This is a genomic window from Fusobacteriaceae bacterium (genome assembly GCA_031272775.1).
GTDB lineage: Bacteria > Fusobacteriota > Fusobacteriia > Fusobacteriales > Fusobacteriaceae > JAISST01.
This window is the reverse complement of sequence record JAISTB010000035.1, coordinates 1-43,691: the sequence shown is the minus strand read 5'-3', so window position 1 is coordinate 43,691 and position 43,691 is coordinate 1. Positions and strand designations below refer to the sequence as shown.

The 43,691-nt window shown below is 54.0% G+C and carries 38 protein-coding genes; 18 read left to right on the top strand and 20 right to left on the bottom strand.

Annotation, left to right across the window (positions count from 1 at the left end; translation table 11 throughout):
* From LBQ97_08490 to LBQ97_08480, 3 genes are all read right to left on the bottom strand, one after another.
* Nucleotides 1–1,238 (bottom strand): hypothetical protein (locus tag LBQ97_08490; GenBank protein ID MDR1832746.1); only part of this gene is annotated, 1,238 nt, incomplete at its 3' end.
* 269 nt (nt 1,239–1,507) lie between these two features.
* Nucleotides 1,508–2,203, bottom strand: a complete 696-nt coding sequence (locus LBQ97_08485) for a hypothetical protein (GenBank protein MDR1832745.1) — start codon at nt 2,201–2,203, stop codon at nt 1,508–1,510.
* Between the two features lie 420 nt (nt 2,204–2,623).
* On the bottom strand, nt 2,624–2,908 hold the full coding sequence (locus tag LBQ97_08480; GenBank protein ID MDR1832744.1) for a hypothetical protein: 285 nt from the start codon (nt 2,906–2,908) through the stop codon (nt 2,624–2,626).
* Between the two features lie 308 nt (nt 2,909–3,216).
* On the opposite strand from LBQ97_08480, the gene LBQ97_08475 reads away from it, so the two are divergent.
* The 3 genes from LBQ97_08475 (at nt 3,217) to LBQ97_08465 (ending at nt 5,011) form a co-directional block, all read left to right on the top strand.
* Nucleotides 3,217–3,591, top strand: a complete 375-nt coding sequence (locus tag LBQ97_08475; GenBank protein ID MDR1832743.1) for a type II toxin-antitoxin system RelE/ParE family toxin — start codon at nt 3,217–3,219, stop codon at nt 3,589–3,591.
* Nucleotides 3,581–3,805 carry a hypothetical protein gene (locus LBQ97_08470; GenBank protein ID MDR1832742.1) on the top strand — a complete coding sequence of 75 codons (225 nt, stop codon included), beginning with the start codon at nt 3,581–3,583 and terminating at the stop codon, nt 3,803–3,805. The genes LBQ97_08475 and LBQ97_08470 overlap by 11 nt, the downstream gene beginning before the upstream one ends.
* A 129-nt stretch (nt 3,806–3,934) precedes the next feature.
* A complete protein-coding gene (locus LBQ97_08465; protein ID MDR1832741.1) occupies nt 3,935–5,011 on the top strand; it encodes a Gfo/Idh/MocA family oxidoreductase in 1,077 nt (358 codons plus the stop codon).
* 99 nt (nt 5,012–5,110) lie between these two features.
* On the opposite strand, the gene LBQ97_08460 is transcribed toward LBQ97_08465, so the two are convergent.
* Entirely contained in the window at nt 5,111–6,643 is a 1,533-nt protein-coding gene (locus LBQ97_08460; protein ID MDR1832740.1) for an ABC transporter substrate-binding protein, read from the bottom strand.
* 537 nt (nt 6,644–7,180) lie between these two features.
* Here LBQ97_08460 and LBQ97_08455 point away from each other — a divergent pair.
* Nucleotides 7,181–7,684 carry a hypothetical protein gene (locus LBQ97_08455; protein ID MDR1832739.1) on the top strand — a complete coding sequence of 168 codons (504 nt, stop codon included), beginning with the start codon at nt 7,181–7,183 and terminating at the stop codon, nt 7,682–7,684.
* On the opposite strand, the gene LBQ97_08450 is transcribed toward LBQ97_08455, so the two are convergent.
* On the bottom strand, nt 7,674–9,989 hold the full coding sequence (locus tag LBQ97_08450; GenBank protein MDR1832738.1) for a hypothetical protein: 2,316 nt from the start codon (nt 9,987–9,989) through the stop codon (nt 7,674–7,676). The genes LBQ97_08455 and LBQ97_08450 overlap by 11 nt on opposite strands.
* Before the next feature lie 911 nt (nt 9,990–10,900).
* On the opposite strand from LBQ97_08450, the gene LBQ97_08445 reads away from it, so the two are divergent.
* Nucleotides 10,901–12,328 carry an aspartate ammonia-lyase gene (locus tag LBQ97_08445; GenBank protein MDR1832737.1) on the top strand — a complete coding sequence of 476 codons (1,428 nt, stop codon included), beginning with the start codon at nt 10,901–10,903 and terminating at the stop codon, nt 12,326–12,328.
* Between the two features lie 56 nt (nt 12,329–12,384).
* Here the strand turns inward: LBQ97_08445 and LBQ97_08440 are convergent, their stop codons facing one another.
* From LBQ97_08440 to coaBC, 3 genes are all read right to left on the bottom strand, one after another.
* On the bottom strand, nt 12,385–13,641 hold the full coding sequence (locus LBQ97_08440) for an ammonium transporter (protein MDR1832736.1): 1,257 nt from the start codon (nt 13,639–13,641) through the stop codon (nt 12,385–12,387).
* Between the two features lie 27 nt (nt 13,642–13,668).
* Entirely contained in the window at nt 13,669–14,007 is a 339-nt protein-coding gene (locus LBQ97_08435; GenBank protein ID MDR1832735.1) for a P-II family nitrogen regulator, read from the bottom strand.
* Nucleotides 14,008–14,275: 268 nt separating this feature from the next.
* Complete coding sequence (gene coaBC / locus LBQ97_08430) at nt 14,276–15,478, bottom strand: bifunctional phosphopantothenoylcysteine decarboxylase/phosphopantothenate--cysteine ligase CoaBC (GenBank protein ID MDR1832734.1); 1,203 nt, start codon at nt 15,476–15,478, stop codon at nt 14,276–14,278.
* Nucleotides 15,479–15,707: 229 nt separating this feature from the next.
* Here coaBC and LBQ97_08425 point away from each other — a divergent pair, with 229 nt between their 5' ends.
* The 5 genes from LBQ97_08425 (at nt 15,708) to LBQ97_08405 (ending at nt 20,385) form a co-directional block, all read left to right on the top strand.
* Nucleotides 15,708–17,231, top strand: a complete 1,524-nt coding sequence (locus LBQ97_08425; protein ID MDR1832733.1) for a sugar ABC transporter ATP-binding protein — start codon at nt 15,708–15,710, stop codon at nt 17,229–17,231.
* A gap of 49 nt (nt 17,232–17,280) precedes the next feature.
* Complete coding sequence (locus LBQ97_08420; GenBank protein ID MDR1832732.1) at nt 17,281–18,249, top strand: ABC transporter permease; 969 nt, start codon at nt 17,281–17,283, stop codon at nt 18,247–18,249.
* Between the two features lie 84 nt (nt 18,250–18,333).
* A complete protein-coding gene (locus LBQ97_08415; GenBank protein ID MDR1832731.1) occupies nt 18,334–19,299 on the top strand; it encodes a sugar ABC transporter substrate-binding protein in 966 nt (321 codons plus the stop codon).
* A 251-nt stretch (nt 19,300–19,550) separates the two neighbouring features.
* Nucleotides 19,551–20,219, top strand: coding sequence for a hypothetical protein (locus LBQ97_08410; GenBank protein ID MDR1832730.1), 669 nt, complete (start codon nt 19,551–19,553; stop codon nt 20,217–20,219).
* Nucleotides 20,152–20,385 (top strand): hypothetical protein, encoded by a 234-nt coding sequence (locus LBQ97_08405; GenBank protein MDR1832729.1) that lies wholly within the window; start codon nt 20,152–20,154, stop codon nt 20,383–20,385. Before LBQ97_08410 ends, LBQ97_08405 begins: the two co-directional genes overlap by 68 nt.
* Before the next feature lie 110 nt (nt 20,386–20,495).
* Here LBQ97_08405 and LBQ97_08400 read toward each other — a convergent pair whose 3' ends face one another.
* Both LBQ97_08400 and LBQ97_08395 read right to left on the bottom strand, forming a co-directional pair.
* The gene (locus LBQ97_08400; GenBank protein MDR1832728.1) at nt 20,496–21,710 is read right to left on the bottom strand and encodes an FprA family A-type flavoprotein; all 1,215 of its coding nucleotides are present in this window, start codon (nt 21,708–21,710) and stop codon (nt 20,496–20,498) included.
* A gap of 129 nt (nt 21,711–21,839) precedes the next feature.
* Nucleotides 21,840–23,744 carry an acyl-CoA dehydrogenase family protein gene (locus LBQ97_08395; GenBank protein ID MDR1832727.1) on the bottom strand — a complete coding sequence of 635 codons (1,905 nt, stop codon included), beginning with the start codon at nt 23,742–23,744 and terminating at the stop codon, nt 21,840–21,842.
* Between the two features lie 171 nt (nt 23,745–23,915).
* On the opposite strand from LBQ97_08395, the gene LBQ97_08390 reads away from it, so the two are divergent.
* From LBQ97_08390 to LBQ97_08365, 6 genes are all read left to right on the top strand, one after another.
* On the top strand, nt 23,916–24,554 hold the full coding sequence (locus LBQ97_08390) for a Crp/Fnr family transcriptional regulator (protein MDR1832726.1): 639 nt from the start codon (nt 23,916–23,918) through the stop codon (nt 24,552–24,554).
* An 84-nt stretch (nt 24,555–24,638) separates the two neighbouring features.
* Complete coding sequence (locus tag LBQ97_08385) at nt 24,639–24,947, top strand: type II toxin-antitoxin system RelB/DinJ family antitoxin (protein ID MDR1832725.1); 309 nt, start codon at nt 24,639–24,641, stop codon at nt 24,945–24,947.
* Entirely contained in the window at nt 24,947–25,207 is a 261-nt protein-coding gene (locus tag LBQ97_08380) for a hypothetical protein (GenBank protein ID MDR1832724.1), read from the top strand. The genes LBQ97_08385 and LBQ97_08380 overlap by 1 nt, the downstream gene beginning before the upstream one ends.
* Before the next feature lie 61 nt (nt 25,208–25,268).
* Nucleotides 25,269–26,852, top strand: coding sequence for an NAD(P)/FAD-dependent oxidoreductase (locus LBQ97_08375; GenBank protein MDR1832723.1), 1,584 nt, complete (start codon nt 25,269–25,271; stop codon nt 26,850–26,852).
* Between the two features lie 100 nt (nt 26,853–26,952).
* Nucleotides 26,953–27,702 carry a Bax inhibitor-1/YccA family protein gene (locus LBQ97_08370; protein ID MDR1832722.1) on the top strand — a complete coding sequence of 250 codons (750 nt, stop codon included), beginning with the start codon at nt 26,953–26,955 and terminating at the stop codon, nt 27,700–27,702.
* 17 nt (nt 27,703–27,719) lie between these two features.
* Nucleotides 27,720–28,637, top strand: coding sequence for an autotransporter outer membrane beta-barrel domain-containing protein (locus tag LBQ97_08365; GenBank protein ID MDR1832721.1), 918 nt, complete (start codon nt 27,720–27,722; stop codon nt 28,635–28,637).
* Here the strand turns inward: LBQ97_08365 and LBQ97_08360 are convergent.
* The 9 genes from LBQ97_08360 to LBQ97_08320 all read right to left on the bottom strand — a co-directional run bounded on the left by LBQ97_08360 (nt 28,609) and on the right by LBQ97_08320 (nt 37,830).
* Complete coding sequence (locus tag LBQ97_08360) at nt 28,609–29,325, bottom strand: queuosine precursor transporter (protein MDR1832720.1); 717 nt, start codon at nt 29,323–29,325, stop codon at nt 28,609–28,611. The two genes, LBQ97_08365 and LBQ97_08360, sit on opposite strands and share 29 nt — an antisense overlap.
* Before the next feature lie 73 nt (nt 29,326–29,398).
* Nucleotides 29,399–30,790: an asparagine--tRNA ligase gene (gene asnS / locus LBQ97_08355; GenBank protein ID MDR1832719.1), complete on the bottom strand. Its 1,392-nt coding sequence runs from the start codon at nt 30,788–30,790 to the stop codon at nt 29,399–29,401.
* Nucleotides 30,791–30,820: 30 nt separating this feature from the next.
* Nucleotides 30,821–32,038 (bottom strand): FtsW/RodA/SpoVE family cell cycle protein, encoded by a 1,218-nt coding sequence (locus tag LBQ97_08350; GenBank protein ID MDR1832718.1) that lies wholly within the window; start codon nt 32,036–32,038, stop codon nt 30,821–30,823.
* A 61-nt stretch (nt 32,039–32,099) separates the two neighbouring features.
* Complete coding sequence (gene sepF / locus LBQ97_08345; GenBank protein ID MDR1832717.1) at nt 32,100–32,372, bottom strand: cell division protein SepF; 273 nt, start codon at nt 32,370–32,372, stop codon at nt 32,100–32,102.
* A 99-nt stretch (nt 32,373–32,471) separates the two neighbouring features.
* Nucleotides 32,472–33,452: a bifunctional oligoribonuclease/PAP phosphatase NrnA gene (locus LBQ97_08340; GenBank protein ID MDR1832716.1), complete on the bottom strand. Its 981-nt coding sequence runs from the start codon at nt 33,450–33,452 to the stop codon at nt 32,472–32,474.
* A gap of 14 nt (nt 33,453–33,466) precedes the next feature.
* The gene (gene hprK, locus LBQ97_08335) at nt 33,467–35,410 is read right to left on the bottom strand and encodes an HPr(Ser) kinase/phosphatase (GenBank protein ID MDR1832715.1); all 1,944 of its coding nucleotides are present in this window, start codon (nt 35,408–35,410) and stop codon (nt 33,467–33,469) included.
* Nucleotides 35,403–35,720, bottom strand: a complete 318-nt coding sequence (locus LBQ97_08330; GenBank protein MDR1832714.1) for a hypothetical protein — start codon at nt 35,718–35,720, stop codon at nt 35,403–35,405. Before LBQ97_08330 ends, hprK begins: the two co-directional genes overlap by 8 nt.
* 91 nt (nt 35,721–35,811) lie before the next feature.
* Nucleotides 35,812–37,101 carry a bifunctional folylpolyglutamate synthase/dihydrofolate synthase gene (locus LBQ97_08325; GenBank protein MDR1832713.1) on the bottom strand — a complete coding sequence of 430 codons (1,290 nt, stop codon included), beginning with the start codon at nt 37,099–37,101 and terminating at the stop codon, nt 35,812–35,814.
* 27 nt (nt 37,102–37,128) lie between these two features.
* Nucleotides 37,129–37,830, bottom strand: a complete 702-nt coding sequence (locus LBQ97_08320; GenBank protein ID MDR1832712.1) for a 5'-methylthioadenosine/adenosylhomocysteine nucleosidase — start codon at nt 37,828–37,830, stop codon at nt 37,129–37,131.
* A gap of 238 nt (nt 37,831–38,068) precedes the next feature.
* On the opposite strand from LBQ97_08320, the gene hflX reads away from it, so the two are divergent.
* Entirely contained in the window at nt 38,069–39,859 is a 1,791-nt protein-coding gene (gene hflX, locus LBQ97_08315) for a GTPase HflX (GenBank protein MDR1832711.1), read from the top strand.
* A gap of 12 nt (nt 39,860–39,871) precedes the next feature.
* Here hflX and LBQ97_08310 read toward each other — a convergent pair whose 3' ends face one another.
* Nucleotides 39,872–42,103: an RNA-binding transcriptional accessory protein gene (locus LBQ97_08310; protein MDR1832710.1), complete on the bottom strand. Its 2,232-nt coding sequence runs from the start codon at nt 42,101–42,103 to the stop codon at nt 39,872–39,874.
* A gap of 214 nt (nt 42,104–42,317) precedes the next feature.
* Between LBQ97_08310 and LBQ97_08305 the strand changes: the two genes are divergently transcribed.
* Nucleotides 42,318–43,625 (top strand): ATP-binding protein, encoded by a 1,308-nt coding sequence (locus LBQ97_08305; GenBank protein ID MDR1832709.1) that lies wholly within the window; start codon nt 42,318–42,320, stop codon nt 43,623–43,625.
* The last annotated feature ends 66 nt before the right edge of the window (nt 43,626–43,691 follow it).

The window sequence follows — 43,691 nt, the reverse complement described above, 5'->3', positions numbered from 1 at the left end:
CCGATATTCGGCGTAACCCCGCTGGGCGGCGAAACCGTAATTGCCCCCACCGCGTCAGGCGGCGTAACGGAAACAGCCGGACTGCTGGGCGGCGTAACGGATCCGGGCTGGGTTGGCGTAAAAGGCATCCCCGGCAACGTAATGCTGGCTGGCGTACTCACATCCACCGTAACCGTTTTCGACACATCCGGAATCGTCGGACTCAAGGGCTTGATATTGGCCCCCACATCAATCGCCTCCGCATGCGGCGGATCATCAATATAAACCCCCCGCCCGTCCACAACTTCCCCGAGCGCCACATCCCCGTTTTTCGCCTCGGCCTCAGCCATCAACGACGTCGAAGGATTGGACCCCCCGATCTTGGGATCAAGGAGCGAGTTCGACACGATAACCTTCCCGGCGGAATCCGTCGCGACCTCGATATTCGTCCCCTGCTGAACGGTCCTGAGTACCCCGCTTCCGTCCGTAAACTGTAGATAGGCGTTTCCCACGGAATCATAGACGACGGCGGCCCCCGCGGGCGGCGTCAAAACCGACGGCTGGGTCTTGGCCGTATCGAGGTACACATAGGTCGGCCGCATATACTTGGCGGCTGCCGTACCGCTCAAGCTGTCAGGTGTAATATTGGGATTATACCCGTTCTTGTCATAAGCGGCCATCAACTGCCCGCCCGCAGTCCCGGTCGTATTATACCCATACACCCACGCAAGGGCGGCCTGACTCCCGACATCCTGCATGGACCCGTTGGCGTACGCAATCAGCTCCCCGGCGTGATAAGGATTCTTCCCCTTGGGAAGCCCCACCCCCGCAAGCTTCGCCGAAATATCCCCGATGGTCGACTGCCATTCGGAAGTCGTGCGATTCTTGTTCCTGGCGCTGTGCTCGTAACCGTAGGTGAAGAAAATCTGCGACGAGGGGTAAATCGGCTTCGAGTAAAAATCCCCCTTCCGGATCAATTCCTGATAATCAAACCAAATCTCGGCTCGCTTCTGGCGGTTTTCCGCCATCAGGGCCTTGATTCGCGCGATTTCCGCCTGCAAATCCGTCTCGAACGTGGCTTCACGCACGACAAGATTCGCGTTCAGCTCCTCAAGGTTTGCCTTCAACCCCTCGGCGCCCGCGTAAAGCAGATTCCCCGATATCAGGTATGACACCACGAGGCCAAGCGAAAACGCGACCTTTCGCTTGAGGTTCTGCTTCAAGACCTTTTCGATCCTGCGTTTCAAATTCGTATCCATATTCTGGTCCTCCATTTTTAATGACGTCACGGATTTCCGTGGATCTACCAAAATTTTCCGTCTTACGTATCGCCATCCGGGATGTGTTGTTGTTTTTTCTTTTCTATGTAAAGTTTTTTGTATATTTGAGGGGCGTATGTTATACGCCCGTACATGGACCGGGCAAGGTGCACGCCGATACAAGAATATGCAGGCCGGTATCGTCCGCCAGACGGGGGGCAACACGCCCGCAGGGCGTTGGCCCGAGCCCTGCGCAAGGGTTCCCCCCCTTACTTCTTCACCGCCCTCTTTTCCATGGCCTCCAGCTTGGACAGATACTTCTGCAATACCTCGTATTCCTTGTCTAAGGCCTCGATCTCCCCTTTTTTCGTGAGGAATTCATCGCGGGTCTCGTCGAAGCGGTCGCCCAAGAGCGGATAATTGTCGGGGGCCTCACCGCCCTTGAGGTCCTGGGAATATTCCTTGATTTCGGCCTCCTCCCGGTTGAGGTAATACATCCGCTTCTTGCCGGTCTCGAAGGCCTTTTCTCCGGCGGCAAGTTCTGCCGCGCTGTTGTTTGGCGCGCGGAAGACTTTTTCCTCCAGGGACTCGAAGAGCTCCTCGCGCTTTTGCTTCATGACTTTCTTTTGGGCCTTTGCCGTATCAACGGCTTTTTTCGTGGCGGGCTTGGCCTTGGCCGCCTTTTTCGCGGGGGCCTTTTCCGTAGCCTCCTGTGGGGCGGCTTCCGCCGCAAGGGGCTCGACCGCCGCCTCTTCCGAAACCACAGTCTCCGAGGCCGCCGCCCCGGCCGTGCGCTTTTTCGCCAGATACTCCCTCAGCAGGGATTCGCGCTTCTTCTCCATGACCTTTTTCCCCGCGGCCTCGGCCTGAGCCTCCGCCCTCGGGTCAGGCGCGGCCGCTTTCGGGGCCTTGCCGGAGCAAAGGAGCGCGCCCAATACAAGTGTTGCCAGTAAAAGTTTTCTCATACTTTCCCTCCATAAGATTTTTATGTCAATGATTTTGTAAGCAAATCCCGGCCCCCCGACAGCCCGGGGGACCAGGTTTATCAAAAACCTACACGAAGGCTTTCGCCTCCACTACAGTACTACTGCCTCGGAGCATTTCGTCCGTCCCGTGACCCGCAACAACAAAAACACAGGGGACAGAGACAATAACACAAAACAGACCATCCCCGTTCCCGGGAATGAACTCCCTGCGAGATTGCAAGATATGGCCTTTTTTTCACGAATTTCCCGCTGATTTTTTCCGATACGCAAAAACACCTTCCGCATTTTTCCCGAAAGAAAGCGCTTCCGGCCTTTTTGTGTTTCGGTCGGAACTTTGGAAAACGTAAAAAGATAGCAATGATATTATACAATAGATAACAAAAAAAGAAAAGATTTTTTTCAAAATTTTGCGTGCTCTGTGACAGAGCGGCGGGCAATTTTTCGCTTTTTGCCCGCAATAAACGATTTCACGGCGATTCGGCGCGGTTCAGAGGCACGGAAACTTTGCCGGCGTCGGGTTCCTTTAATGATGTCAGATTTGGAACAAAAACAAATCGGGAACAATAACAAGCGTTTTTGGAACGCAGTGACATCTTTTGACACAACAACAACAAAATCCCCTTGACGGGGGAGCCAAATCGCAATCCGGAGGATTTTTTGAAATTTATGTTCAGGTTTATGCAATTTTTACGGCCGAAATCTTTTTGTTTGGGAATCGCGAAAAATTTTCGCACTTTATTGCGCTGATTTTTTGTGCCTCCCGCTTTTGACTTTTCGTTCTATTTTCTGCAAATATTTCCGGTACAATTCAGTCGTTTTTGTCACAAAGAGGGAAACGTTTATTCTTTCGTCGGGAAAATTGTAAGTTTTTGCTGGAAACGGGGCGCTGCTTCAATGCCAACGCAAAAGGCAATGCAAAAATAACCTTTTCTGTTGACTAAGGGGTTTTTTTGCTGTATAATAATAGAAAACTCAAGGAGGTGGGTACAGAAATGTACACTGTCGATTTCTACAAGAACATCAGTGGAAAATCAGAAATCAGAGATTTTCTTGAATACTTGGAAGCAGAGTCAGCAAAGGACGAAAATTCAAGGCGCCTCAAGAAAAAGTATTACGCCTACTTGTCCGAGTTGCTGAAAAGAGGGTTTTCTGCAGGTATGCCCTATATCAGGCATATCGATGAAAAGATTTGGGAACTCCGGCCACTAAATCTCAGAATTTTGTTTTTCTTATGGGAGAATCGCCAGCTTATTCTGCTTCACCATTTTTTTAAATCCACCAGAAAAACGCCAAAAAAAGAAATTGATAGCGCAAAAGTCAAAATGAAAGATTTTTTGAACAGAAAAGGAGGCTCCTATGGGCGATAAAGGCTATACATTTGAAGAATTGTTAAACGAATTCGTTGATCCCAAAGATCACGAAGAAATCAAAAAAGAGGCCGCAAGAATCGACAGAGTGATCCAGAAACGTAATGCGAGAGAAATGGCAAAAATGGAAAATATAGACATAAGCACCTACATTGCTCCCGTTAAAAAGCGAACGACCATGCTGCCGCAGGAAGCCAGAGTTGAAGGGAAGTAAACACGTAAAGGGCAAGTCACAACTTGCCCTTTTTTTGCGGTAAAAGAAAGAACCCTCACCTTGACTTTTCAGCGGCTTTGAGGTAAAATCGTACCAACTGAAAGAAAACGAAGCCTACGGGAGGGATATATGCAAAAAGCGGACGGCATGAATTACGCCCCTGTGTTTCAGGGAAAGGCTGAAAAGGTGGTCAAACCAGGCGAATTTGTCTTCGCCGCCGCGGGCCTCGACCACGGCCATATCTACGCCATGACAAACGGTCTTCGGGAAGCGGGGGCAACGCTCAAATCCGTCTGGGACAGCGATCCGGTCAAAGTCGCGGAATTTCTGGAAAAATACCCCGAGGCAAGGGCCGCCGAAAGCGAAGAAGCCATCTTGGCCGATCCGGAAATCCGTCTCGTGGCAAGCGCCATCCGGCCTGATCTCAGGGCAGGTCTGGGCCTTCGGGTCATGTCCCGGGGCAAGGATTACTTTGTCGACAAGCCGGGCATGATCACGCTTGAGGAAATTGAGGCCGTCAGGGAATTGACGGAAAAAACCGGACGCAAATATATGATATACTTTGGAGAAAGGATACACGTGGAAGGGGCGGTATTTGCCGAAGAGCTGATCAAAAAAGGCGTGATCGGACGGGTTTTGCATGTGACCGTATTGGCCCCTCACCGCCTCAACAAGCCCACAAGACCTCCCTGGTTCTTTGAAAAATCCCGACACGGCGGGATTATCACCGATATCGGGAGCCATCAGATCGAACAATTTCTCGCTTTCGCGGGGGCCAAGACCGCCGCGGTCGCCCACAGTTATGTCGCGAACTACGCCAATCCCGATAAGCCCGATTTTTACGACTACGGAGAAGGGACGCTCCTTGCCGATAACGGCGCGACTTGCATGTTTCGCGTCGACTGGTTCACGCCGCCGGGGCTTTCCGCCTGGGGCGACGGCAGGGTCTTTATCGTGGGGACAAAAGGATATATCGAGGTCAGGAAATATGTGGACGTGGCCCGGGATACCCGGGGCGACAACGTCTACTGGGTTGACGGGGAAGGCGAGCACAGGGAAAATGTCACCGGAAAAATCGGCTTTATCTTTTTCGGGCAGTTTATCCGGGATTGCGTAAACCGAACCGAGACGGCCATGACCCAGGCCCACGTGCTGGAAGCCATGAAAATCGCCATCGAGGCGCAACTCGCGGGCGAGCGCAAATAAAAAAAGGCGGCGAATTAAAACGCTAAATCCAAAAGGGCGGTCCAAAACCGCCCTTTTGACTTGGAATCTTATGAAATCATGTTTACTTTTCGATATAGTTTACTTTTCGATATAAGTATGCCGCAAGTCCACATACCCGTTCTTCTTGAAGATCAAGCCCTTGACCTTGTTGGTCATGGCCAGCGAAAGCATGGGATAAACCACCGTATAATGAGGCAATTCCTCGTTCAGCATCTTCTGCAGCGTGTGATAAATCCCGGTCCGCTCTTCGGGATTGACGGAATGGCGTCCCTTCTCGATCAGGGCGTCAATCTCGGCGTTTGTGAAATAGCTGCGGTTGCCGGAGCTGCCGTGCTGGCTCGAATGGAACAGCGGATACATATGGGCGTCGCCGTCGCCGGTCGTATTCCATGAGAGGAAATACAGCTCTTTGTTGGGCTGGGCCGTCCGGGAAATGTAGGCGCCCCACTCGAATACCTTGATTTCGGCGTTGATGCCGATGGCCTTCAGGGCGTCCTGCATGATGACGCAGATGTCGATTCGCGTCTGGTCGTCATTGACCCAGAGCTCGATGTCGAGACCGTTGGGATAGCCCGCTTCCTTCAGGAGTTCCTTGGCCCGCTCGGGGTTGTATTCCCAAGTGTCGACATCAATGTGGTCGGGACAGGCCTTGGGCAGAGGCGAAGTGGCCGCCACGGCGGAGCCGCGGAATACGGTATCCACAAAGACTTTGTTGTCGACGGCGCAGGCGATGGCCTGGCGCAGCTTCTTGTTCTGATAGCGCGGATTGGTCTGATCGAAGCCCAGATACCACTCGGAGGGGGACTCCACTTCCATGAGGACAAGCTTTTTGTTGGCGAGGATGGCGTCCTTGTCCTGCAGGCTGATGTCAAAGGACATGTCGGCCTCTCCTGTCTCCAGGGCAATGGTCCGGTTTGCCTGCTCGGGGATCGTGCGGATCGTGATTTTCTTGATCTTTACGGGATCTCCCCAATAGCCGTCAAAGGCCTCGAAGGTGATCCGGTCGCCCGCGAACCAGTCTTTCAATTTGTAAGGACCGGTCCCTACGGCCTTTGTTATCGTGTCTTCGCCGTTTTCGAGGTAGGCGCGCTTGTTGATGATGCCGCCGTGGGTCGAGGCCACGTTGTCAAAGAGTACGCCGAAGGGTTCCTTCGTCGTAACCTTGACCGTATATTTGTCGATGGCTTCGATCTTGTCGAAGGAGTCAAACTCAAATTTGCACTGGGGCGAAACTTTTCCCCGCTCAAGGGAAAAGACGACGTCTTCGGACGTCATTTCGTCGCCGTTGTGGAATTTAACGCCTTTTTTCAGGTAAAATACCGCGCTCAGGGCGTCGATCCGCTCCCACTTTTCGGCGAGACTTGGCTTCAATTTCAGATCGGCGTCCAGCTCCAGCAGCGATTCATACATGAGCTGAATGGACTTGTTGGACACAACGTCAATGGTCCGCTGCGGATCGATGGTCTTGGGATCGCTCCGCATGGCGATGACGAGCTCTTCTTTCAAATTCTTGGCGTCGGCGGCCCCCAAAAACGCCGCGAAGCCCAGCATGACCGCCAGCACCAGGGCCAGCGCCTTCAAGTTGATTTTTCTTTCTCTTTTTTGATTCACTTTGAACCCCCTTCTCATAAAATGTTCGGTTTTCTGCAAAAATATCGTAGATTCCACAGCTGTCTTTACCGTTGGACCATGTATCCCCTCCCTGTCATGAAATAAAAACAGCCCGATTTTCCGGGCTGTACGCTTGCTCTGTTGAATTTCCCCGCCGCTTTTTTCGCTTTTTTGAAAAATGGCGTTTTCGACTACATCCCGGCATATAAAATTTTACCGCCCGTAAAGATGAACAGTAGAATGCTGACGAGTATGCCGATAAGGATTGTCGCTGGTCTCATAGCTGCTCCTTGGTTCGTTTGAAACGAAAACTTGTCTCAGTATACACCAAAACGAAAAAAAAAGCAAGGTTTTTTTGCATTTTCCGACAAAATTCGGTCCGCTCCGCAAGCTCCCCGATCTCATTAGACAAAAATACAGAGCAAAATCCTGATTTTCGTTGTGTTTTTGAATAGATTATTAAAATTATTTGATATATTGGATTGCGTCAAATTATATGATAAAATGTGGTAAATTTGCGAAATGGGAGGAAGGACAGTGAAAGAGAGAATAAAAGCCTTGGTTTCATCCTTTATCGCGGAGGTGTTGGACAAGGATTGCGTGCATTTCTCGATCTCCAAGGAGCGCCTGTGCAACGAAATCCTCTTCAAGTTTTCGGTCAAATTCCGTTCCAATTATGACGACGACCTGATCTTTGACGACAAAGAATATCTGCAATTTGCCCTGAACGCCAAGAACAAACGCTACTACGGGGAATTGCTCCAGGAATCGGGAGAAACCAACGAATCCCAGCTGATCCGGGATATCTTTTCCTATTACGCGACTCTGCCGGCCTTCCTTCGGGAATACAACATTTACCGGGAGAAAGTCAGCTTCCTCGCCACGGCCTTCAAAGAATCAAAAAAAGTCCGCCTCGACCTGGGCGGCAAGGCGGTGGAAAGCAATATTGAGGCCCTTCGCCGCAGCAAGGAGAACGACTACCTCGTGGCGGTCATCGAAGGGACGGAGCATTTTGTCTCGAGCATACGGGTCATCGACTGAGGACCTGCCCGTTTTCATACCAGAGCTCTTCGGCCGAGCCGTCGGGGTTTTCCTTGAGGGCGCGGCCTTCCATTTTCCCGTTTTTCAAGGTCCCGCTGATCTTTTCCCCCGTCGGGAGTTCCCGCACGATGTCGGGGCCCGCGAAGCCGTCCTTGTACTGGAACAGGATGCGCTCGCCGTTGTCGTAGTAATTGACGGCCTTCCCTTGACGGACGCCGTTCACATAAGTATATTCCTGACGGCCCCCTTTGCCGAAATAAAAGACCGCGGGGCCGTTTTTGACGCCGTTCACATAGTGGAATTCCTCGCGGCTGCCGTCGGCGCAGTAATATTTCCCCGGGCCGTTCTTGACGTCGTCCTTGAAGCGGAATTCCTCCTTTTCGCCGTTGGTCAGCAAAAGCGCGCCGGGCCCGTTCTTGACGCCCGCCGTGTACGTGGCCAGCTGCTTGTTCCCGTTTTTGAAGACATATTCGCTGGGGCCGTCTTTCTTGCCCTTCTCAAAGGCAAAGGTCTCCATGTCCCCGTTTACGAAGGAATACTTGGAGGGGCCCGTAATGGTCCCCGACACATAGGTAAATTCCTGCATGTCGCCGTTGGGGAATTTGATCAAGGCCGGGCCCGATTTCACGCCCTTCTGGTAGCGGAAATGCATCTCCTGCCCGTCTTTTCCGTAAAAGACCGCCTCTCCTTCCTTGAGGCCCTTTTCGTAGCGCAGGGTCTCCTTTTCCCCGTCGGCGAGCCAGACCACGGCGGGTCCGCTGACGACGCCATTTTCATAGCTGAAATTTTCCTTGAGGCCGTCGGCGGCGATGATCGTTCCCTTTTCGCCCAGCATGCCGTTGGTATAGGAATAGGTCTCGACCTGAGGCGCGACCTCCATGGCGTTATTCTTGAGAATTTCCTCAAAGTAGCGGTATTTGCGCTCTCCCGTAAAGGAGACCGCCGAGCGGGCAAAACCGCCGTCGGCCGCGTTCTGGTTGAAGAAGATCACGCCGCCGCTGCGCTTGCCGTGCTGGTAATTGAGGACTTCCTTGATGGTCGTTTCGATCTCGTGGATAAAATAAGTGCCTCCGCCTGATTTGACGCCATTTTCATAGTATTGCTCGTACATGAGCTGGCCGTTGCTGTAGTGGCCGCGCCAGAGCCCCGTCTTGCGGTTGTGCTCGTAGAGGCCCTCGACCATGACGGCCCCGTCTTCGTAAAAGCCGCGCCATTCTCCGGTCAGGAAGCCGTTTTGATAATTTTCCTCATAGCGCAGGCCGCCGTTCAGATAATAGCGCCGCCAATGCCCGACTTTGAGATTGTCGGCCACGGGGCCTTCCTCACGGACGCTGCCGTTCTTGTAGTAGACCCGGAAGTCCCCCTGCACGACGTTTTTGTCGTAAGTACACTCGATATAGAGCGAACCGTCGGGGTTGTACTGCCGCCAGAGCCCCTGGCGCATATCGTCCTCAAAAAAGCCCTCGGCCTTGACTTCGCTTGGGTCGTCCTCAAAATAGAGCTTGAAATAGCCCTGCTTTTTGCCGTTGACGATGACGCCGGGGGCCGTCCCCTCGAAGGGGCCGGGCGCCTGCGGCTTTTTTTCCTCGAGGGCCAGGGTCGTGGTCTTTTCCTCTATGGCAAGGGGCGCGGGCTTTTGCGCGATGGCAGCGACCGGCTCAGCGGCCTTCGCGGCCGGAGCCGCGGGTTCCTCCCGCTTTTCCTCAAACACGACTTCCTGCTCTTCCGCCCGCTCTTCGATCTTGATCTCGGGGACCGTCTCTTCTTCGGCGGCCGAAATCTCTTCGGTTTTTTCTTCGATCTTTTCTTCGATCTTTTCTTCGATCTTGATTTCGGGTTCTGTCTCCGGGGGCTCTTCCGCCTTGACCTCGGGAACCGCTTCCGGCGCTGCCGCCGCTTCCGCTTCAGCCTTGACTTCAGGCGCTATCGTCGGGATTTCCGCTTTGACTTCGGGCGCGGCCTCCGGCTTCTCTTCAGCCTTGACTTCGGGCGCCGGTTCCGCCTTGACCTCGGGTATCGGCTCCGCTTGCGCCTCGGGCTTTACTTCCGGTTTTTGTTCGGGAATTTCCTTGACTTTTGCGGCTAACGCTTCCCTGGGGGCTCTCGGGGCCTGGGATCTCGGTTTTTCCGGATGGGCCGCGGGTTTTCGCCCGAAGAGTCTGTCGGCGTCGACGCCGTTTCCGGCCTGCTCGCCGGCCTTGCCCGAGGCCGCCTGCAGAATGATCCGGACAAGGGCATAGAGCGCCACAAGGGCGGATAGGATCTGAATGATCCGTCTCGGACCGATATTTTTGAAAAAATTCATCTTGACCACCTTTTCGGAATCAATTTGTGACGTACGTTTTCTCTTGACTCTATTTTACCACATTTATCAAAAAAGTAAATAAAATGTTGAAAATCCAGCCAAAGAAAAACCGGGATGGCTGGTCCCGGTTTATTCTCATCGGTTGGCTGGTCCGATTATGTTTAAATTTAACTTATTTTCGAATTCATGGCTTTTGGTTGCTGCGTTACGCGTCCATTATTCCGTTTTCACACATTTTCTTTTGTCTTTCATAATCCCTTGCCCCCCTCTTGGCAGTGATTACCGAATAGGCGTGTTTCCGACGCAAAGCGCTCAATACATTCCGGTCCGTCATACAACTACATGACTTACAATACTTTCCTACCGCTCTCCCCGACTTGACCGAAATCCTACAAGCTTACTCCGCTTGGCGTCAACTGTGTACGGTTTTTGAATGATCCGCGTAGAACAAGCTGTCCAAAAAACTTTTGTCACATTTCTGCAAGACATTTTGATGCTTTTTCGCTTGTTTTTTGACCTGTTAAAACGGCTTCATTCCCTGCTTATCTAGTATACCATCGTTTAGAAGTAGTAATTTCAGAACAAAAAATGTTCCTACTCATTTTATAGCATATTTCTTAGATAAAAGCAAGGAGTTTTTTGATTTTTTGAAAATTTTTTTTGTTTGAAGTTGGCGTTTAGCGCCAACAAGCGACGGACAAAAATGACCATTTTATTTTCATTTCCACCCCAAAATCAAAATTTTCCGCTCAAAAACGGGAAAATGTCCCGAAATCATATATCAAATATATGAAAATCTTCCGAATTGTATATAATATGAAACTTGAGAGGCGTGTTTTTTGTTGCCCCCGAAGAAAATTCATGGGATAATACAGGCAGAACAGAAAATCACGCTTCGACCGGGAGGATACATGAAACGTTATCGCTTGGAATCCGATTCCATCGGGGAAATGAAAGTCCCCGCCAACGCATACTACGGCATACAGGCGCTCAGGGGCTCGCGAAATTTCCATATCACCGGCTATAAATGGGGCAAGACCTTTATCAAGGCCATGGCGACCGTGAAGAAAGCCGCGGCCATGGCAAATTACGAGGCCGGAATGATCAACCTCGACGTCAGGGACGCCATCTGCGCCGCCGTCGATGAGATCATGGCCGGAAAATTCCGGGATCAGTTCATTACCGACGTGATCCAGGGCGGAGCGGGCACCTCCGTCAACATGAACGTCAACGAAGTCATCGCCAACCGCGCCAACGAACTCCTGGGCGGCGGTCTCGGCGTCTACGACCGGGTGAACCCCAACGATCACGTCAATTGCAGCCAGTCCACAAACGACGTCGTACCCACGGCCGGAAAGCTCTCGGTGCAGATCAAGATCAAGCGCCTGCTTGAATCCCTGCAGACCCTCGTCGACACGCTCCGGGCCAAAGGCAACGAATTTGACGACGTCTTGAAAATGGGCCGCACCCACCTCCAGGACGCCGTCCCGATCCGGCTGGGGCAGGAATTTCGCGCCTTCGCGGAGCCCGTGGAGCGGGATATCCGGCGGATCCGTCTCGCGACGGAGGAGCTGACCTATATCAATATGGGCGCAACGGCCGTGGGAACGGGGCTTAACGCCGACGAAAAATACGCGGAAAATGTCGTCCGTATCCTCGCGGAACTCTCGGGTTTCCCATTCCGCAGGGCTACGGACCTCATCGACGGCACCCGGAACCTCGACAGCTTCGCCTGGCTCTCGGCGGCCCTCAAGACCTGCGCCGTCAACCTCTCCAAGACCGCCAACGATATCAGGCTCATGGCCTCGGGACCCAAGGCCGGCATCGGGGAGCTGATCCTGCCGCAGCAGCAGCCGGGCTCCTCCATTATGCCCGGAAAGGTGAACCCGGTCATCCCCGAAGTCGTCAACCAGGTCTGCTTCCAGATTTTCGGCAACGACATCACGATCGCCAAAGCCGCCGAAGCCGGACAGCTGGAGCTGAACGTCTTTGAGCCGGTCCTGTTCTTCAATATGTTCCAGACCATAAAGATCCTCAAAAACGCCGTCAACACCTTTGTGAAGAACTGTCTCAAGGACATCCGGGCCAACCGCGAGAACTGCCAGTACTGGGTCGACCGCTCCGTAGGCATCATCACGGCGCTAAACCCCTATATCGGCTACCGGAACGCCGCCGAGATCGCCAAGGAATCGCTCCGGACCAGCGTACCCGTCAAGGAAATCGTACAGAGAAAGGGCCTGCTTGCGCCCACGGATCTCGAAATCATTCTGAATCCTTATGAAATGACCAAGCCCGGAATCAGCGGCAAAGATAAAACGATGATTAAAGTGAAAGCATGAAAGACATTATGAAAAAGACGCCCTGAGGCGTCTTTTTTTTGCGATCAAGCCGGTATTTAGTCGTAACTCTGCTTGATAAAATCGGGATAAGCTTCCGAACCGTGTTCGCCCAAATCGAGGCCTTCGATCTCCTCGGAGGGCGATACGCGAAGCCCGATCGTGGATTTGATGGTCTTAAACATCGCGAGACTTGTGGCGGCAACCCAAATCCCTACGGCCACAACCCCTACGATCTGGATCCACAGCAGGCTGAAGCCGCCGCCGTAGAAGAGGCCCAGCGGCCCTTCGGGAGAGGCCGGCGTCGCCGTTGCAAAGAGGCCCACGGCAATGGTCCCCCACATGCCGTTCAGACAGTGGACGCCCACGGCCCCCACGGGATCGTCGACATGCATCTTCTGGTCCAGAGTCTCGCAGCCCCAGACAACGAGGATGCCGGAAACGAGGCCGATCACGATGGAGCCGTACAAAGAGACAATGTGACAGCCCGCGGTAATCGCCACAAGGCCCGCCAGGATGCCGTTCAGCGTCATGGAGATATCGGGCTTGCCGTAGCGGATCCACGTAAAGAACATGGCCCCGAGAGCCCCCGCGCAGGCCGCGAGGTTCGTCGTCATGGCGATGTGCCCCACATACTCGGCGGCCTCAAGGGAGGAGCCGGGATTGAAGCCGAACCAGCAGAACCAGAGGATAAAGGCCCCCAGCGTCGCCATCATAATATTGTGCCCGGGAATGGCCCGGGACTTGCCGTTTTCGTCGTATTTGCCGATCCGGGGGCCCAGCATGATGGAGCCCATGAGCGCGGCCCATCCGCCCACGGAATGCACGGCCGTGGAGCCCGCGAAATCCACGAAACCCATATTGGCCAGCCAGCCGCCGCCCCAGATCCAGTGACCCGACGTCGGGTAGATGATCAGCGATATGACCGACGTATAGATCAGATAGCTCACAAAGCGCGTCCGTTCCGCCATGGCCCCGGAGACGATGGTCGCCGCGGTCCCGCAAAAGACGGTCTGGAAAAAGATAAAGACCGATGGCGACAGGGCCTCAAACTGCGGAAGGGCCATGGCCGTCGGATTCAGAAAACCGCTGCCGCCGATGAGGCCCCCGACCGAAGTCCCGAACATGAATCCGAAGCCCAGAACGAGGTATACGATGGACCCGATACAAAAGTCCAGGATATTTTTCATCAGCACATTGTTCGTGTTCTTTTGCCGGGTAAGCCCCGCTTCCAATATGGCAAAACCGGCCTGCATAAACATTACCAGCACCGCCGCCAGGAACACCCAGACGATGTTGATCAACTTCATTTCCATTTTTTAACGCCCCCTCGAGTCATAAGATTATAATGCCTTTTCCCCCGATTCCCCCGTTCGGATTCGGACCGCGTTTTCCACCGGCGAGATAAAGATCTTGCCGTCCCCCACGCGCCCGGTCGCGAGCTTTGACGTCACGGCGGCCACGAGCCCCGCCACGGCCTCATCCCGGACGACGGTCTCCACCCGGAGTTTCAGGACCAGATTGACGGAATACTTGACGCTCCTGTACTGCTGCGTATGCCCCATCTGGTTGCCGAAGCCCATGATGTTCGTGATCATCATACCCGTGATGTGGTTCTCGGTCAGGATATCCTTGAGCGTATCCAGCTTTTCGGGCCGGATTATGATCTCCAACTTTTTCAATACAACCCCTCCTTCTTGATTTTTGTTCCCCTTTCCGGGAAAATTCATCCATAAAATCAGTATAACTGTACCAAAATAAAAAGTCAAATCCGACGCCAAAATAAAAACCGGAAAAGCGTTGGATTTTTCTCCGGTTTTTTGTATATTTTGTTCGATATCCCGATTTTCGTACGGAAAGACAGACAATTCCGCCGAAAATCAGCTAAGAAAAATATTTTTGGGCAGGGTCCCGATTTTTTCCGTTGACGGGCATTATGTTCGGAAAATGTTACTTTTTCCCTTCAAGGCCGTACAAAATCGCGTCGAGAATGCCGTCGGCCACGGCTTCCTTGGAGAGAAGCGGGAGTTTCCGAGAGCCCTCCGCCGCGACCAGCGTCACGATATTTGTGTCGCCGCCGAAGCCCGCGCCCTCTTCCCGCAGGGAATTGGCCACAATGAGGTCGAGATTCTTCCGGGTCAATTTGGCCCGGGCGTTTTCGAGGAGGTTCTCGGTCTCCATGGCGAAACCGCAGAGGTATTGTCCGGGCTTTTTGTGTTGGCCGAGCCAGCCCAGAATGTCCTTTGTCCGGACAAGGGAGAGCGTTATGCCGTCTCCGCTTTTTTTGATTTTTTCGGGCGCTTCGGTTTCGGGCCGGTAATCGGCCACGGCGGCAGCCTTGATGACGATATGGGCGTCGCCTGCCCTGGCGGTCACGGCGGCAAACATGTCCTCCGCCGAGCGGACGGTCACGGTCTCCACAAAGGGCGGCGGGGCTAGGGCCGTCTCACCGCTTACGAGGGTGACTTCCGCGCCGCGCCTGACGGCGGCGAGAGCCAGGGCGTAGCCCATTTTCCCCGTGCTGTGGTTGGTGATATAGCGGACCGGGTCAATGGCTTCCCGGGTCGGTCCGGCGGTCACGAGGATTTTCTTTCCTTTGAGGTCCTTTTCCCGGGCGATCAACCGCAGGATATGGGCGAGAATCGTCTCGGGCTCGGGCATTTTCCCGATCCCCACGTCGCCGCAGGCAAGTCTGCCGCTGGCGGGCTCGATCAATTCCATGCCGAGCTTTTTCAGGCGCTCCATGTTTTCGGCAACGACCGGGTTCAGGTACATGCGGCTGTTCATGGCGGGGACCACGAGGACCGGACAGGTACAGGCAAGGGCCGTTGTCGTCAGCATGTTGTCGGCCATGCCCCAGGCCAGTTTCCCGATGGTATTGGCGCTGGCGGGGGCGATGACCAAAATGTCGGCCGCTTTGGCGAGGGAAATGTGCTCCACGTCAAAGGAGAACTCCCGGTTGAACGTATCGGTCACACAGCGGCGGTTGGTAAGGGTTTCAAATGTCAGCGGCGCGATGAATTTTGTCGCGTTTTCCGTCATGATCACGTTGACGGCGGCGTTTAGCTTTACAAGGGCGCTGGCGAGGCTCGCGATTTTGTAGGCCGCGATGCCGCCGGTCAGCCCCAGCAGGACCGTTTTTCCTTTGAGCATGGTTTTCCTCCGGCGCTTGGGTTTTATGTGCTTTCCTATGCATTATAGCACGCGCCGGGCAAAAGGGGAATCTTTTTTTGAAAAAACTTTGTCCAAAACTTTGTCTATGCCCTTGACAGATTGACATTTCTGTGGTAAATATAGTAACGACAGCAGCGAAATCGCCCGCGAGGGCGGACCGTCCGCAGAGTCCATTCCCGGCGCCATCCGGTCAGCGGAGAGCAAAATTATGGAAAAATATCTCGAATTACGCAATATCACCAAGACCTTTCCGGGGGTCAAAGCCCTTGACAAGGTCAGTTTTTATGCGAACAAAGGCGAGGTCCACGCCCTCTGCGGCGAAAACGGGGCCGGAAAATCCACGCTGATGAAGATCATCAACGGCATCTACCGGGCCGACGAGGGAGAGCTCCTCATCGAAGGGAAGCCCGTCTCCATCGAAAATCCCGTGGACGCGCGAAAGCACGGCATCGCCATGATTTTCCAGGAATGCGCCTATGTGCCGGAAATGACCGTGGCCGAAAGCCTCTTTATGGGCGACTGGCCCGTGAAACGCTTCGGCCGGATCGACTGGAACTATATCGAAGAAGAAACGGAAAAACTCCTCAAAAGCGAAGGCCTGCTGGACAATCCCCGGATGACGGAGGGCGTCCACACGAAGCTCAAGAATCTCACGATCGCGGAGATCCAGATGCTGGAGATCGTCAAGGCCATCCACAAGGAATCCCAGGTCATCATTATGGATGAACCGACGTCCTCCATCGAAAAAAAAGAGACCGACAACCTCCTGCGCAAAGTCATCGAGCTTCGAAACCGGGGGAAAAGTATCATCTACATTTCCCACAAAATGGAGGAACTGTTCCGGATCGCGGACCGGATCACGGTATTCCGGGACGGAAAAGTCGTGGGCACAGACTACGCGAAGAATCTTTCGATCGATAAGGTCATCGCCCTCATGGTGGGGCGGGAACTCACCAACGACTATCCGAAGCAGGAAGCGAAAAAAGGGGAAAGGACGCTCTCGGTCAAAGACTTTTCCCGGGGGAGTCTCTTCCAAAACATCAATTTTACAGTCCGTTCGGGGGAAATCGTGGGCTTCGCGGGACTGGTCGGCGCCGGTCGCACGGAAGTGGCCCGGGCCGTCTGCGGCCTCGATCCCTTTGACGCCGGGGAGGTCAGCGTCGACGGCAAAAGTATCGCCGTCACCTGCGTTTCGGACAGCGTCAAAAACGGGATCGCCTATATCTCCGAGGACAGGAGACGCTACGGACTCGTATTGATCCGGGACGTCCGGGAAAATATGTCCCTGCCCAACCTCGCCCGCTATATTTACGGCGGACGCCTGCACAAAAAAAAGGAAATCGGGGAAGCGGAGGAGCAGATTCGAAATTTGCGGCTCAAAACGCCCTCTCTGGAGACCCCGGTCGCGAACCTTTCCGGCGGCAATCAGCAAAAAGTAGCGCTTGCCAAATGGCTTATCCGGGATCCCACGTTCTTTTTCTTTGACGAGCCGACCAGGGGCATCGACGTCGGGGCCAAATATGAAATCTACAAGCTGATGTCCGATATCGTCAAAGACGGGGAAAAAGGCATCGTAATGATCTCTTCGGAACTGCCGGAGCTTTTGGGCATGTGCGACCGGATCTACATCATGTCCCGGGGCAGGATCGTCGCGGAAATCCCCCGGGAGCAATTCTCCCAGGAGCTCATCATGCAATACGCCACTGGCAGCATGCAAAACGCGGGAGACTGACGCGGCAAAAATCAGGCGGAGTATCCGCCGCTTGGAGGAATAAAGCGCTATGGCAAAGGACGCAAAGGCTTCCGGGTCAAAACTCGGGGCGATCTTAAGCAAATACAGTATATTCGCGATACTTGTGACGGTTTTCGTCGTCAGTTCCTTTCTCAACCGGAACTTCCTTTCGGTAATGAATCTGACCAATATCCTGAGGCAGAATTCCGTCGTGGCCATCCTGGCCTTCGGCGAGACCATGTTGATCATCGCGGGGCTCATCGACCTCGCTTCCGGGGCCGTTCTCGCCCTGGCGGGGGTTTTTTCCATTGCCGTATGGAAGGCCACGGGAAATATGCCCCTGGCGCTCTCGGTGGCGCTCGCCACAGGCGTCGTCATGAACGCCATCAGCGGCGCTCTCGTGAGTATCTACAAGACGCCGCCTTTTATCGCGACCCTGGCCGTGACGGCGGTCGCCAGAGGGTCCGTACTTCTGTACACGAAGGGGCAGAATATCTACCAAATCGGTAATTACGTGGTCTTCGGGCAGGGCTATCTCGGCTTCATCCCGATCCCGGTCATCATCATGCTTCTGATGCTGGTCCTGACCTGGTATATCCTGAACAATACCCGCTTCGGCAGGTCTCTCTACGCCATCGGCGGCAATGAAGAGGCCGCCAACGCCTCAGGGATCATGGTGCCCCGGACCAAGTTCGTCTGCTATGTGATCAACGGCTTCCTCGTGGGGCTCGCGGGGATCATCTTCATGTCCCGGGTAAACGCGGGGCTTCCCAACGCCGCGGGGGGCTATGAATTTGAGGCCCTGACGGCGGCCATCATCGGCGGCACCAGTTTTTCAGGCGGCATCGGAACCGCCATGGGGACCCTCGCGGGGGCCTTTATCGTCGGCATCATCAACAATATCATGAATCTTTTGGAAGTCAATTCCTATCTGCAGCAGATCATCAAGGGCGGCATCATCGCTCTTGCGGTCATCATGGACATCTACGCGAAAAACAAGCGGTCCCGGCCCAGATAGGCTTATCTCAAGGGCAAAAGCGGTCTCCGCGGTTATCGGAGGCCCGTCAAGTCATAAACCAAATAAAAGGAGGTAATCTATTCTATGAAAGGTATCATGAAAAAAATCCTGTTTTTAGCAGCACTGTCGATCCTCGTTTGCTTCGTAACCCTCGCCAGCGGACAGGCCAAGAAAAGAGTCGCCTACATCGCCCGGGCCCAGGGGGATTCCTTCGCGGCCTGGCTTGCCAATTCCATCAAAGATGAGGCCGCCAAATATCCCTACCTCACGGTTTCCGTAATGGACGGGCAGGCGGACAACGACAAGATCAGCGGCTTCATTGAAAACTGCATCAGCAACAAATATGACCTGATCATTCTGCAGCCCAATGACGGCGAAGCCCAGACGCCTTACATCAAAATGGTTGTGGACGCCAAAATCCCCATTATCATTACGAATCCCCGCGTACCCGGACTGGAACCCATCACCAACAGCGTGGACGCCGATCCCTATGAACAGGCCGCCGTCAACGCGAGACTGGCGCTGACCCAGGTGCCGAAAGACGCCAAAGTCGTTGTCATCAACGGACCCGCGGGAAATCTTCACGCCACCGAACGCCGCAAATCCTGGCAGAAAGAGTTTTTTGACAAGAGACCCGATGTCAAGATTGTCGGCGAACAGATCGCCAACTGGAACAAGGATGAAGCCATGCGCTACATGGAAGACTGGGTGCAGGCCAACGACAAGATCGACGCCGTGATTTCCACCAACGACAACATGGCCGCGGGCGCTCTTGAAGTCGTAAAAGACAACCCCAAGTACAAAGATCTTCTCGCCTACGGCGTAGACGGCACGGCCGAAGCGGCCCTCCTGATCCAGGAAGGACGCCTGACGTCCACCTCGTTCCAGAACGCCTACGAACTGGCCCGGAAGAGCATGGAACTGGCGGACCAGATCCTCACGGGAAAAGTTACGGGCCTCGTCAATACCGATATCGACTGCCCGCTGATCACCAAAGACAACGTGCAGCAGCTGATTGACGCCCACAAGGCTACCGGGGCGCTCAAATAGGAACGATATATCTGGTATATGGTAACTATTGATAAAATAAATTTGCAATTCAAGTAAATATTTGGTATGATATTCACGTGGAACAATGACAGTTTGTTTCTAGTACCCATGGTTCACACATGTGAACAGACCCATATAGGCCTGACACTCCCAGTTAGGCCTTTTTTCTTTGTTGAAAATTATAATCTTCTTGACATATAATGTTAAAAAGATTATAATATTGTTGACAAAGCACAGAGAGGGAGATTTTTATGGAATTCGTTCAGGTTTTAAAAGAAAAATACGGCGAAAATACGCCGATCCTGATTGACGAGATCAAAGCGGTCTGCGGAAATTACTCCCGGCCACGAATTTCGCAGTTTATTGACGAGGCTATCCGAAAAAGAGAACTGATCAGATACTCCCCCGGCGTATATTATCTGCCGACAATGCTGCGATACGGGCTGTCTATGATCGGTCCGCGGGACGTAATAGAGAAAAAATACATAACGAACGGAGCGGAGATTTATGGTTATTATTCAGGATTTACCCTGCTCAATGCGGCTGGATTGACGACGCAGGTCCCCAATACGCTGGAAATCGTTTCGAACAACGTAAATTCAAGATTGTCCCGGGTGCTGGTAGATTATCAGAAGGTTATCGTCAGAAGAGCCAGGGCAAAGATCACAAGCGAAAACTATCAGATTCTTCGTTTTCTGGAACTCGTCAACAATCTTGAAAGTAAGGAATTAAAGCAGAAAGAATTTTTGCGCTACGTCAGAAAGATAAACCTGAAGCGTGGAGATATTCAGCAATATATAGAATACTATCCGAAATCCGTCGGGATGAAGCTGATTGAAAGTGAGGTAATTTATGAATTTGCACGAAGCCATAGCGCACTACGGACTGACGCGCTTTCCGGTTTCCGTGCAAAGCCTTGAACGGACGCTGATCGACAAGATTTTCGCGATTTGCGATTATCAAATCCGGAAACGCACCTTTGAAGCGGATTACAAGCAAAAATTGATTCATCTGCTCTATAGGCCCGTTTCTTATGAGGAATCCATAATGACGCTGGATGAAATCATTCGAGCACGGATATTCTGAAGTCTTTGAAATGATCAAAAACAAACCGATTCCATCGGCTCATGGAATTATGGAAAAAAGCGGGGCGAATCCGCGTTCGCCCCGCTTTTTGAGATGGATTTGCTTTTTCTTTACTCCTTGACGGATTCAACCAAGGCGTCGGCCAGCTGTTCGAGATCGTTGGCGCTCGTCTCGCTGAGCGAGGAAAGCACGCTGACCTCGTCGTTCAAAACCGTGATTTCCTTCAATTCCTCGTCGAGGAACTGGCGGATCAGGGAGCCGGACTTGGGCGCCCAGGACCCGTTTTCGATAACGGCGAAGGTCCTTTTCTGCACGTTGAGGGCTTTCATGTCCTCAAGGTAATTGTGCATTACCGGATAAACGCCCAGGTTGTAAGTCACGCAGGCCAATACCACATGGCTGTACTTGAAGGTATCCGCGATCAGGAAGGACACGTGAGTCTTGGACACGTCGTACATTTTGATGTTCGTCACGCCCTTTTCCACAAGGCGGCTCGCGAAATTGTTGGCTACGGCTTCTGTATTTCCGTACATGGAGGCATAGATGATCAGTACTCCCTTTTCCTCTGGCTCGTAGGTGCTCCACTTGATATACTTGTCGAGGATGTAGCCGAAATCGCTGCGCCATACGGGACCGTGCAGCGGGCAGATGATCTTGATGCTGCCCAAAATGCTCGAAGCCTTCTTCAGCAAGAGTTGCACGTGGGGGCCGTATTTGCCCACGATATTCGTATAATAGCGCCGGGCGTCGTCGATCCAGTCGCGGTCGAAATTGACCTCGTCGTTGAAGAGACGGCCCGAGAGTTTTCCGAAGGAGCCGAAAGCGTCAGCCGCGAAGAGCACGCCGTTTGTGATGTCAAAGGTCACCATGGCTTCAGGCCAGTGCACCATGGGTGCCGCGATAAAGGTCACCGTGTGCTTTCCGAAGGTCTCCGTATCCCCTTCCTTGACTTCCTTCAGCGTGTGACCGTCGATCTTGAAGCCGAACTGGCGCATGATCATAAAGGCTTTTTCCGTACTGATAATCGTCACGTCGGGATATCTCAGCAGGATTTCCTCGATGGATCCGCCGTGGTCGGGCTCCATGTGATTGATCACGAGAAAATCGAGGGGTCTGCCGTTCAATACATATTCGATATTTTCGATAAACTGTCTGCAAACGGCCCAGTCGGCCGTATCAAAGAGAACGGTCTTCTTGTCCAGCAGCAGATAGGAATTGTAGGACACGCCGTTTTCGATGGGGTGAATGTTTTCAAACAGCGCCAGTCGGTTTTCGTTCGCTCCGACCCAGAACAAATCGTCTGTCACTTTTCTTACGCAATACATTGTATCACTCTCCTTATTTACAACATTATGGGTTTGATATTCGTTTCCTCGGGCGGCAATATGCCGCCCCTGCGGGATTTATCTTGATTCGGGCGGATGTGGACATCCGTCCCTGCGGATTGATTGATATCAGGCTTTGATAAAACTGTCTTTGGACTCGCCGCATTCGGGGCAGATCCAGTCCTCAGGCAGCTTTTCGAAGGTTGTTCCGGCGGCTACATCCGCTTCGGGGTCTCCGAGCTCCGGATTGTATTCGTAACCGCAGCCGCCGCATACCCAGGTCTCCCAGCGGGATTTTTCCTTCTTGATCGTCGGCCGTTTCATCTTTTTGGCGGGCGGCGCTTCCGTCTTGGGCGCGCCCGTATCGAGAGCCGCGGTCAAAAGGGGCAGGATTTCTTCCAACGTTCCGATAATGCCATAGTCGGCGTTTTTGAAGATCGGCGCGTTCTTGCTTTTGTTGATGGCCACGATGGTCGTCGCGTTCTTGATGCCCTTCAAATGCTGGCCCGCTCCGGAAATTCCGCAGGCGATATAGAGGTTGCCGTTAAACTTTTGTCCCGACATGCCCACATAGCGGTTGAGAGGCAGATATTTCAGCGTTTCGGCCACAGGTCTCGAGGAGCCCAGGGCAGCTCCGGCCTGGATGGCCAGATCCTCCACCAGCTTCATGTTTTCCTTGGGGCCTATGCCCTTTCCGGCCGATACGACCCGGTCGGCCTGGGAAATGGGAGTATTGATGTCGATCCCCACCGTAAAGTCGTAACCGTCTTTCTTGAGGGCGGCCACAAGGGCGTCGACCCGCTCCCCTGCCGTTCCCTCGGCGAATATCTGCTTTTTCCGGACGCCCGTAATGGGGCCCTTGGCCTTGGCGGGGGCCGCAGCCGCGGTCTTGATTTTCCCGACGAGGGAGGCGGCGATGACAACCCGCTGGATCTCGTTTGTCCCTTCGTAGATCGTACAGATCTTGGCGTCGCGGTAAGCCCGTTCCACAAGCATGCCCTTCATGAATCCGTTGCCGCCGTGGATCTGCAAAGCGTCGTTTGTCACTTCCAGCGCGATATCGGACGCGTACATCTTGGCCATGGCCGCTTCCATGGCGTAGGGCGCGTGGGTTTCCTTGAGCTCGGCGGCGCTGTAGATCAAAAAGCGCGCGGCCCGGAGCTTTGTGGCCATATCGGCCAATTTGAAGGAAACGGCCTGCTGTCCCGCGATCGGATAGCCGAATTGATTTCTTTCCTTGGCGTATTCCAAAGCCTCTTCGTAAGCCCCCTGGGCGATTCCCAGCGCCTGGGCCGCGATCCCGATCCGGCCGCCGTCAAGGGTAGCCATGGCGATCTTGAAGCCCTCGCCTTCCTTGCCAAGGAGGTTTTCCTTCGGCACCTTGACGTCGTCAAAGACGAGCTCCGTCGTGGCCGAAGAGCGGATCCCCATTTTGTTGTAGTGCTCGCCGAATGTGAAGCCTTCCCAGCCCTTTTCCACAATGAAGGCGCTGATGCCCCTTGTCCCGATGCCGGGGGTCGTGACCGCGAATACGACGTAAATGTCGGCGGGTCCCGCGTTGGTGATAAAGATCTTGCCGCCGTTCAAAAGATAATAGTCCCCTTCAAGGACGGCCGTCGTCTCGGTCCCGCCGGCGTCTGATCCGGCGTTTGGCTCCGTCAGGCCGAAGGCGCCGATCTTTTCCCCTTTGGCCAGAGGAACCAGGTATTTCTGCTTCTGCTCCTCGGTTCCGAAGGCGAAAATGGGCCAAGAACCCAGAGACACATGGGCCGACAGGATGACGCCCGTGCCGCCGTCCACCCGGGAGAGTTCCTCCACGGCAATGGCGTAGGACAAGATGTCCAGGCCCTTTCCGCCGTACTCCACGGGGAAGGGGGTTCCCAACACGCCCATTTGACCAAGCTTCCGGACAGCCTCTTCAGGAAACTCGTTTTCCTGATCCCAGGTAAAGGCGTTGGGTTTAACCTCCGTCTCGGCGAAATCCCGGATCAATTTTCGAAATTCTTCGTGTTTCTCCGATGTTTTGAACAACATAACATTACCTCCTTTGAATTGATCTCGTTTGCTTATCCATCAAAAAATGATTGTTTGAAACATTATGTGCCATTATGATATCATTTTTGAACAAAAAATAATGTTGCATCTGCAACATTTTCGTGATATTATTCTAATTAAGCCTTATTTTCGCAAGGAGGGGAAAGAAAAATGCAGCAATTTTTTATCGACGACGGGATTCCCAAAGACGTGGTCAAGGAAATGATTTATTGTTTCAAGCCGGAGCTCAAGACCTACTACGCCAACGAGACGATCCTCTGTTATTCGGACAAAAAAAATAAAATCGGCGTCATGCTCTCGGGGACGGCCCATTTGTACGCCATCAACCAGGACGGAGAGTACCAGGAACTGGAAACCTACAAAAATCGCGACGTTTTCGGGGAAATCTTCCATGTGCCCATGGAGAATTTTGAATACATCATCGAGGCCACGTCCTACGCCAAGGTCATGTTTATCGATTACCACCACATCATCACGCCCTGCAACAAGATCTGCGAGCACCACACGCGCCTCATCAACAATCTCTTTCATATGACCGCGAAAAAAGTGCAGCTGTTGTCGTTGCACATCAGCATCATGAGTCAGAACACGATCCGGAAAAAGCTCCTCGCCTACCTCAAATACATCCGACATTCGGCCGGCGCCAATCCCTTTACGATCCCCATGTCGCTGATTTCCCTCTCCGAATACCTCTGCGTGGACCGAAGCGCCATGATGCGGGAGATCAGCCATCTCAAGCGGGACGGAGTGCTGAAGTCACAGGGAACGAGGTTTTATATGGAGGAGTGAGGGGGATATCCGTATTGTCTAACTCGGGTTTTGTGTTGACATCAGCGTGAAATCATGTTAAAATATCAACATGGAGGTGCTGTTATGAACACAGTGACAAAAACAAATCTGAACATCCGGATTGACTCGGATATCAAAGAACGCGCGGGCACGCTGCTTGCCCGCATGGGATTAAGCCACACAACGGCTATCGAAATGTTCTATCGCCAGATAATCAATGAGAATCAGCTGCCTTTTGTCCCAAAACCTGTTGCCTCTCTTGATGAGCAGTTACGTTTTGCGTTCCGCGCCAAGAATTATCCCAAGATCATTCTTGATACCAACGAGAAGGGCGAAATTGTTGTCGATAAGGACAAAGATCCTGAACTCTACGATTTTGCGGTAAACGGCTGATGGAACTGTTCGAGGTTTATCACGCTTATATGGTGTTTGAAAACGGAAACGCCGGTAAAGAACGCCCGGTTCTTGTCATGGACCTGGAGAACAATTTTGCCGTTGTTTACAACGTTACCTCGCAATATGAAAACAAGAGCAACGCGATTCGCAGGTTGTACTACCCGATAAGGGATTGGAAATATGCGGGACTTGACAAACCATCATATGTAGATACGGTCAAAGCGCGCTATGTCCCGCAAAGTATCCTTATTCTGTGATACCCTTTATTCAGAAGCATCATCCCGAGAGGGACAAATTTTCCCCCAAAAGGAGACCCCTATGCAGGTCGACATCCACAATATCGAAATCCCCATCGACGTCCCCCAGGAGGAGGCCATCCTCGAGGCCCTGGACATCCGGGGCGTCGCTGCGGAAAATATCGCCGCCCTCAGCTGGAACAGGCGCTCCCTCGACATGCGGCAAAAGCGGCGGCTGAAATTTCTCTACAGTCTCCGGATAACGCTCAAAATGCCGGCAAATCTTGCTTTTGGGAAGGACATCGTCCCCGTTCCCGCGGAGACGCCTGAGATCCGCGCCCCCAAATATCCCGGCCGGGAAGTCGTCGTCATCGGCGCGGGTCCCGCCGGACTCTTCGCGGCCCTGCGGCTCACCCGCTACGGTTGCGTCCCCCTCGTCTATGAAATGGGGGAGCCTGTCGACGCCCGGACCCTGACCACGGCGCGCTTTATCCGGGAAGGGATCCTTGATTCCCGCTCCAATATCCAGTTCGGAGAAGGAGGCGCGGGCACCTTTTCCGACGGGAAACTCAACACCCGGATCAAAAGCTCCCTGATTGCCGATGTCTTCGAAGAATTGGTTGCCGCGGGGGCGGACCCCCGCATTCGCTGGGATTACAAGCCCCATCTGGGGACAGACGTCCTCAAAACCGTCGTCACCGCTCTGCGGAAAATGATCGAAGCGACCGGCGGGCGCTTTTTCTTCGGCCGGAAAATGGAGGAGCTCGTCATAAAAGAAGGCCGCGTGGCGGGAATTCAGGTAGCTGACCCCAAAGGAGCGCGGGAATTTGTCCCCTGCGATTGCGTGATCCTCGCCACAGGCCATTCGTCCCGGGAGACGTACCGGATGCTCGGGCAAATCGGCTGCGCCATGGCGCCGAAGCCCTTTGCCATGGGCTTTCGCATGGAGCATCGGCAGGAGGACATCGACCGGATGCAATACGGCCCCTGGGCCGGTCATCCGGCGCTGGGTCCCGCGACCTACTCCGTGACGTACCACAATAAGCGGGAAAACCGCGGCGTCTTCAGCTTCTGCATGTGTCCCGGCGGGGAGATCGTCAACGCGGCCTCGAACCCCGGCGCTTCCCTCGTCAACGGCATGAGCGAAGCGGCTCGGGCGGGGAAATTTGCCAACGCGGGCCTTGTGGCGGGGATAGGCCCCGCCGATCTGGGGCCGGAGCTCTTCGCGGGGATGGAACTGCAGGAGCGCCTCGAGCGGCAAATTTACGCCCTCATGGGGACCTACGGCGCCCTGTGGCAGAATATGGAGGACTTCCTCACGGGGACCCCCTCACGGGGAGAAATCAAAACGAGTTACCGGATGAGCCTCAAGCCTTACCCCCTGGGGGATCTGCTCCCTCCGTACCTCACCGCGAACATCCGGGCGGCCCTTCTCGCCTGGCAGGAGAAATACCCGGGCTTTGCGGGAAAAAACGCCAATCTCTTCGGTCTTGAAACAAGGACCTCGTCCCCTTTGCGGATCCTCCGGGATGAAAATGGGGAATCCCTCAACATCAAAGGCCTCTTCCCCGTCGGCGAAGGGGCCGGTTACGCGGGCGGGATCACTTCTTCGGCCGTTGACGGCATCGGAGTCGTCGACCGGAATTTTTCGGTGATTTCCCTTTGATTTCAACAAAAAATATGATATAATAGGATAAATCCATACGGGACTTTGTCCCGGATTTATAGATTTGTATAAAAACCATTCACATAAAGGAGTGAAACACATGCGCGAAGATGAAATCATGGAAAAAGTGGAAACCTATGAAAGGCCCGATCACTACAACCCGGCGGAATCGAGCGAAGGGGTCTATGACTTTACGGGACACAATTTTTTACGGAAGTCCTTCCTGCACATGACGCTGGGGATTTTGGTTACGGCAGTCGTGGCGCTCTACCTGCTCTTTGTCAACCACAGGCTGCTCTATACGGCCGTGACGAGCCTCACACTGGTGGCCCTCGTGCAGTTGGGCGTCGTGATTATTTTGAGCTTTATGATCCGAAAACTCTCGGCTGTGGCGGCGACCCTGCTCTTTTACCTCTACGCGGCCCTGACCGGCGTGACTTTCGCCGCCGTGGGCGCGGTCTACAGCGTCAACAGCATCATCTATACGCTTTTGATCACGCTGGCCATTTTTATTACGCTCTCCGTATACGGCTATATGACAAAGGAAGACCTGCAAGGCTACGGACGCTTCTTCTTCATCGGGCTTGTGGCCCTGATGCTCGTGTCCGTGTTCAATCTCTGGTTCAAGGTGCCGGCTCTGTACTGGGCTGGAACCGTCGGCGGCATCGCCATATTTACCTTGCTTATCGCCTATGACGTCAACCGGATCAAGCGCTGGTCCTATGAGCTTATGGCCGAAGATCCCTCTATGGCTAAGAAAATGGGCATTATCGGAGCATTGGAACTCTATCTCGATTTCGTGAATCTCTTCCTCTACCTGCTGCGGATTTTCGGCAGAAGGAAAAATTAGATCCAAAGGGAGTAAACTTGAAGGCGGGAAAAGAAAAAACCTTACGAAAAATCCTCTGGGCGGCGGCGCTCTGCGCGCTGCCTTTTTCCCTTCGGGGAAGCAATTACGATACCTCCCTGCCGCAAAGACAGGGACGGCTTTTGACCGGGGCCGCGGCGACCCATATCCGGGAGCAGGCCGTACTCCGTGAGGCCGGGCTTTCGGGGAAAAGCCAAAGCAGCGTCTACCTCACGGTCCTGAGCGAAGCCTGGACCGATAATCAAAAGGAAGATCTTGCGGCAAATCCGGGGGAATACAAGACAAAAATCAAGGGCCTCCGCTACGGAAGCCTTAGCAATTCCGTCAAGCATCCCCGGCTCTTTTTGGGCATGGACTACGCTTACCTCAAATCTTATGCCGCTTTCAAAAACGGCGGGAACATTCGGGTCCGCAGCCACGGGCTCAATATGACGATCGGCGCGCAAGCGGACAAATGGCTTGTTTTCGCCCGGGCGGCCTATACCCGGAGCCGGGAGAATCTGTCGGGACCGGGGTCGGATCAGCGTCGCCATATCCACAGCTTCCTCTCGGGTCTCGAAGCCGGGCGCTATTTTACGCTGATGGAAAAGATCCTGACGCTCTACCCCCACCTGGGCGTCGACTATGAATGGCGGCGCGGCAAGCAAACAAGCCTTCTTTCCCGGGAAGACGAAAAAACACCCGGCGGGGTCGCCGGGCTTGGGATATACGCGTTTTTTACGGAACGCTGGTCGTTACAGGGCGATATCAGCGCGATCCGCGCCTTCGGAAGCAATCCTCTTTCCTCGGGCGCTTTCGATATCCGCCTCAGTCATCACCTCTCGCCGGATTTTTCCGTATCGCTGGGCTATGAGGCCCAATTCCGCCGGAAATACTTTGAAGGGGCCCTCAGTTTGGGCGTTCAACATCGTTTCTGATCCTGCCGCTTTGCTTCAGGTAATCGGCCAGATACAGGAAGGGCGTATCGCAGAGGGCGATGATGAATTTCAAAAGATAGGTCGACCAGAAGATCTGCACGAGGACCTCAAAGGGGTAGACGCCCCAGAAAGCCACGGCCGTAAAGATTACGTTGTCGATGGCCTGACTCACCAGGGTACTCATATTGTTCCGGATAAACATGAATTTTTTGGCGGGGAACCAGGACCGCCACCGGAAATAGGACCAGATGTCGTGGGTCTGGGAAACGGCGTAAGCCACGAGAGACGCGAAGGACACCCGGGGCATGAAGGCGAAAATGTTCCGGACGCCCTCAAAGGAGATGCCGCCCCCCTCCGTCGCCGAAGGCGCCATGTGAATGGCGCAGGACATGATGACTGTCGTCGCGATCATCGCGAAAAATCCAATTTTGACGGCTCTCACGGCGTCTTTTTTTGTGTAGTTTTCCGACATGATGTCCGTGACGAGGAAGGAGCCCGCGTAGAGAACGTTCCCCAGCGTCGTCGTGAAGCCGAAGAGCTCCACGAGCATGGTGACCTGGATATTGGCGAGTATGGTCGCGATGGGGATCCAGCAGAAGAGGCCCGTGAGGCCGAAAAAGTAATAAATTGCGATGATGCACGCGAAATTCGCGAGCAACATCAAAAACCAGATCAATTCGTTTGGCATTTTTTCAATACACCCCCGTGTGATTTGAGTTAATTTTGTGACCCCCGACGCATGCCGGCTGAGGGGTCAACTCTTAATAATCCGCGTTTTTGGGCGTTCTCGGGAAGGGGATCACGTCGCGGATGTTCTGCATGCCCGTTATGTACATGAGGATTCGTTCAAAGCCGAGACCGTAGCCCGAATGCGGGAAAGAACCGTATTTTCTGAGGTCGAGGTAGAAGCCGTAATCCTCTTTTTTCATGCCGTCGTCTTCGATGCGCTTCAAGAGCAGATCATAGTTGTCCTCACGCTGGGAGCCGCCGATGATTTCCCCTATGCCGGGGGCCAGCAGATCCATGGCCCGGACGGTCTTGCCGTCGGGATTGAGCTTCATGTAAAAGGCCTTGATGTCCTTGGGATAATTGATCAAAAATACCGGCTTTTTAAAATGCTCTTCGGCGAGATAGCGCTCGTGCTCGCTCTGCAGATCGATCCCCCACTCGACGGGATATTCGAATTTCCGGCCGGATTTTTTCAGGACTTCGATCGCTTCCGTATAGGAAAGTCTCGCGAATTCGCTGTTCAGCACGTTATCCAATTTGGCGATCAGGCCCTTTTCGATCCACTGGTCAAAAAACGCCAGCTCCTCGGGGCAGTTGTCCTTGACATATTGAATGATAAACTTGACCATGCTCTCGGCGGTCTCCATATTGGCCTCAAGGTCGGCGAAGGCCAGTTCGGGTTCGATCATCCAGAATTCCGACGCGTGTCTGGCCGTATTGGAGTTTTCCGCCCGGAACGTGGGCCCGAAAGTATAGACGTTGCGGAAGGCCGCGCAGAAAGTTTCCACATTGAGCTGTCCCGAAACCGTAAGATTTGTTTCTTTTCCGAAAAAGTCCTCTTTGGTGTTCACGGTCCCGTCGGGATTTTTCGGCACATTGGCGAGATCGAGGGTCGTAACCCGGAACATCTCTCCGGCCCCTTCGGCGTCGGATCCCGTGATAATCGGCGTATGCACATAGACAAAGCCTCGTTCCTGGAAAAATTTGTGGATCGCGTAGGCCACGACGGAGCGCACCCGGAATACGGCCGTAAACGTATTGGTTCTGGGCCTCAGATGGGCCATGGTCCTGAGGAACTCAAAGGAATGGCGCTTGTTTTGCAGCGGATAATCAAGATCGGCCTTCTGGCAGATTTCCACCGTGGCGGCGTGAACTTCCACATCCTGCCCCGCCCCCTGGGATTCCACGACGGGACCCGTCACGACGATCGAAGAGATGATCGAAAGCCGCGATACTTCGTCAAAATTGGGAAGCGACGCGTCGCAGACGATCTGTATTCCCTTGAAAAAGCTCCCGTCGGAAAGCTCGATAAAACAAAGGTTCTTGGAAACCCGGATTTTCTTGACCCAGCCCGAGAGCTTGACGTCCTTTCCGAGGTACGCCTCGCTTTGCCGGAAAATCTCTTTTACATACGTGTCTTTCATTGTTGTCTGTCCTCCATATGGCATAAAGTTTTATTGTCCATCGTTCGTTTGAAAATTCATATTCATGATCATGCTGAGGGCGAGGAAAATCGTCAGGATCGATGTCCCCCCGTAGCTCAAAATGGGCATGGGGACCCCCATGACCGGCAAAAGGCCGATGACCACAAAGAGATTGATAAACATCTGAGTCATCAGAAAGCCCCCGATCCCCACGGCGAGATAGCGTCCGAAGGGGCGGCCCACATCCATGGCCGTCGAGCGCGTCAACGTAAAGAGCAAAAAAAACAAAATAAAGATAACCAAAAGGCCGATAAAGCCGAATTCCTCCCCCAGCGTCGCCAGAATGAAGTCCGTGCGGGTCTCGGGCAGGTAGCCGTGCTTCAGGATGCCGTTGGAATAGCCCTGTCCCTTCCAGCCGCCGTTGCCGAAGGCGAGGATCGACTGCCCCACCTGATAGCCGATGTCGGGGTCGTATTCGCCCCGGGTGAGCCCCGTGATAAAAAGCCAGATCCGCTTGAGCTTGTAACCCTTGATGTTTTGCCCGCCCAGAGACAGCAGCCAGAGCGTCAGCCCCGAAAGAGACGAGAGGGCCAGTCCCCCCGCCCCCAGGATATAGAGCATATCGATACGGGCGAAAAACAGCATGAAGCAGAGAATCAATCCGTAGTGGATGGCGGTCCCGAGGTCGTTTTGCAGCAGGATCAGGACCGCGAAAACGAAATATACGGGCAGCACATTGGCCACGACCGCGAAGTTTTTGAGTTTATGTTCCTCGCAATAGGCGAGGTGATGGGCGATCAAGATGATAAAGGGCAGTTTCAGAAATTCCGCCGGCTGGAAGCCGATGCTCCCCAGGCGCATCCAACTCTTGGTGTTGTTGATCCGCGGGAAAAATTTCGGCAGGAAATTGTGCCCCACGAGCATGAGGACAAGCCCCGCCACGGAACCCAAAAGGAGCAGGAGACACAGGCGCTTGCCGTCAAAGCGGCGGTAGGAGATGTTGGAGCAGATTGCCCCGGCCGCCAGCGCCAGCAGCAGGTAGGCCGAATGATTCCGGATGATCTGCCTCCGGTCGGGGGAAAGCAGGGCCGTGCTGTACATATTGAGGATGCTGATCACGACAAGGATCAGCGTGATGCCGAGGATCACCCGGGTCCGGGTTTTCTTCCGCCTCGCGATCTCCAGGCTCAGCTGTTTGGCGCTGATTTCGCCGATATTTCCGCTTTCTTTTGCTCTTGCCGCTTCCATGGGCGCTCCTTCACAAAGACAAGCCCCGTCACAGGCGGGGCGTCACAGGACTCATTGGTTGTCATCTGTCGATGGTGATTTCCGGTTCTTCGTCTTCATTTGTCAGATACGAGTGCTTGACCCCCCGGGGGATCGTGCAGAAAATCCGTTCGGCCACGTCCTTCAGCAGGCCTTCCTGCATATACATGGCGCCGCTCAGGTAGTTGATGATCCGCTGGGCTTTGTCATTTTCCACGTCGGACAAATTGATCAGCATTATCTTGTTGCTCTTGATTTCCGGGATACATTTTTCGCAGTCTTCAATCCTGCCTGGCCTGATAAATACGATTTCCATGCCGAACCTCCGTTTCGCTTAAAAAAATCAGATCGCTTCGTTTCTTTTCATCTCTTATGTATAGGATACTATTTTTCGGGATTTTTTTCAATGCTTTTTTTATTTTTTCCGCTCATTTTCCGACAATTGTCTCAAAACTTTCGCGAGCACGGCGTCCGCCGTCCCCTTGGCCGTGAAGCCGGCGGCCTTTTTATGCCCGCCGCCACCGAAGCAGCCCGCGATTTTGGCCACGTCCACAGAATCGACTTTGCTGCGCATACTGCCCTTGAGAAGTCCCGTCTCCTCCTCCCGGATAAAGAGCGCCGCTTCGGCCTCATTATACTCGATGAGTCTTTCGACGATGCTCTCGGTGTCTTCCTTCCTGCCGCCGTGCCGGATCATCTCCGCGTAAGGAAGATAGTAGTAGGCCAGTTTTTCTTCGGGGTAAAACTGCATGTAATACAAGGCCTCGCCGATGAGCTTGATGGCCCCGTAGCTCTTGTTCTCCAAAAACTCCCGGATGATTTTGGCGTTATCGACGCCGATCCCGACCAAGGTCCCCGCCATATAAAGCGTATCCTTGGTCACGTTGTCATGGGAAAAATTGCCGGTGTCGTTTACGAGCCCCGTATAGAGACACTCGCCGATCTCCGTATCCAGCGGCGCTCCGGCGCTTTGCAGGAGGCGGAAAATGATCTCCGAGGTCGAGGAAATGTCCTTGACGTAGTTGTATTTGCCGTAGCCGGGGTTCGTGATGTGATGGTCGATATTGACGACGACATGGTCCTCGGCGAGTACCGCCGTTTTCCCCAGTCTTTTGAGGTCGGCGGCGTCCAGGCAGATCAGAAGGTCCCCCTCGTAGTGCTCGTCGGAACTCCAGCGCTCCAGGCGTTCATAATAAGGCAGAAAGGCCGTCGTATCGGGGGCCTTATCCTCCAGCACGATCCGGATCTGCGGATCCCAGTCCTCTTCCCGGGACGCCCATTTGCGGATCCCCAGAAAAAGCCCCAGAGACGCGCCCACGGCGTCGCCGTCGGGATTCACATGGGTCGTGATGATGATGCGCCGGCTGGCCCGGATAATTTTCAAAATTCTTTGCATGGCGTCCATTTTTTCTATCTCGGATTCTCCTCTATGAGTTTTCTTTCTTCTTCGGTGAGTTTTTTGAGCCCTTCCCGGTAGAGCTTGTCGGGATCATGGCCCAAGGCCCGGGCCATGCGGTTCATGACCGCGATCTCCACCATGGCCGCGGCGTTTCTGCCCGAGGACATGTAGAGGACGATCTTGGGGATGCTTTTCCCGAGGATCTCAAAGGTCCCGCTCTCGTAATGCAGCGAAGTCAAGTAGTCTTCCGTCTTCTGTTCCCGCATCTCGATCACGAAGTCGAGCCTTTTGTTGAGCCGGACGGCCCCGAGGCCGTAGAGGGCCTTGATGTCGATGATGCCCAAGCCGCGCACTTCCATAAAATAAGGCAGCCTTGCCGCCCTTCCGACGACGGCCCCGCCGGTATCTTTGGAAAATTTCACAAAATCGTCGGCCACGAGCCGGTGCCCCCGGTGGATGAGCTCCAGCGCCGTTTCGCTCTTTCCGATCTGACTCTTTCCCGTGATCAATACGCCGAAGCCGTAGAGCTCCAGAAAGACCCCGTGGGTGGAAATCGTAGGGTTGAAGGCCGTCTCCAGATAGCCGTTGAAATTGGCGATGATCTGGGAAACCTTGCGGTAGGGGCTCCGGCAGAGCACGAGCCGCGTTTCCTTCAGCATGTCGTAAAACCATTGGGGGATATCCGTATCGATGGTCGTGACGATCATCGGAAAGGGATAGCTCAGATACTTTCTCATATTGGCTTCCCTGACGTCTTCGGGGATCGACGAGAGGTAGCGGAATTCGTCCCGGGAAAGGACCTGGATGCAGATATTTTCCGGATCCTCAAAGAGATCAAAATAGCCCGAAAGGGCCAGGGCCGGCCGGTGAATGGACACTGTGGACACCGTGGTCTTCGCGAGATATTCCTCTCCCGCCAATACTTTGAGCCCGAATTCATTTTTGAGATCCGCGATCCCGATGGCTTTTTTCTCCATAGCCTGATCCCCCTGATGCCGCTTGTTTTCTTCGATGATCTTTTTCGTCTCCGCCACGAAGATTTCGGCGGAATTTTCCCCGATTTTTTTGAGCCTGCTATTCATGGCCGCCGCTTCGAGAATGACCGCCAGATTGCGCCCTTTCCTGACCGGAAGGACGATCTTGGGCACCCTTTCCCCCAGAAGCTCCGTATAATACTCGTCGAGGCCCAATCTGTCGTAAAACTCACTCTCGTGCCATTCCTCCAGCACGATCAGGAGGTCGATTTTCTTTCTGGCCCTTGTGGACTGGATGCCGTACTGGGTCGTGATATCGATCTTCGTGCCGTCTTTTTTGTTTTCCAGAAAGAAATGGCTGTCTTCCTGACTCTTGTCGAGGCGATTGCAGCCCTCGAGGTAATTTTCGGCGAGCCTTCTGACGACGACGTTGTCGTCGGTTATCATCCGGTGCCCCCGATCCAAAAGCTCTATGGTCACGCCGATTTTCGCGTCCTCATAGCCCGTGATCAAAACGCCGATGCCGTAGATTTCAAGGAAAATGTGCCCCTGCAGGATCATCTCATCGACGAAGCGCTTCTGCAAAAAGACCTTCAGCATCCGGATCGTGACCGGCGTGTCCAATTTACTCTTCAGGAGCGTCACGTCCTGGGCCGCGGCCTTTTTCACCATGACGGCCTCGATTTCCGGGTCGTCCCAGGTGATGATCAGGGCCGGAAAATGAAATGAAAAATACTTTGCCAGCAGGGAATCGATTTTGTCCCGGGGCAAAGTCTTGATATACATGAGTTCCTTGCGGCCGCAGATCTGGATGGACTGCTCCAGCTCGGCCTTGCTGTAATTAAAAAAACCCGTCAGCTCATAGCCGATCTGGTAGATATTGGGCCCCTCGATCTCCCGGCCGGGATTGCCCGGATTCAGGACCTCGAGGGAGAGGGCCGCAATCAGATCGCCGATGGTGGGGTTTGAGGCGTTACTCAATCAGATCACCCTTTGCGGAGTCGGACGTGTGGGAAACCACCACGGCCGCCGGGGCCGTTCGCGCCCGGTATTGCTTGACATATTCGGTATTCCGGTAAAAGGACCCGTCGCGCATACGAAAACCCGCTTCGACCCGGTCCGTAAATTCTTTTTTGCGAAGGGCCGTTTCCGTTCTTTCCGCCAGCACGCTCCGGACGAGGAAAGTCTCCGCGACCAAAAATAGCGTGAGCAGCAAAACCTTTACCGCCGTGCGGAAGGGATCCGGTATTTTTTTCGTCTGCTTTTGAGCCCGATTTCCGTGCTTGTCCATGATAAAAATCCTTTGTTTCAATGATACGCATCTTTCCCGGATACGTTTATAGCTTTGCGTTGTGAATAAGTTGAGCTGTTGGGTCGTTGATTCACTGATTCGTAAATTTTTCCTTCCACTCGCTGAGGAGATAGAAGGATCCGCAGACAAGGGTCAGTTTTTTGTTCATTTCCCGCGCCAGCCGCGCCGCCTCGCCGAGATCGTTTTCCACAAGGTGCTCGGCCTCCGCGGAACTTATCCGGGCCAAGACCTCTTCCCCCCGAAGTCCCCGGGGATTGTGGGTGATGGCCGTAAAGATCACGGTATCCGCCATGCTGTCGAGGGATACGCCCATGTCTTCGATTTTCTTGTCTTTGAGGATCGAAGTGATGACGACGACGTCCTTTCGCGCGAAGCCCTTGCGGATAATTTTGGCCAGTTCCGCCATGCCGTCGGCGTTGTGGGCCCCGTCGAGAATGATCAGGGGATCCTTTGACCAGCGTTCGAAGCGGCATTCCCAGACCGTCGTGGCAAAGCCCTCAATCATGGCCTCCTCCGATACCCGAAGCCTTTTGAGGGCCTCGTAGGCGCAGAGGAAATTCTTGAACTGATAGTCCCCGAATAAGCTGTAGACGTAGGATTTGCCGTCCACATGGACCGTTATCGTAAAGTTGTCGTAATCGCTGGTAAACCTCGCGCCCTTGTACTTTGCGAGGACGTTGACGGGCCAGGCGCCCTTGGGCATGGCCTTTGTGATCTGCCCGAGGAATGTGGGCTTGGAATCGCCGACGATGACGTCGCGGCAATGTTTGATGATTCCGGCCTTTTCCCGGGAGATCTTGCGGACCGTTTTTCCCAGAAATTCCGTATGCTCCAGCGTCACGTTGGTGATGACGCAGATGAGGTCGTCGCAGATGTTCGTCGCGTCGAAGCGCCCGCCCATGCCGGTCTCCACAACCGCGTACTCGACGCCTTTGTCGGCGAACCAGAGAAACATCATGGCCGTCGTGACTTCGAAAAACGTGGGTTTCACGTCGGATATGGCGATGGCTTCCCGAACCCGCCCGTAATATCGGGCGATCTCTTCGTCCGTGATATATTCCCCGTCCACGGCGATTCTTTCGTTGAAACGCAGGATGTGGGGGGAAATGTAGCGTCCGACCCGGCAGCCCGCCTTTCGGAGGACATTGTCGATCGTCGCGGTCACGGATCCCTTGCCGTTTGTGCCGGCGATGTGGATGACCTTGTAGCGCCTCTGGGGATTGCCCAACATCCGGCATAGGATGCGGATGTTTTCAAGGCCCAGCTTGATCCCGTGCATGGAATAGGCGTAGAGCTCTTCCAGCAGCGCGTCTATATTGTTTTGAGTTGTTGTCGTTGGATTTTCCGTCTTCACGTCCATGGAATCACCCGCCCGGGGATTTTGGCCTCAGAGCGATTGCAGGAGGCTTGTCAGAAGGACTTTGGACCGCAGCGCCGATGTGCGGACAAAGGCCCCGAAGTCTGTTTTGGCGTTGCCGTCGGCCCTGTCGGAGATCGCCCGGAGGACCAGACAGGGTACGCGCAACAAATGACAGACGTGGGCGACCGCCGCCCCTTCCATTTCTGTGCATATACCGCCAAATGTGTGTTTCAACCAATCTATTTTTTCGGGGGACGCGATGAATTGATCGCCGCTCAAGATGACGCCCCTGACCGCTTTGATGTCCTGAAAGAGTTTTTTTGCCTGTACGTCCGCCAGTTCGACGAGTCCGGAATCGCAGGGAAAACCGATCGTTTCCATGCCCGGAATCTCCCCGGGGGCGCGCCCGAAGGCTGTAATATCGAAGTCATGCTCGATGAGGGACGTCCCGATAACGATATCTCCGATATCGAGGACCGGATCAATGGCGCCGGCCACGCCGGTGAAGAAGAGCTTTTCCGCCCCGAAGCGCTCGATCATCAGCGTCGCGGCCATGGCCGCGTTCACTTTCCCGATGCCGCATTGGGTCAGGACAATGTCCCTTCCGGCGAGGCTGCCCCGGACAAATTGCAGATTTCCAGCGGATAGCGCAACGGCGTCGCGCATTTCCCCGCGCAACGCTTCCGTTTCTTCCCGCATGGCGCCCATAATACCAAGCATTTTCCTCATCCCGTTTGCCCGCCTATATGGGTTTTTTCGCGCCTGGCGCAACAAAACCAAAAAATGCGAACGTTTATCTCATAATATTATACCATAGGATACGCAAATAGGCAAGTTTTTTTTGTTTATTTTGTCCGGACAGGATTCCGACACGGGCTCTGTGGCGGGAAAATTCTCCGTGGCGGAGAAAACCCTTGCCTTTTTCCCGCTTTCGTGATAGGATATTTTCCAGATAAGAGGTGGTTTTATGATCAAAGGAAATACAGGCGGCATCAGGGAAACAGTCCTTTCCGCCCTGGAGTCAATCCACACGATTAAACTCGAAAAAGACGTCTTCATCTCGGAGGAAATCCTCGTTCCCATGGCGGAAATCAGCGCCCGGATCAACCGGGAAATCAGCGTTTCCATCGACAGGAAGGGAAACGTCGCGGAAATTTCCATAGGCGACGACAGGACGGCGGGCCTGCCGGCGGTGACGGCGGCCGAAGGGAAGCTCTCGGGGATCCGCGTCTTCCACACGCACCCGGGCGGCGATTCCAGGCTCTCCGACGTGGATATTTCAGCCCTGGTAAAATTGCGCCTTGACGCCATGTGCGCGATCGGGGTCGCCGGCGACGGGCGGATTACGGATATTTCCGCGGGCTTTTGCGCCCTCGGGGAGGAAGGGGTCTCCTACCGGCTGACCCGGCCCTTTTCGCCGGATCAGGCGACGCGCGTCGATTATCTTCGGATCATCGGGGAGATCGAAGCGGCGGGCGTCAGGGAAAGCGGCGTCGCCACCGAAAGCGATAAAGAGCGGGCCGTCCTCGTGGGGCTCGAAAATGAGGCCCTCCTGAAGGAACTGGCCGAACTGGCCGAAGCCTGCGGCATCGAAGCCGTCGGGACCTTTCTCCAGAAAAAGGCGAAGCCCGACAACGTCACGTTTTTGGGAAGCGGAAAAGTAAGGGAGCTCTCGCTGTTCCGCCAGGTACGAAAAGCGGACCTCGTGATCTTTGACGACGAGCTCTCGGGAATCCAGGCCAAAAATCTTGAGGAAATCCTGGGTTGCCGCGTCATGGACCGAACGGTTTTGATCCTGGAGATCTTCGCCAAACGGGCGGTCTCCCGGGAAGGAAAGATCCAGGTGGAACTGGCCCGGCTCAAATACAGCGCGGCAAAACTCACGGGCCAGGGCGCGGGCATGTCCCGGGCGGGCTTCGGGATCCGGGGAGGTTCGGGGGAGACAAAGCTCGAAACGGACAGGAGGCGGATCCGGGACCGGATCCTCGTCCTCAAGAAAGAATTGGCGGAATTGGAGAGGGCCCGGGCCGTCCGCAGGGAAAGAAGGGAACTGTCGGGCATTCCGAGAATCGCCCTCGTGGGCTATACCAACGCCGGCAAATCCACGCTGCGCAACCTTCTCGTCAGGGAATACCCGGTCAGGGCCGGCGCGAAAAACGAGGCGGTCTTCGCCGAAGACATGCTCTTCGCGACTCTTGACGTCACGACCCGCTCCATACAGCTCCCTTCGAGAAAAGTCCTCTCCTTTACGGATACGGTGGGCTTCATCCGGAAGCTGCCCCACGACCTCGTGGAGGCCTTCAAGTCCACGCTGGACGAGGTCCTTTACGCCGACGTCATCGTCCATGTGGCGGACGGGGCGAGCGAAGACATTCCCGCCGAAATCCGGGCCGTGGAAAGCGTTCTCGGAGAGTTGGGAGCGGCGGACAAGCCCACGCTTCTGGCCCTCAACAAAAAAGACCGGCTGACGCCGGAAAAAACGACTGAAATCACGGAGCTTTTTCCCGGATACCGGAGCGTTCTTCTGAGCGCGAAATTTAACGAAGGCATCCCCGCTTTTCTGGAGGCCGTAGAGGCCCTGATTCCCGAAAAGACCTGGATCGAGCGCTACCGGATCCCCTACAGCGATACGGCAAGCGTGGCCTGGCTGCACCGGAACGCCCTCGTCGAGGAAGAGCGCTATGAGGCGGAATGCGTCTTGCTCCGCTGCGTCGTGGGGCCCGGCGTATCGGGGAAAATGGAGAAATATCGCGTATAAGAAAAGGGAAGGTCAGACCTTCCCTTTTACCATGCTGAGCCCGATTTTCCCTTTTTCCTTGTCGACGGCCGTAACCCAGACCGTAACGGTGTCGCCGACCGCCACCGCTTCCGAGGGATGCCGGATAAAGCGCTCGCTCATCCGCGAAATGTGGACAAGGCCGTCCTGCTTGACGCCGATATCCACAAAGGCCCCAAAATCGACGACGTTTCTGACCGTTCCAGTCAGCTGCATGCCGACGGCCAGATCCTCCATGGCCCGAACCGCCCGGTTGAAGATCACAGGAGGCGCGTCATCCCGGGGATCCCGGCCGGGTTTTTTGATTTCCGCGAGAATATCCCGGAGCGTCGGGAGACCCACGCCCAGCTCCTCCGCCAGTTTCTTCTGGTCGCCTACCCGCTTTTCGATGTCGGCCACGCCCCCGGTCGTGAGCTCCTTCCCGGAAACGCCCGCTCTTTTGAGAATTTCCGCGGCCGCCCCGTAACTTTCGGGGTGGACCGCCGTCCCGTCCAGAGGATTTTTCGCGTCCCGGATCCGGAGAAAGCCCGCGCACTGTTTGAAGGCCTTGTCCCCCAATTTGGGGACTTTTTTCAGTTGTTTTCTGTCGGTAAAGCTCCCGTTCTCCTCCCGGTAAGAGACGATATTTCCCGCAACCGCGGCGTTTATGCCCGATACATAGCCCAAGAGGCTGGCGCTTGCCGTATTGAGATCGACCCCCACGCGATTCACGACGTTTTCCACGACGCCGGTAAGGGATTTTTCGAGAGCCGATTGATTGATGTCGTGCTGGTATTGCCCCACGCCGATGCTCTTGGGAGGAATTTTGACAAGCTCCGCCAGCGGGTCCTGCAAACGCCGCCCGAGGCTCATGGCGCCCCGGGTCGTGACGTCCAGGTCCGGATATTCGGCCGAGGCCAGTTTTGAGGCGGAATAGACCGAGGCCCCCGCTTCGTTGACAATCGTGCTCTTGACGGAAAGGCCGCTTTTCTTGATCCAGCCCGCGACCACCTCCTCCGTTTCCCGGGAGGCCGTGCCGTTTCCGATGACAACGACGTTGATTTCATATTTTTCCGCCAATTTTTGAAGCGTCCGCTCCGTTCCTGCCACGTCGTTTCTGGGCGCGGTGGGATAAATGGTCGTATAATCGAGAAGTTTTCCGGTCTCCGAAAGGACCGCCACCTTGCAGCCCGTGCGGTAGCCGGGGTCTATGGCGATGACTCTGGCCCCCTTGACAGGCGGCGTATTGAGGAGGTTTTCCGTATTTTTCGCGAAAACCTCGATGGCGTCTTTTTCCGCCCGCTCCGTGAGCTCGTTGCGGATGTCCCGTTCGAGGGAGGGGGCCATGAGGCGCTTGTAGCTGTCGGCAACGGTTGTTTTAAGAAGCTCCGTAAATATGGAAGGCCTTTTGATGATCCGGCGTTCCACGCAGTTCGTCAGCTTATCCTGCTCCACGACCAGTCTGACCTTAAGTTTTTCTTCCTTCTCGCCGCGGTTGATTGCCAGAATCCGATGGTTGAGGATTTTTGCCGCTGGCTCCGTAAAATTGTAATACATCTCATAGACGCTCTTCTCATCGGGGTTGACGGCCTCCGAGGAAATGATCCCCTGCTTTCGCGTCATGTCCCGGAGCGTTCCCGTGAGTTCGGGATCGTCGGCGATCTGCTCGGCGATGATGTCACAGGCCCCGCCCAGAGCCGCTTCCGGCGTATCGTAAGGGCTTTCGGCCTGGACATAGGGGGCGGCCGATTCCAGCGGATCTCCCGTAGTCAGCTTTTGCTCCAACATCAGGGCGGCCAGAGGCTCGAGACCCGCGTCCTTTGCCTTGGAGGCCCTGGTGGCCCGCTTCTTTTTGAAGGGCTTGTACAGATCCTCGACGCGCTGGAGGATTTCCGCGCTTTCGATCTCGGCCCGGAGCGCTTCCGTCAGCTTGCCCTGTTCGTCGATGAGACGGATCACTTCTTCTTTGCGGGCTTCGAGGCCTTTCAGATACGAAAGCCTTTCGTCAAAGGCTCGGAGCGTCACGTCGTCCATGCCGCCGGTCGCCTCTTTACGGTAACGGGCGATGAAAGGGATCGTGTTGCCCTCTTCGATCAGGGCGATGACGGCTTCAGTCAGAGGGAGGGGCAGGGTGAATTCTTTGGCTAATTTCGCGGGGATGGTCATGGGTTTTGCTCCTTTTTCGGTGAATTTACTGAGGTTTGACGCGATCCGGCTGTCGTCCGCGACCGCGTCGTCCTTTTCCATTATACAGGAAAAAGGGTCTTGTGTAAAGGGAAGAAAATGTCTCCGTATGAAGGCGATTCTTAAAAACGTGAAAATTTTCTCTAAAAAACTCTTAAAAACGCAGTAATTCTTTTCATTTTTTTTCGTAAAAACGTGATTTTTCCCCTTGATTTTTTCTTAAAAACGTGGTATATTGTGTTTGAGAGAGAAATTACCGGAGAAGGAGACGTTGCAGATGTACAGAAAGGCTTTGGAAGAAATGGCACGCTGGAAAGACAGTTCACGAAGAAAACCTCTCGTATTGAAAGGCGCGAGACAGGTCGGTAAAACCTGGTTGATGAAGGAGTTTTCGAAACGGTACTATAAGGACAGCATCTATGTCAGTTTCGATAAAGACGCCGACGCGGCCGGGATCTTTAACGACACCAAGAATCCGAAGCGGATTCTTGAACGGCTGAGTCTCATTCGGGGAAAAACCATTCTACCCGGAAAGACCCTTGTCATTTTGGACGAAATACAGGAATGTCCCAACGCCCTCGGCAGTCTGAAATATTTCAACGAAGAGGCAAACGAATACCACGTCATAACCGCCGGAAGCTTGCTGGGAACGTATCTCGCAAAGCCCGTGTCCTATCCCGTTGGGAAAGTCAATCTGCTGGACGTCTATCCCTTGACTTTTGAAGAATATCTGGCGGCCGTCGACAAGGGGATGTACCAATATTTTACTTCGGTCAAATCAGGAAAAGATTATGTTTCCGCCTTTCACGAACGAATGACGGAGCACTATAAAAAATACCTGATCATCGGCGGAATGCCTGAGTGCGTCCAATCCTGGGCAACGAAGGCCGCCCCCGAAGAAATAAGCGTCATTCAAGGGGAGATTGTCTCCCTTTACGAGGACGATTTCACCAAGCACAGCGGCAAAATTAACAGCGGTCGTATCCTGCAGGTGTTCAGAAGCATTGTACCCCAGCTCGCCAAAAGAAACAATGAGAAGTTTATGTACGCCGCAATCAGTAAAAGCGCGAGGGCAAAGGATTTTGAGGACGCCATCGAGTGGCTTGTCTCAAGCGGAATCGTTTATCGTATCCTCAATGTATCAAAAAACGAATATCCGCTGAAAACCTATGAAATACTGAATTACTTCAAGCTTTTCCTGCTGGATGTCGGTTTGATCAAGCATATGGCCGGGCTCACCAATAAATCCATCTTGCTGTCGGAAGCCTTTGAGTTCAAAGGGCAATTGGCCGAAAACTATGTGTTGGAACAGCTTTTGCCTCTTTTGGACTACCCGCCTTACTTTTACGCCTACGCGCAAGACAGGGAGATTGATTTTATTTTTCAGCGGGACGAAAACGTGATTCCCGTTGAGGTTAAATCCAGTGAAAACAAAAATGCCGTCAGCTTCAAGAATTATATCGGGAAATACAAACTGGAAGCGGCTGTCCGCTTCAGCACAAACGGATATATGAAAAATGGCGGGATTACGAATATTCCTTTGTATTTCGTCGGGAAGGTTCTGGAGTTGACCCAGGAAGGATAGCGGATATTTGGCTGTCCGAAAATATCGTTGACAATTCAGTGATTGGGCTTTATAATTATAGTATAC

What these genes read in the sequence shown, in the direction of transcription:
- LBQ97_08485 (MDR1832745.1), bottom strand. Translation starts at nt 2,203, where the DNA reads ATGAGAAAACTTTTACTGGCAACACTTGTATTGGGCGCGCTCCTTTGC.
- LBQ97_08475 (MDR1832743.1), top strand. Translation starts at nt 3,217, where the DNA reads ATGTACACTGTCGATTTCTACAAGAACATCAGTGGAAAATCAGAAATC.
- LBQ97_08470 (MDR1832742.1), top strand. Translation starts at nt 3,581, where the DNA reads ATGGGCGATAAAGGCTATACATTTGAAGAATTGTTAAACGAATTCGTT.
- LBQ97_08465 (MDR1832741.1), top strand. Translation starts at nt 3,935, where the DNA reads ATGCAAAAAGCGGACGGCATGAATTACGCCCCTGTGTTTCAGGGAAAG.
- LBQ97_08450 (MDR1832738.1), bottom strand. Translation starts at nt 9,989, where the DNA reads ATGAATTTTTTCAAAAATATCGGTCCGAGACGGATCATTCAGATCCTA.
- LBQ97_08445 (MDR1832737.1), top strand. Translation starts at nt 10,901, where the DNA reads ATGAAACGTTATCGCTTGGAATCCGATTCCATCGGGGAAATGAAAGTC.
- LBQ97_08440 (MDR1832736.1), bottom strand. Translation starts at nt 13,641, where the DNA reads ATGGAAATGAAGTTGATCAACATCGTCTGGGTGTTCCTGGCGGCGGTG.
- coaBC (MDR1832734.1), bottom strand. Translation starts at nt 15,478, where the DNA reads ATGCTCAAAGGAAAAACGGTCCTGCTGGGGCTGACCGGCGGCATCGCG.
- LBQ97_08425 (MDR1832733.1), top strand. Translation starts at nt 15,708, where the DNA reads ATGGAAAAATATCTCGAATTACGCAATATCACCAAGACCTTTCCGGGG.
- LBQ97_08420 (MDR1832732.1), top strand. Translation starts at nt 17,281, where the DNA reads ATGGCAAAGGACGCAAAGGCTTCCGGGTCAAAACTCGGGGCGATCTTA.
- LBQ97_08415 (MDR1832731.1), top strand. Translation starts at nt 18,334, where the DNA reads ATGAAAGGTATCATGAAAAAAATCCTGTTTTTAGCAGCACTGTCGATC.
- LBQ97_08410 (MDR1832730.1), top strand. Translation starts at nt 19,551, where the DNA reads ATGGAATTCGTTCAGGTTTTAAAAGAAAAATACGGCGAAAATACGCCG.
- LBQ97_08405 (MDR1832729.1), top strand. Translation starts at nt 20,152, where the DNA reads ATGAATTTGCACGAAGCCATAGCGCACTACGGACTGACGCGCTTTCCG.
- LBQ97_08400 (MDR1832728.1), bottom strand. Translation starts at nt 21,710, where the DNA reads ATGTATTGCGTAAGAAAAGTGACAGACGATTTGTTCTGGGTCGGAGCG.
- LBQ97_08395 (MDR1832727.1), bottom strand. Translation starts at nt 23,744, where the DNA reads ATGTTGTTCAAAACATCGGAGAAACACGAAGAATTTCGAAAATTGATC.
- LBQ97_08390 (MDR1832726.1), top strand. Translation starts at nt 23,916, where the DNA reads ATGCAGCAATTTTTTATCGACGACGGGATTCCCAAAGACGTGGTCAAG.
- LBQ97_08385 (MDR1832725.1), top strand. Translation starts at nt 24,639, where the DNA reads ATGAACACAGTGACAAAAACAAATCTGAACATCCGGATTGACTCGGAT.
- LBQ97_08380 (MDR1832724.1), top strand. Translation starts at nt 24,947, where the DNA reads ATGGAACTGTTCGAGGTTTATCACGCTTATATGGTGTTTGAAAACGGA.
- LBQ97_08375 (MDR1832723.1), top strand. Translation starts at nt 25,269, where the DNA reads ATGCAGGTCGACATCCACAATATCGAAATCCCCATCGACGTCCCCCAG.
- LBQ97_08370 (MDR1832722.1), top strand. Translation starts at nt 26,953, where the DNA reads ATGCGCGAAGATGAAATCATGGAAAAAGTGGAAACCTATGAAAGGCCC.
- LBQ97_08360 (MDR1832720.1), bottom strand. Translation starts at nt 29,325, where the DNA reads ATGCCAAACGAATTGATCTGGTTTTTGATGTTGCTCGCGAATTTCGCG.
- asnS (MDR1832719.1), bottom strand. Translation starts at nt 30,790, where the DNA reads ATGAAAGACACGTATGTAAAAGAGATTTTCCGGCAAAGCGAGGCGTAC.
- LBQ97_08350 (MDR1832718.1), bottom strand. Translation starts at nt 32,038, where the DNA reads ATGGAAGCGGCAAGAGCAAAAGAAAGCGGAAATATCGGCGAAATCAGC.
- sepF (MDR1832717.1), bottom strand. Translation starts at nt 32,372, where the DNA reads ATGGAAATCGTATTTATCAGGCCAGGCAGGATTGAAGACTGCGAAAAA.
- LBQ97_08340 (MDR1832716.1), bottom strand. Translation starts at nt 33,452, where the DNA reads ATGCAAAGAATTTTGAAAATTATCCGGGCCAGCCGGCGCATCATCATC.
- LBQ97_08330 (MDR1832714.1), bottom strand. Translation starts at nt 35,720, where the DNA reads ATGGACAAGCACGGAAATCGGGCTCAAAAGCAGACGAAAAAAATACCG.
- LBQ97_08325 (MDR1832713.1), bottom strand. Translation starts at nt 37,101, where the DNA reads ATGGACGTGAAGACGGAAAATCCAACGACAACAACTCAAAACAATATA.
- LBQ97_08320 (MDR1832712.1), bottom strand. Translation starts at nt 37,830, where the DNA reads ATGAGGAAAATGCTTGGTATTATGGGCGCCATGCGGGAAGAAACGGAA.
- hflX (MDR1832711.1), top strand. Translation starts at nt 38,069, where the DNA reads ATGATCAAAGGAAATACAGGCGGCATCAGGGAAACAGTCCTTTCCGCC.
- LBQ97_08310 (MDR1832710.1), bottom strand. Translation starts at nt 42,103, where the DNA reads ATGGAAAAGGACGACGCGGTCGCGGACGACAGCCGGATCGCGTCAAAC.
- LBQ97_08305 (MDR1832709.1), top strand. Translation starts at nt 42,318, where the DNA reads ATGTACAGAAAGGCTTTGGAAGAAATGGCACGCTGGAAAGACAGTTCA.